At 69.8% G+C, this 54998-nt stretch carries 55 protein-coding genes and 1 tRNA gene (1 of these 56 running past the window's edge); 39 read left to right on the plus strand and 17 right to left on the minus strand.

Annotated elements, in window-relative coordinates; all coding sequences use genetic code 11:
• From AC07NX_RS09635 to AC07NX_RS09655, 5 genes are all read left to right on the plus strand, one after another.
• Positions 1–1014, plus strand: a 1014-nt coding sequence (locus tag AC07NX_RS09635; RefSeq protein WP_494641282.1) for a PP-loop family protein, incomplete at its 5' end; no start/stop codon positions are given.
• A gap of 76 nt (positions 1015–1090) precedes the next feature.
• Complete coding sequence (gene ftsH / locus AC07NX_RS09640) at positions 1091–2965, plus strand: ATP-dependent zinc metalloprotease FtsH (RefSeq protein ID WP_494641284.1); 1875 nt, start codon at positions 1091–1093, stop codon at positions 2963–2965.
• Between the two features lie 132 nt (positions 2966–3097).
• The gene (locus AC07NX_RS09645) at positions 3098–3565 is read left to right on the plus strand and encodes a YbjN domain-containing protein (RefSeq protein ID WP_494641286.1); all 468 of its coding nucleotides are present in this window, start codon (positions 3098–3100) and stop codon (positions 3563–3565) included.
• 219 nt (positions 3566–3784) lie between these two features.
• Positions 3785–4606 (plus strand): dihydropteroate synthase, encoded by an 822-nt coding sequence (gene folP, locus AC07NX_RS09650; RefSeq protein WP_494641288.1) that lies wholly within the window; start codon positions 3785–3787, stop codon positions 4604–4606.
• A 303-nt stretch (positions 4607–4909) separates the two neighbouring features.
• Positions 4910–6115, plus strand: a complete 1206-nt coding sequence (locus AC07NX_RS09655; RefSeq protein ID WP_494641290.1) for a tetratricopeptide repeat protein — start codon at positions 4910–4912, stop codon at positions 6113–6115.
• A 24-nt stretch (positions 6116–6139) separates the two neighbouring features.
• On the opposite strand, the gene AC07NX_RS09660 is transcribed toward AC07NX_RS09655, so the two are convergent.
• The 4 genes from AC07NX_RS09660 to AC07NX_RS09675 form a co-directional block, all read right to left on the minus strand.
• Positions 6140–6700: a hypothetical protein gene (locus AC07NX_RS09660; protein WP_494641292.1), complete on the minus strand. Its 561-nt coding sequence runs from the start codon at positions 6698–6700 to the stop codon at positions 6140–6142.
• 699 nt (positions 6701–7399) lie between these two features.
• Positions 7400–8311, minus strand: coding sequence for an acyl-CoA desaturase (locus AC07NX_RS09665; RefSeq protein WP_494641294.1), 912 nt, complete (start codon positions 8309–8311; stop codon positions 7400–7402).
• Positions 8308–8769 carry a hypothetical protein gene (locus AC07NX_RS09670; RefSeq protein WP_494641296.1) on the minus strand — a complete coding sequence of 154 codons (462 nt, stop codon included), beginning with the start codon at positions 8767–8769 and terminating at the stop codon, positions 8308–8310. The genes AC07NX_RS09665 and AC07NX_RS09670 overlap by 4 nt, the downstream gene beginning before the upstream one ends.
• A complete protein-coding gene (locus tag AC07NX_RS09675; RefSeq protein ID WP_494641298.1) occupies positions 8766–9236 on the minus strand; it encodes a hypothetical protein in 471 nt (156 codons plus the stop codon). The genes AC07NX_RS09670 and AC07NX_RS09675 overlap by 4 nt, the downstream gene beginning before the upstream one ends.
• An 88-nt stretch (positions 9237–9324) precedes the next feature.
• On the opposite strand from AC07NX_RS09675, the gene AC07NX_RS09680 reads away from it, so the two are divergent.
• Positions 9325–9633 (plus strand): metalloregulator ArsR/SmtB family transcription factor, encoded by a 309-nt coding sequence (locus AC07NX_RS09680; RefSeq protein WP_035071509.1) that lies wholly within the window; start codon positions 9325–9327, stop codon positions 9631–9633.
• Between the two features lie 212 nt (positions 9634–9845).
• Here AC07NX_RS09680 and AC07NX_RS09685 read toward each other — a convergent pair whose 3' ends face one another.
• From AC07NX_RS09685 to AC07NX_RS09695, 3 genes are all read right to left on the minus strand, one after another.
• Positions 9846–10178 carry a hypothetical protein gene (locus AC07NX_RS09685; protein ID WP_494641300.1) on the minus strand — a complete coding sequence of 111 codons (333 nt, stop codon included), beginning with the start codon at positions 10176–10178 and terminating at the stop codon, positions 9846–9848.
• Positions 10179–10440: 262 nt separating this feature from the next.
• Positions 10441–10809, minus strand: a complete 369-nt coding sequence (locus tag AC07NX_RS09690) for a hypothetical protein (RefSeq protein WP_494641302.1) — start codon at positions 10807–10809, stop codon at positions 10441–10443.
• The gene (locus AC07NX_RS09695) at positions 10799–11368 is read right to left on the minus strand and encodes a hypothetical protein (protein WP_494641304.1); all 570 of its coding nucleotides are present in this window, start codon (positions 11366–11368) and stop codon (positions 10799–10801) included. Before AC07NX_RS09695 ends, AC07NX_RS09690 begins: the two co-directional genes overlap by 11 nt.
• Positions 11369–11629: 261 nt before the next feature.
• On the opposite strand from AC07NX_RS09695, the gene AC07NX_RS09700 reads away from it, so the two are divergent.
• The 6 genes from AC07NX_RS09700 to AC07NX_RS09725 all read left to right on the plus strand — a co-directional run bounded on the left by AC07NX_RS09700 (position 11630) and on the right by AC07NX_RS09725 (position 16764).
• Positions 11630–11902, plus strand: a complete 273-nt coding sequence (locus AC07NX_RS09700) for a hypothetical protein (protein WP_494641306.1) — start codon at positions 11630–11632, stop codon at positions 11900–11902.
• Between the two features lie 9 nt (positions 11903–11911).
• Entirely contained in the window at positions 11912–12901 is a 990-nt protein-coding gene (locus AC07NX_RS09705; RefSeq protein ID WP_494641308.1) for a cupin-like domain-containing protein, read from the plus strand.
• Between the two features lie 12 nt (positions 12902–12913).
• Complete coding sequence (locus tag AC07NX_RS09710; RefSeq protein ID WP_494641310.1) at positions 12914–14170, plus strand: aspartate aminotransferase family protein; 1257 nt, start codon at positions 12914–12916, stop codon at positions 14168–14170.
• 165 nt (positions 14171–14335) lie between these two features.
• Positions 14336–15124: a bifunctional hydroxymethylpyrimidine kinase/phosphomethylpyrimidine kinase gene (thiD, locus tag AC07NX_RS09715; protein WP_494641613.1), complete on the plus strand. Its 789-nt coding sequence runs from the start codon at positions 14336–14338 to the stop codon at positions 15122–15124.
• The gene (locus tag AC07NX_RS09720; protein WP_494641311.1) at positions 15121–15702 is read left to right on the plus strand and encodes a nucleotidyltransferase family protein; all 582 of its coding nucleotides are present in this window, start codon (positions 15121–15123) and stop codon (positions 15700–15702) included. The genes thiD and AC07NX_RS09720 overlap by 4 nt, the downstream gene beginning before the upstream one ends.
• 216 nt (positions 15703–15918) lie before the next feature.
• Positions 15919–16764: a PhzF family phenazine biosynthesis protein gene (locus AC07NX_RS09725; protein ID WP_494641313.1), complete on the plus strand. Its 846-nt coding sequence runs from the start codon at positions 15919–15921 to the stop codon at positions 16762–16764.
• Positions 16765–16767: 3 nt separating this feature from the next.
• Here AC07NX_RS09725 and AC07NX_RS09730 read toward each other — a convergent pair whose 3' ends face one another.
• A complete protein-coding gene (locus tag AC07NX_RS09730; RefSeq protein ID WP_494641315.1) occupies positions 16768–17163 on the minus strand; it encodes a hypothetical protein in 396 nt (131 codons plus the stop codon).
• 228 nt (positions 17164–17391) lie between these two features.
• Positions 17392–19275: an ATP-binding protein gene (locus AC07NX_RS09735; RefSeq protein WP_494641317.1), complete on the minus strand. Its 1884-nt coding sequence runs from the start codon at positions 19273–19275 to the stop codon at positions 17392–17394.
• Positions 19276–19445: 170 nt separating this feature from the next.
• On the opposite strand from AC07NX_RS09735, the gene AC07NX_RS09740 reads away from it, so the two are divergent.
• From AC07NX_RS09740 to AC07NX_RS09780, 9 genes are all read left to right on the plus strand, one after another.
• Positions 19446–19775, plus strand: a complete 330-nt coding sequence (locus AC07NX_RS09740) for a hypothetical protein (RefSeq protein WP_494641319.1) — start codon at positions 19446–19448, stop codon at positions 19773–19775.
• Positions 19776–19947: 172 nt separating this feature from the next.
• Complete coding sequence (locus AC07NX_RS09745; protein WP_494641321.1) at positions 19948–20268, plus strand: hypothetical protein; 321 nt, start codon at positions 19948–19950, stop codon at positions 20266–20268.
• Positions 20269–20403: 135 nt separating this feature from the next.
• Positions 20404–21576 carry a phosphoserine transaminase gene (locus AC07NX_RS09750; protein WP_494641323.1) on the plus strand — a complete coding sequence of 391 codons (1173 nt, stop codon included), beginning with the start codon at positions 20404–20406 and terminating at the stop codon, positions 21574–21576.
• A 152-nt stretch (positions 21577–21728) separates the two neighbouring features.
• Entirely contained in the window at positions 21729–23309 is a 1581-nt protein-coding gene (gene serA, locus AC07NX_RS09755) for a phosphoglycerate dehydrogenase (protein ID WP_494641325.1), read from the plus strand.
• 291 nt (positions 23310–23600) lie between these two features.
• Positions 23601–23966, plus strand: a complete 366-nt coding sequence (locus tag AC07NX_RS09760) for a VanZ family protein (RefSeq protein ID WP_494641327.1) — start codon at positions 23601–23603, stop codon at positions 23964–23966.
• 280 nt (positions 23967–24246) lie between these two features.
• The gene (locus AC07NX_RS09765) at positions 24247–25074 is read left to right on the plus strand and encodes an ImuA family protein (protein WP_494641329.1); all 828 of its coding nucleotides are present in this window, start codon (positions 24247–24249) and stop codon (positions 25072–25074) included.
• A gap of 61 nt (positions 25075–25135) precedes the next feature.
• Complete coding sequence (locus AC07NX_RS09770) at positions 25136–26578, plus strand: Y-family DNA polymerase (RefSeq protein ID WP_494641615.1); 1443 nt, start codon at positions 25136–25138, stop codon at positions 26576–26578.
• Positions 26579–26713: 135 nt separating this feature from the next.
• On the plus strand, positions 26714–30094 hold the full coding sequence (locus AC07NX_RS09775; protein ID WP_494641331.1) for an error-prone DNA polymerase: 3381 nt from the start codon (positions 26714–26716) through the stop codon (positions 30092–30094).
• Between the two features lie 680 nt (positions 30095–30774).
• On the plus strand, positions 30775–33441 hold the full coding sequence (locus AC07NX_RS09780; protein ID WP_494641333.1) for a TonB-dependent receptor plug domain-containing protein: 2667 nt from the start codon (positions 30775–30777) through the stop codon (positions 33439–33441).
• Positions 33442–33740: 299 nt separating this feature from the next.
• Here AC07NX_RS09780 and AC07NX_RS09785 read toward each other — a convergent pair whose 3' ends face one another.
• The 3 genes from AC07NX_RS09785 to AC07NX_RS09795 all read right to left on the minus strand — a co-directional run bounded on the left by AC07NX_RS09785 (position 33741) and on the right by AC07NX_RS09795 (position 38968).
• Complete coding sequence (locus AC07NX_RS09785) at positions 33741–35564, minus strand: response regulator (RefSeq protein ID WP_494641335.1); 1824 nt, start codon at positions 35562–35564, stop codon at positions 33741–33743.
• A gap of 134 nt (positions 35565–35698) precedes the next feature.
• Entirely contained in the window at positions 35699–37648 is a 1950-nt protein-coding gene (locus AC07NX_RS09790) for a polysaccharide biosynthesis protein (protein ID WP_494641337.1), read from the minus strand.
• Between the two features lie 84 nt (positions 37649–37732).
• A complete protein-coding gene (locus tag AC07NX_RS09795; protein ID WP_494641340.1) occupies positions 37733–38968 on the minus strand; it encodes a molybdopterin molybdotransferase MoeA in 1236 nt (411 codons plus the stop codon).
• A 215-nt stretch (positions 38969–39183) separates the two neighbouring features.
• On the opposite strand from AC07NX_RS09795, the gene lepB reads away from it, so the two are divergent.
• Positions 39184–40014: a signal peptidase I gene (gene lepB, locus AC07NX_RS09800; RefSeq protein WP_494641342.1), complete on the plus strand. Its 831-nt coding sequence runs from the start codon at positions 39184–39186 to the stop codon at positions 40012–40014.
• A gap of 43 nt (positions 40015–40057) precedes the next feature.
• Here the strand turns inward: lepB and AC07NX_RS09805 are convergent, their stop codons facing one another.
• Positions 40058–40894, minus strand: coding sequence for a ferredoxin--NADP reductase (locus tag AC07NX_RS09805; protein WP_494641344.1), 837 nt, complete (start codon positions 40892–40894; stop codon positions 40058–40060).
• Positions 40895–41178: 284 nt separating this feature from the next.
• Here AC07NX_RS09805 and AC07NX_RS09810 point away from each other — a divergent pair, with 284 nt between their 5' ends.
• Positions 41179–41568, plus strand: coding sequence for a hypothetical protein (locus AC07NX_RS09810; RefSeq protein WP_494641346.1), 390 nt, complete (start codon positions 41179–41181; stop codon positions 41566–41568).
• 4 nt (positions 41569–41572) lie between these two features.
• Here AC07NX_RS09810 and AC07NX_RS09815 read toward each other — a convergent pair whose 3' ends face one another.
• Positions 41573–41743, minus strand: coding sequence for a hypothetical protein (locus AC07NX_RS09815; RefSeq protein WP_494641348.1), 171 nt, complete (start codon positions 41741–41743; stop codon positions 41573–41575).
• Between the two features lie 360 nt (positions 41744–42103).
• On the opposite strand from AC07NX_RS09815, the gene AC07NX_RS09820 reads away from it, so the two are divergent.
• From AC07NX_RS09820 to AC07NX_RS09840, 5 genes are all read left to right on the plus strand, one after another.
• Positions 42104–42179 (plus strand) — tRNA-Trp (locus AC07NX_RS09820).
• Between the two features lie 63 nt (positions 42180–42242).
• On the plus strand, positions 42243–42569 hold the full coding sequence (secE, locus tag AC07NX_RS09825) for a preprotein translocase subunit SecE (RefSeq protein ID WP_494641350.1): 327 nt from the start codon (positions 42243–42245) through the stop codon (positions 42567–42569).
• Between the two features lie 8 nt (positions 42570–42577).
• Positions 42578–43135 carry a transcription termination/antitermination protein NusG gene (gene nusG / locus AC07NX_RS09830; RefSeq protein ID WP_035080463.1) on the plus strand — a complete coding sequence of 186 codons (558 nt, stop codon included), beginning with the start codon at positions 42578–42580 and terminating at the stop codon, positions 43133–43135.
• Positions 43136–43280: 145 nt separating this feature from the next.
• Entirely contained in the window at positions 43281–44033 is a 753-nt protein-coding gene (locus tag AC07NX_RS09835; protein ID WP_494641353.1) for an SDR family NAD(P)-dependent oxidoreductase, read from the plus strand.
• A 22-nt stretch (positions 44034–44055) separates the two neighbouring features.
• The gene (locus tag AC07NX_RS09840; RefSeq protein WP_494641355.1) at positions 44056–44670 is read left to right on the plus strand and encodes a 2-hydroxychromene-2-carboxylate isomerase; all 615 of its coding nucleotides are present in this window, start codon (positions 44056–44058) and stop codon (positions 44668–44670) included.
• Positions 44671–44838: 168 nt separating this feature from the next.
• Here AC07NX_RS09840 and AC07NX_RS09845 read toward each other — a convergent pair whose 3' ends face one another.
• A complete protein-coding gene (locus tag AC07NX_RS09845; protein WP_494641357.1) occupies positions 44839–45237 on the minus strand; it encodes a MerR family transcriptional regulator in 399 nt (132 codons plus the stop codon).
• 74 nt (positions 45238–45311) lie between these two features.
• On the opposite strand from AC07NX_RS09845, the gene AC07NX_RS09850 reads away from it, so the two are divergent.
• From AC07NX_RS09850 to AC07NX_RS09860, 3 genes are all read left to right on the plus strand, one after another.
• Positions 45312–46061 (plus strand): MauE/DoxX family redox-associated membrane protein, encoded by a 750-nt coding sequence (locus tag AC07NX_RS09850; protein WP_494641359.1) that lies wholly within the window; start codon positions 45312–45314, stop codon positions 46059–46061.
• Between the two features lie 101 nt (positions 46062–46162).
• Complete coding sequence (locus tag AC07NX_RS09855) at positions 46163–46393, plus strand: hypothetical protein (RefSeq protein WP_494641361.1); 231 nt, start codon at positions 46163–46165, stop codon at positions 46391–46393.
• Positions 46394–46558: 165 nt separating this feature from the next.
• On the plus strand, positions 46559–46891 hold the full coding sequence (locus AC07NX_RS09860; RefSeq protein ID WP_494641363.1) for a GNAT family N-acetyltransferase: 333 nt from the start codon (positions 46559–46561) through the stop codon (positions 46889–46891).
• 11 nt (positions 46892–46902) lie between these two features.
• On the opposite strand, the gene AC07NX_RS09865 is transcribed toward AC07NX_RS09860, so the two are convergent.
• On the minus strand, positions 46903–47481 hold the full coding sequence (locus tag AC07NX_RS09865; protein ID WP_494641365.1) for a TetR/AcrR family transcriptional regulator: 579 nt from the start codon (positions 47479–47481) through the stop codon (positions 46903–46905).
• A gap of 105 nt (positions 47482–47586) precedes the next feature.
• Between AC07NX_RS09865 and AC07NX_RS09870 the strand changes: the two genes are divergently transcribed.
• The 5 genes from AC07NX_RS09870 (at position 47587) to AC07NX_RS09890 (ending at position 51663) form a co-directional block, all read left to right on the plus strand.
• Positions 47587–48555, plus strand: a complete 969-nt coding sequence (locus tag AC07NX_RS09870; RefSeq protein WP_494641367.1) for an SDR family NAD(P)-dependent oxidoreductase — start codon at positions 47587–47589, stop codon at positions 48553–48555.
• Positions 48556–48964: 409 nt separating this feature from the next.
• On the plus strand, positions 48965–49396 hold the full coding sequence (rplK, locus tag AC07NX_RS09875) for a 50S ribosomal protein L11 (protein WP_019848602.1): 432 nt from the start codon (positions 48965–48967) through the stop codon (positions 49394–49396).
• A gap of 4 nt (positions 49397–49400) precedes the next feature.
• Positions 49401–50090, plus strand: a complete 690-nt coding sequence (gene rplA / locus AC07NX_RS09880; RefSeq protein WP_494641369.1) for a 50S ribosomal protein L1 — start codon at positions 49401–49403, stop codon at positions 50088–50090.
• Between the two features lie 137 nt (positions 50091–50227).
• Positions 50228–50404 (plus strand): type II toxin-antitoxin system VapB family antitoxin, encoded by a 177-nt coding sequence (locus AC07NX_RS09885; RefSeq protein WP_494641371.1) that lies wholly within the window; start codon positions 50228–50230, stop codon positions 50402–50404.
• Complete coding sequence (locus tag AC07NX_RS09890) at positions 50401–51663, plus strand: BaiN/RdsA family NAD(P)/FAD-dependent oxidoreductase (protein ID WP_494641373.1); 1263 nt, start codon at positions 50401–50403, stop codon at positions 51661–51663. Before AC07NX_RS09885 ends, AC07NX_RS09890 begins: the two co-directional genes overlap by 4 nt.
• A gap of 55 nt (positions 51664–51718) precedes the next feature.
• Here the strand turns inward: AC07NX_RS09890 and AC07NX_RS09895 are convergent, their stop codons facing one another.
• The gene (locus AC07NX_RS09895; RefSeq protein ID WP_494641375.1) at positions 51719–53077 is read right to left on the minus strand and encodes an alpha/beta fold hydrolase; all 1359 of its coding nucleotides are present in this window, start codon (positions 53075–53077) and stop codon (positions 51719–51721) included.
• A 420-nt stretch (positions 53078–53497) separates the two neighbouring features.
• Between AC07NX_RS09895 and rplJ the strand changes: the two genes are divergently transcribed.
• The 3 genes from rplJ to AC07NX_RS09910 form a co-directional block, all read left to right on the plus strand.
• The gene (gene rplJ, locus AC07NX_RS09900) at positions 53498–54016 is read left to right on the plus strand and encodes a 50S ribosomal protein L10 (protein WP_494641377.1); all 519 of its coding nucleotides are present in this window, start codon (positions 53498–53500) and stop codon (positions 54014–54016) included.
• Positions 54017–54060: 44 nt separating this feature from the next.
• Positions 54061–54444: a 50S ribosomal protein L7/L12 gene (gene rplL, locus AC07NX_RS09905; protein WP_019848608.1), complete on the plus strand. Its 384-nt coding sequence runs from the start codon at positions 54061–54063 to the stop codon at positions 54442–54444.
• A gap of 179 nt (positions 54445–54623) precedes the next feature.
• Positions 54624–54998, plus strand: partial view of a hypothetical protein gene (locus tag AC07NX_RS09910; RefSeq protein WP_494641379.1) — the 5' portion only. Its footprint extends 3 nt past the window's final position; 375 of the gene's 378 nt are visible here — the first part of the coding sequence; its start codon is at positions 54624–54626; the stop codon falls past the right edge of the window.

Here is a 54998-nt window from a genome sequence, read left to right on the forward strand (position 1 = left end):
CTGCTGGCCGACGCCGCCCGCCAGGCCGGGGCCGCCGTCCTGCTGCTGGGCCACACCGCCGACGACCTGGCCGAGGCCGCCCTGATGCGGGCCGAGGGCTCGACCGTCCCCGACCCGCGCGACTGGTCGCCGTCGCCCGCCTGGCCGGAGGGGCGGGGCGTGTTCGTGCTGCGGCCGCTGCTGGCGGCGCGGCGCGGCGAGATCCGGGACTGGCTGCGGTCGCGCGGCGAGACCTGGCTGGACGATCCGGCCAATGTCGACCCCAGGTCGGCCCGGGCGCGGGCGCGAGCGCATCTCTCCTCCCCCGCCAAGGCGGGGGAGGTGGCGGCGAAGCCGACGGAGGGGGCGTCCAGCCGCGCCGCGCCGGCGTCGGACGCCCCCTCCGTCACGTCGCCGATCGGCGACGCGCCACCTCCCCCGTTTCACGGGGGAGGAGAGGGCTATCTCGTCCTTCCGCGCGACGCGCCCGCCGCCCACGTCGCCGCCGCCTGCCTGTGCGCCGCCGGCACCGCCCAGCCGCCGCGCGGCGAGCGATTGCGGCGGCTGGTGGACCGGATCCGCTCGGGCGAGGCCTTCACCGCCACCCTGGCCGGGGCGCGGATCGAGGCGGCGGGGGGAGGGGTGTCGTTCTTCCGCGAACCCGGCGAGGCCCGGCGTTCAGGTCCTCCCCCCTCCGACCCTTCGGGTCGCCTCCCCCATGGGGGGAGGGGTGATTTAAAGCTGCCCGTCGGCCAATCGGTTATCTGGGACGGCCGCTACGAACTGGTCGCGACCGCGCCCGACCTGGCCGTCCGCCCGTTGCAAGGCCTGGCCGCCCGCCTGCCGGCGACGCAGCGCCAGGCCCTGAAAGCCTTTCCGCCCGCCGCCCGCCCCAGCCTTCCCGCCATCGTGGACCCCGAGGGCGGCGTCAGTTGCCCGATCCTTGCAGGGCCGAAAACGACGCGAGCGCGTTGTCTTGTGGTGGATCGTTTCGATGCGGCGACGGGCCGTGTCGATCAAGAACCCGCGACATGATATCCCGCGCGTGGCGAAACCGGCCGGGCCGTCCTATCTTGGAAGGTCAGAGATTATCGTTGGGAAGACAACGCGTATGAATTTCAAGACCCTGGGCATCTGGGCGACGATCGTTCTGGTGGTGGTGGCGGCCTACGGCGTCTTCAGCCAGGGCGGCCGCGCGGGCGCCGCCAGCGAGACCAGCTACTCGCAGCTGCTCAAGAACATCGACAGCGGCGAGGTCAAGAAGGCCACCGTCAACGGCGACGTGGTCAGGATCGAGCCGAAGACCGGCAAGCCCTACAATGTCAATGTGCCGCCCAATTCCGAGGACCTGGTCAAGCGCCTCGAGGCCCGCGGCTCCGAGATCGTCTACCAGAAGGGCGGCAACCTGCTGGTGGGCATCCTGCTGCAGATGCTGCCGATCCTGCTGCTGATCGGGGTGTGGATCTTCTTCATGCGCCAGATGCAGGGCGGCACCAAGGGCGCCATGGGCTTCGGCAAGTCCAAGGCCCGGCTGCTGACCGAGAACAAGAACCGCGTGCTGTTCGACGACGTCGCCGGCGTCGACGAGGCCAAGGAAGAGCTGCAGGAAGTCGTCGAGTTCCTGAAGGACCCGGCCAAGTTCCAGCGCCTGGGCGGCAAGATCCCCAAGGGCGCCCTGCTGGTCGGCCCGCCCGGCACCGGCAAGACCCTGATCGCCCGCGCCGTCGCGGGTGAAGCCGGCGTGCCGTTCTTCACCATCTCCGGTTCGGACTTCGTCGAGATGTTCGTCGGCGTCGGCGCCAGCCGCGTGCGCGACATGTTCGAGCAGGCCAAGAAGAACGCCCCCTGCATCATCTTCATCGACGAGATCGACGCCGTCGGCCGCCACCGCGGCGCCGGCCTGGGCGGCGGCAACGACGAGCGTGAGCAGACCCTCAACCAGCTGCTGGTCGAGATGGACGGCTTCGAGGCCAACGAAGGCATCATCCTGATCGCCGCCACCAACCGGCCCGACGTGCTGGACCCGGCCCTGCTGCGTCCGGGCCGCTTCGACCGCCAGGTCGTGGTGCCCAATCCGGACGTCTCGGGCCGCGAGAAGATCATCCGCGTGCACATGAAGAACGTGCCGCTGGCCGCCGACGTCGACGTCAAGACCCTGGCCCGCGGCACCCCCGGCTTCTCGGGCGCGGACCTGGCCAACCTGGTCAACGAGGCGGCCCTGACCGCCGCGCGCAAGAACCGCCGCATGGTCACCATGCACGACTTCGAGCACGCCAAGGACAAGGTGATGATGGGCGCCGAGCGCCGCTCGATGGCCATGAGCGAGGACGAGAAGAAGCTGACGGCCTATCACGAGGGCGGCCACGCCCTGGTGGCCCTCAACGTCGCCGTCGCCGACCCGGTCCACAAGGCCACCATCGTGCCGCGCGGCCGGGCCCTAGGCATGGTCATGCAGCTGCCCGAGGGCGACCGCTACTCGATGAGCTTCGACATGATGACCTCGCGCCTGGCCATCATGATGGCGGGCCGGGTGGCCGAGGAGCTGATCTTCGGCAAGCACAAGATCACCTCGGGCGCCTCCAGCGACATCAGCGCCGCCACCAGCCTGGCCCGCAACATGGTCACCCGCTGGGGCTTCTCCGACGAGCTGGGCACCGTGGCCTATGGCGACAACCAGGACGAGGTGTTCCTGGGCCACTCGGTGGCCCGCACCCAGAACGTCTCGCCCGAGACCATGATGAAGATCGACACCGAGGTCCGGCGCCTGGTCAAGGGCGGCGAGGACGAGGCCCGCCAGATCCTGACCGAGAAGCTGACCGAGCTGCACGCGGTGGCCAAGGCCCTGCTGGAGTTCGAAACCCTCAGCGGCGACGAGATCATCAACGTCATGAAGGGCATCCAGCCCGTCCGCGTCGAGGACGAGAGCAACAAGATGCCGGTCGGGCCGGTGGCCTCGGTCCCGGTCTCGACGGGCGTCACCGCCTAGCGCTCGGGTTATCAACAGGGAAAAGCCGGACCGGTTCGCCGATCCGGCTTTTTCTTTGCCGGTTCCTTTGCGTCCGGGACGGGCGCCGCTAGCCTGCGCCCCGGCCGCGAGCGCGCGGCGGGGAGGCATGACATGAAGACGGTGATCATCGCCCTGGCGACCGCGACGCTGCTGGCCGGCGCGGCCCAGGCGCAGGAGATCCACAAGGACGGCATGACCGGTCCGGAAGTGGCGGCCTGGCTGCAGAAGGGCGGCTACAAGGCCGAGCTGACCAAGGATTCCTCGGACGATCCGATGATCAACAGCGCCGCCGAGGGCCACACCTTCAAGGTCTATTTCTACGACTGCAACGAGGCCAAGCGCTGCAAGGCCCTGCAGTTCTCGGCCGGCTTCGACCTGAAGGAGCCGCTGAAGCTGGAGAAGGCCAACGAGTGGAACCGCAAGAACCGCTATTTGAAGGTCTATCTCGACGACGAGGGCGACCCCTACGTCCAGTACGACGTGAATGTGAATGCCGGCCGCACCCTGTCGGGCCTGGACGACGACTTCGGCGTCTGGACGGGAATGATCGGGGATTTCACCACCTTCATCGACTGGTAGGGGTCAAAATTCCTTCTCCCCTTGCGGGAGAAGGTGGCCTCCGTAGGAGGTCGGATGAGGGGTCTCTCAAACGACGACCGCCGCGACTGGCCCGTTCCGCTGGGTGCGGGGTTTAGTGTCTATCAACCCCTCACCCGACCCTGCTCCGCAGGGCCACCCTCTCCCGCAAGGGGAGAGGGATCGTTTCGCGTTTAGAGCGTCATTGCCTAGAACGCTCCCATGGCCGCCACACCTCACCTCCGCCCCCGCGTCATGGGGATCGTCAACGTCACGCCCGACAGCTTCTCGGACGGCGGGCGGTTCCTCGACCCCGCCGCCGCCCTGGACCAGGCCCGGCGGCTGGTCGACGCGGGGGCCGACATCCTCGACATCGGCGGCGAGAGCACCCGGCCCGGCGCGACCCCCGTGCCGGCGGCCGAGGAGATCGCCCGCGTCGTCCCGCTGATCGCCGCGATCCGGGCCGAGAGCCCGGTGGCGATCTCGATCGACACCATGAAACCCGCCGTGGCCCGCGCCGCCGTCGCCGCCGGGGCCACGATCTGGAACGACGTCGCCGCCCTGCGTTTTGCCCCCGACGCGCCGGAGATCGCCGCCGAGCTGGGCTGCGAGGTGGTGCTGATGCACATGCTGGGCCAGCCCGGCACGATGCAGGACGACCCGCGCTATGACGACGTGGTCGCCGAGGTCGAGGCCTTCCTGCTGGCCCGGGCCCTGACCGCCATGGCCGCCGGGGTGGCGCGCGAGAAGATCTGGCTGGACCCGGGGATCGGCTTCGGCAAGACCCCCGCCCACAACCTGGCCCTGCTGGCCGCCCTGCCGCGCTTCGTGGCCCTGGGCTATCCGATCCTGCTGGGCGCCAGCCGCAAGCGCTTCATCGCCGCGCTCGACCCGCTGGCCGCCGACCCGACGGCCCGCCTCGGCGGCTCCCTGGCCGCCCACCTGCGCGGCGCGGCGGCCGGCGTGGCGGCGGTGCGGGCCCACGACGTGCGCGACACGGTCCAGGCGCTGGCGGTGTGGGGCGCGATCGGGGGCGGCCTCTAGGGTCCGTCCTCAACTGCGTGTCGGTGATACCCAAGCGAAATCAGCGCCCTAATTCGTTGTCATCCCGGAAAGCGCCTAGCGCTTGTCCGGGACCCAGGGGCGACCGCACTGCGCCGGCCCCTGGGTCCCGGACAGCCTCTGCGAGGCTTCCGGGATGACAACGAAACCATGCCCTTGAAAGGGTTGTCCCCTTTTACCGGCCGCCGACGACCCAGGGCCCCGTCGTCGCCAAGCGCGAAACCGGACGCTACAATCGCGGCGGGCCGGGAGTCGTCGGGACGGCCGACCGCGTTCGGAGGGGCCGTGCACGAACTTTTCGCCAGGGGGCCGCGGATCTCGATCTTCGCGGCCTGTGCGCTGGTCATGGGTGCGCTGGCGACCGGGCCAACGGCCGCGATCGCCCAGCCCGCGCCGGCCGCCGCCGGCCTGGATGGCGTTTCCAGCGAAGCCTCCCGCTATTCCATCCTCGCCGACGCGCTGTGGGCCATGGGGCTGGACGAGGTTCCCGGGCCGCTCGACGTCGCCCAGGCCGCGGTCGCCGCCAATCCCGACAGCGCCGAGGCCCGCCTGCGCTTCGGCCTGGCCATCCGGCTGGCCATGCCCGAGGCGGCGTCGCTGGCCCGATACCAGTACGAGGAGGCCCTGCGCCTCGACCCCAAGCTGCTGCGCGCCTACGCCCTGCTGGGCGAGATGCTGAGCGACGACGGGGACGCCGCGGGCGTGGAGCAGACCTACCGGACCTGGCTGGCCCTCGCGCCCGAGGACCCCAGGGTTCATCTTTCTCACGCGGTCGCCTTGGGAAGCCTGGGCCGCCTGCCCGAGGCCGGCGAGGCGCTGGAGCGGTCCCTGGCGCTGGGCCCCACCGCCCCCGCCTATGTGCTGAGGGCCATCAAGGGCCGGGGCGGTCCGCGCGACGCCGTCCTGGCCGATCTCGACAGGGCCGTCGCCGTGGGCGGCGGCGAGGCGCGCGTCTATCGCTGGCGCGCCCGGATCCGCTGGGAATGGGGGGAGAACGACCTGGCGCTCGCCGAGGTCGCCAAGGCCCTGGAGCATGCGCCGAACAATTTCGGCCTTCGCCAGCTGCGCGCCGAGATCAACAGCGACGCCGGCCGCCCCGATCTGGCGATCGCGGAGTTCGACGCCCTGATCGCGCTTCAGCCCGCCTGGCCCGACCTGGTCAACGCCCGGTGCTGGGCGCGGGCGAAGGCGGGCGTGGAGCTCCAGAAGGCGCTGGCCGACTGCGACACCGTGCTGGGCTGGGAGCCCGCCAGGCCCGAGGCCCTCGACAGCCGCGGCCTGGTGAAGCTGCGCCTGGGGGACCTGGGCGGCGCGATCGCCGACTACGACGCCGCGCTGACGGGGGATCCCGAGCTGGCGACCGCCCTGTTCGGCCGCGGCCTGGCCCGGCGCCGGAGCGGCGCCGCCGGCGGCGACGCGGACCTCGACAGGGCCCGGGCCCTCGAGCCCGGGATCGACAGGCGTTTCGCGGACTTCGGCCTGGCGCCTTAGCCGGGGAGCTGGATGTCCGCGCGCTCAGCGGCGGGTGTCGACGGCGATCCAGTTCACTTCCCAGGTGGCCCCGCCGTCATCGGAAAACGCCTGCTCGAAGCGCGCGGAATTGGCGGTCACCTCGGAGATGACGAAGCGCACCAGGATGGCCCGGCCGCCCAGCGTGTCCTGTCCGTAGAAGACGCCGCGACCGTCCCTGAACTGGCCGTACACCGGCCGGGTCAGCACCCCGCCGGCGGCGAAGTTGAGGCTCCACTGCCGGGCGTCCGGGTCGTACAGGCGCAAGGACAGGCCCTCGATCCGTCCGGCCGGCCCTTCGACCTTCAGCTCGACCAGGTTGGCGCCGCCGCCCAGCACGGGGCGCACGACGGTCACGCCCTCGTACTTGACCCAGGCGCTCGAGCCGCTCAGGGGACGCTGGAGGCGGGACAGGCGCGTCGTCCATTCCCCGATCTCCCAGTCGAAGTCCCGCTGGCCGTCCCGAGGCTCGGCCACGGCGGCGGGAGACGGCTGCGCCGCCACGGCCGGCGGCGAACCGAGCAAAAGCGCCGCCGCCGCGATGGCCGCCCTCAAACCCTGGATCATGTCGTCCTCCCAACGCCCGATCACGACGGCGATTAGAGCGCATGACGGCGGCGGAGTCTCGGGCGCGGGCGGGGGCTGTTTTCCGACCCGGACAAGCCGGCGCCCTGTCTACTCGCCGGCGTCGCGCCAGAAGTCCGGTTGCTGGGGCGACGCTGATTTCCGTTCCCGGCCCGTTGCGGATCTTGGGGCACACTCTTCTCCTCACCCGTGAAACGGGGGAGGTGGCTCGGCGCGCAGCGGCGAGACGGAGGGGGCGTCCCGGCGGTGGCTGGACGCCCCCTCCGTCACGATGCGTATCCGCATCGCGCCACCTCCCCCGCTATGCGGGTGAGGAGAGGAAACGTCAAAGCCCGAATCCCCCCTACGATATGCCAAGAACGTCCGCTCTAGGGTTAGCCGTTGGGCCTGCGGCCAATGCAATGCCCAGCTTGCCAGGAGCCACCACCATCAAGGCAAGTGTCCTGAGCGATCGCTGGCGAGAAGCGAACGTAGATGACACCCGCGACTAGCACAGCAGCGACTAGCCCGAGGGCGATCCATAGCCTCTTCATAAGGCGACGCTAGCTGCGCTCATGTCGGAAATCCACCCCTCAGCGGACGTCCCTCCCGACCGCCGTCGAGGAACGGCCGTCGGTCTCCGGAGGCGGCCATGCCTCGAAGCCTAAGCCCCGGGGCCGCGCCTCGCTTCGGCCGAGACCTTCACGCCCGCGCCAGCCCCCTCCGCTCCGGCAAGGTCTCCGGGGTGCGCACGTCCCAGGCCAGGCCCAGCCGCTCCAGCATCCGGATGAAGGCGAAGCCCCAGTCGGCCTGTCCGGAATAGAGGCCCAGCCTGGCCGAGCCGGGCCAGGCGTGGTGGTTGCTGTGCCAGGCCTCGCCCATGGTCGGGATCGCCGCCCACGGCACGTCGTGGGCCTGGATCCCCGAGGTCTCGACGATCCAGCGCCGCGGCCCCGTCCGATGGGCCAGGCGGCCGACGAACCAGTGGCCGGTCACCGAGACGCAGACCCGCGCGCACACGCCCCACAGCAGCCATGACCAGCCGCCGGCCGCGAACAGCGCGATCGCCACGGGCAGCTGCTGCAGCATCCAGGTCCGCTCCAGGAAACGGTAGAACCGGTCGTCGGCGATCCGCTGCGGGATCTCGACGCGCGGCGGGCGGTCCAGCACCAGCCGGCCGTGCAGGTTCCAGGCGTAGTCGGTCCAGACGCCGGCGCGGTTGGACAGGTAGGGGTGGCAGGCGGGCTGGCGCTGGCCCCAGTCGCGCAGGTCGTGGCCCTGGATCATCGCCAGCGGCCCGCTCATGCCGACCAGCGTGCCCAGGTACATCATCACGCGGTCCAGCCACGGCGGGCTCTGGAAGCTGCCGTGGATCAGCCGGCGGTGGAAGCCGACCGAGTGGCCGACCAGCAGGGTGGCGCCGGTCAGGACGACGAAGACGGCCAGGCCGCTCCAGCTGAAGACGAACGGCGCGGCCAGGGCCCCGGCCAGCATCGTCGCCTGCCACAGCGAGGTCGCCGGCGCCCAGACCACCCGGCCCGCCACGGCGTCGCCGCCGGCGTCCTCGGCGATGGAGTGGACGGCGTAGGGATCGTCGTGGTGCGGGGCGCTCATGGGCGGGGTCCTTTTGGATAGGCGATCTGGGCCAGCACCCAGCCGGCCGCGCCGCCGGCCGCGGCCATGCCGCCGGCGAAGGCCCAGGCCCAGGCCCACGCCGGGCCCAAGGCTCGGGCAGGCCCGGCCTGAACGGTCAGGGCCGCGTAGCCGCCGGCGACGGCGAATGTCAGCAAGGCTCCGGCCGTGGCGGCGGCGCGGCGCGACCGCGCGCCCAGGGAATGCAGCATCCACCAGCAAGGGCCGCCGATCACGGCCAGGCCGACCTGCCAGGCGGGGAAGGAGAGCAGGAACGCCGGCGGCATGAGCACCAGGCCTGGCAGGCCCGTGCCGGGAAGAAGGCCCACTCCCAGCCCGAACATCAGGGCCGTCAGGCCGGCGCCGGTCATCGCCGCCGCCGCCCCGGCCCAAAGGATGGTCCCCGGGGTGAGGCGATTCAGGATCGGAGGGGAGGTCATCGGGCTTGGCCTTTCCGGCCGTCGACCAGGCCCGCCATCACCCAGCCGACGACCGCGCCGATCATGGCGATGGCGACGAGAAACGGGACCGCGACGAGCCATTCATGGGTCGAGGACCGGGCGAGCGCGTTCAGCAGCCCCGTCCAGAGGGCCGCGGCCATGCCGGCCAGCACCGCTCCGACCCCCGCGGCGACCTGGCGTGATCGAAGGCCGAGGGCGCGAAGCACGCCCCAGGCCGGCAGGCCCACGACGAGCAGGCCCAGGAACCAGATCGGCAGGGCGACCACGAGCGCCAGGGCCGCGTAGATCAGCGCGAAACCGCCGTTCGTGAAGACGCTGATCACGAGCACCAACCCCGCGACCAGGCCGGCGCCCGTCAGCGCACCGACGATCAGGGCCAGAGCGACCCGGCCGACGGAAACGGCTGGGCGAACGGCGGTGGGTTGTTCCGGACCGACCTGGGCCATTCCGATCTCCTTCCGAATTGATAAGCTATTCCTTAAATACCTCATCGCCTATTTGCAAGCGGTTAGCGAACAGCTTAAATACCGATCCATGCAACGCGTGTTCGAAGCCCTCTCCTCGACGGTCCGCCGGAAGATCCTGGCCTATCTGGCCCATGCCGAGCTAACGGCGGGGGACATCGCCTCGCGGTTCTCGATCTCCAAGCCGGCGGTGTCGCAGCACCTGTCGATCCTGGAGGCGGCGGGCCTGGTGCGCAGCGAGAAGCGCGGCCAGTTCGTGCACTACAGCCTGGTGCGCGACAGCCTGGTCAACACGCTGAACGACTTCGTCCAGGAGGTCTGCCCGGTCTCCAAGCCGCTGAAGGCCGAGAGCGCGCGGCTGAAGGACGAGCGGGACTAGGGCTCCGTCCTCAATTGCGCGTCGGTGATACCCAAGCGAAATCAGCGCTCTCATTGGTTGTCATCCCGGAAGCCTCGCAGAGGCTGTCCGGGACCCAGGGGCCGGCGCGGTGCGCTCGCCCCTGGGTCCCGGCTCTACGGTCCGCCAGGCGGACCTTCGGCCGGGATGACAACTGAAAATCAACGATCCAATCGAGTCCGCACCCTAGCCGCTCACAACCGCCCGCGCCGCCCGCCCTTGAGCTTGTCGAGCGCGCGGCGGGCCTGTTCGGCCTGGGCGGCCACGGGGGCGAGGGAGGGGGCGAGCGCCGGGGTGGCGGCGGCCGCCGGCGGCTTGCGGGGGATCGGCACGATCAGCGCCACCTTGCGGGCCATGGCCGCCAGCTCGCCGATGGCCTTGGCCTTGTCGCGAACCCTTCGGATCTCGGCGGGGTCGTCGCTGCGCTCGAGGATCGCCCAGGCCGCGTCGAGGGCGTCCATGAGCTTGGCTTGCAGGGCCTGGGACCAGGCGATGGACGGGGCGGGGGTGTGTTGGGTCTGGGTCATGTCCAGAAGTGTGCGGCCGTCCCGGAGGGTGGGGACAGGAAACGTGCGTTTTCGTGTAGCGCGTTGATTTCGTTGAGGGCGTGCCTGGAATTCGCGGGGATAAACCCCCTCAGTCGGCTTCGCCGACAGCTCCCCCAGAAGGGGAGCATCTATTGAGTGCGACGGCGGGTCAGATCCTCCCCCTCTGGGGGAGGTGGCCCGAAGGGCCGGAGGGGGCCGCGCGGCGGAGGACGAACCGCCGCCCTGTGGATAACTTTCGCCCCTAGCCCGCCGGCAGGGCGTCGAGCAGATGGCAGGACTTGCCCGCCGTGACGTTCTCCAGGCTGATCACGTCCAGCCCGTTGCCGTCCTCGCCCTGGACCTCGACATAGTCGCCGATCACCTCGACATAGACCGGGGCCTTCAGGGTCTTCAGGCGCTCGCGCAGCTGGGCGACCGGCTTGTCCGCCTCGCCATCGCGGTCGCGCAGCACGTAGCGGTTCTGGGCCAGGTCGCAGCGGGTCAGGATCACCTGCGCCTTCTGGACGTCGACCGTGCCGATATAGATGTCCTGGGCCAGGGCGGGCGCCGCCGCCAGGACCAGGCCCGCGACCAGGCCCGCCAGGGCGGCGCGGATCGTCTTACTGGCCATTTTCGATCATCTCGAAGGTGTAGCTGCAGCCGGCCAGCACCTTGCCCGGGTGCGAGGTGACGGTGGAGACGTTGAGGGTGACGCGGGTCTTGTAGGTGAAGCCGCCGGCCTGGCCCTTGTCGGTGGTGGCCGAGATCTCGCGCTCGCCCAGGAACTTGGCCGGCAGGTCGATCGCCGGCTGGATCTCCAGCTGCCGGGCCAGCGGATGCGGGTCGGCCTCGTCGAGCACCGCCATCGGGCCGGAGCTGCTGAAGACGATGTGGCGGGTCTGGCGGCCGAACACCGTGATCGGCGCCTTCAGCGCATAGGCCTTGAGCATGAAGTTGTCGGTCTTTTCCTCCGTGAGGCCGAAGTGGGCCCGGGCCTGGGCGGCCTCGTCGCCGACCAGCCAGAAGGCCAGGGCGTTGTACGACGGCACGTCGTAGGTCCGGCACTCGATCAGCTTGGCCAGGTCGAGGGTGGCGGGATCGATCTCGTCGCCGGCGGCCGCCTGGGCCAGGGCCGAAACCGGCGCGAGACAGGCCGCGCCGATCAGGGCGGCCCAGAACGATCTTCTCATGATGAAACCCCACCGACGCGACCTCGACAAACGCACGTTCGGCGGAAAGGTTCCCGGTCAAGGCGCGCCGCCCGCGGACGTCAGGGATGACCTCGGAACGGGTCTGGAAATTCAACTAAAACGGTATGTTTTGAAAATACAATTGTGCCGAGTCCGGCCCAATGGTAAACCTATACTTGTAATCCTGCGCGATAATCGCCGATGGCGAAGCGCGAGGTTCCAGAGCGTTCGCGTCAACATTCCCCCCTTGGAGACCCGACCATGCAGGACTTTGCCTCGCTCCCCCCGTCCCAGAAGCGCGAGCCGTTGGAAGGTTTCTTCCAGGGCGGCATGATGCCGGCTGAATCACAGGACATCACCGCGCTGATCCTGATCGACCTTCGCAGCCTTCGCCTGACCACCAGCCAGGGCAAGGAGCTGGAGAAGAAGGTCCGGGAATACCTGTTCCAGCAGTTGCGGGAACTGAAGGTGGACGTCAGCGACCGGTCGGCGATCGACCTTAGCACCTCGGTGTTCGGCATCGCGATCGAGTAGCGGCCGGTCGTGAGCAGGTCGCCCAAGGACCAGTGGCTCGAATGGGCGTCGCACAACCTTGCGCTGGGCGTCGCCCGAACGAAGGTGAAGGGCGAGATCGTGCGCGGCGGCCTGTCGGACGCCGAAGCCTCCGCGCTCCTCGACGAAGTGGCCGCCAGCCCGCTCCACAGGGCCGCTCAGCGCATCGGGGGCGAAGTGCGAAAGTGGATGTCGCTCAGCGACGCCCTGGTCGAACTGGAGAGCCTGGCGTCGGACTTCACGCACGTTCCCCGGGTGTCGAACCTGTCGTCCGAGGCGTTCCTGCGGGACTATTACGCCGCCAATCGGCCGGTGATCATCCAGGACGTGGCCGACACCTGGCCCGCCCTGGAAAAATGGGATCTGGACTTCCTGCGCCATGGCTTCGGAACCGAGACGGTCACCTTTCAGCAGGGACGGTCCGCAGCCGACCACCGCGACTCGTTCATCGACCACAGCCGGGACGCGCCGCTGGCCGACTATATTGACCTGGTCGAGCGCGCCGGGCCGACCAATCAGTACTACCTGATCGCCCATGACCGCCTGCTGGACCGGCCCAGCTTTCGGCCGCTGCTGGACGACGTGGTGTTCGACGCGCGCTATTTCGATCCGGTCGACACCAAGGGCCGGGTGTTCTTCTGGCTGGGGCCGGCGGGCACGACCACCCCCATGCACCGTGACCTGGGCAACGTCTATTTCATCCAGATCCGCGGCCGCAAGACGGTCAAGCTGATCCCGTCCAAGCAGATGCACAAGGTCTACAACGAGCTTGGCTATCACAGCGACGTCGACTTCGACGATTTCTCGCTGGAGGCCTATCCGCTGCTGAAGGACGTCCACCTGATCGAGGAGACGATCCTGCCGGGCGAGATGTTGTTCATCCCCCTGGGGTGGTGGCACCACGTCAAGGCCCTGGACGTGTCGATCACCCTCACCGGCAGCAACTTCCGTTTCCGCAATGCCTTCGCCGCGATCTTCTGATCGGTTGGCGCGATGACGCCCGGCGACGGGCCGCATCCGGAGCCCGGCGCGGACTATGATCTCAGCCGCTCCCAGGCCCTGCTGGCCCGCATCCGTCGCTGCGAAGCCCTGCTCGAGGCGCGACCGGGCATGTTCTTCACGGGCTATGAGCGGGTCGGCGGACACCCGGTGTTCGTCGACCGCGCCAAGGGGGCCTATCTGTGGGACGTCGATGGCAACCGCTACATCGACTATCTGCTGGGTTTCGGCTCGGTGGTGCTGGGCCACGCCCACCCCGAGGTGACGGCGGCGGCCGTCGCCGAACTGGAGCGCGGGGTCAATCCCACCCTGCTCGGTCGGGCGCATGTCGCGTTGGCGGAGCGGCTGGTCGCGCTGATCCCGGCCGCCGAACGCGTGACCTTTCTGCGAACCGGTTCGGACGCGACAGACGCGGCCGTGCGCCTGGCGCGCGCCGTGACCGGGCGAAGGCTGGTGCTGCATTGGGGCCAGCATGGCTGGCACGACTGGTCGGCGTCGCGCGCCGACGGGGTGCTGGACGCGGTCGGCGCCTGCACTCTGCCGTTGCGCTACAACGATCTGGAGCATGCGCGGCGGCTGTTCGCGGCGCATGGCGACGACGTCGCCTGCGTCATCGTCATGCCCTACGAGATCGATGCGCCGGAGGCGGGCTTCCTGCAGGGACTGCAGGCGCTGGCGCGGCGCCACGGCGCGCTGTTCGTCCTGGACGAGGTGCGTTCGGGCTTCCGCATCGCGCTGGGCGGCGCCCAGCAGTATTTCGGGCTGGAGCCGGACCTTTCGGCGTTCAGCAAGGCGATGGCCAACGGCCATGCCATCTCGGCCCTGGCCGGACGGGCGGCGATCATGGGCCAGATCCTGAAGCTGGGCCTGACCGTCACCTTCTATCGCTCGCCCGACGTCATGGCCGCCAGCCTGGCGACGCTGGATGTTCTGGAACGCGAAAACGGACCGGCGCGGCTGGCCGCGCTGGGCGAACGGCTGATGCGCGGCCTGGACGCGGCGGTCGGCCAGGCCGGGGTTCCCGCCCGCATGGTGGGCTTTCCCGCGACCCCCTTCCTGCGCTTCGAGCATCGCCACGCCAATGTCCGCGACAAGGCCATGCGCCTGTTCTGCAACGGGATGCTGCGGCGCGGCGTGCTGATGACGCCGGCCCACCACTGGTTCGTCTGCACGGGGATGACCGAGGCCGACATCGACGACACCGTCGCCGCGGCGCGCGAGGTGCTGTCGGACCTGGAGGCCCGGCTCTAGGAGCCCTTTTCAGGCGAAGCGGACGCCGGTTCGCGTGAGGAAAAGGCTCCGGACGAGGAGGGCGGACTTTCGGGGATGACGGATTTCCGTCCGCGGGCCCTCCCTTCGGCGAGGATTCCCGCCTAGAAACCCTTCGTGACCCAAGCTCCTCCCTCCCCGACCTTCCTGGGCCGCGTGCTCGTCCTCGCCGGATCGGATTCCGGCGGCGGGGCGGGGATCCAGGCCGACATCAAGACCATCACCGCCCTGGGCGGCTACGCGGCCACGGCGATCACCGCGGTCACCGTGCAGAACACCCTGGGCGTGAGCGCCGTGCACCCGATCCCGCTGGAGATCGTCGAGGCCCAGGCCCGCGCGGTGCTCGACGACATCGGGGCCGACGCCTTCAAGACCGGCATGCTGGGCGACGCCGCCACGGTCGAGGTCGTGGCCCGGGTGCTGGACAGCGCCAAGGGTGTTCCGGCCGTCATCGATCCGGTGATGGTGGCCAAGGGCGGGGCCTCGCTGCTGGCCCAGGAGGCCGTCGGAGCGCTGAAGAGCCTGCTGATCCCGCGCGCCGCCCTGCTGACCCCCAACGCCCCCGAGGCCGCCGCCCTGACCGGCCTTTCGGTCGAGACGACCGACGATCTGCGTCGGGCCGGCGAGGCCCTGCTGGCCCTGGGCGCCCACGCGGTGCTGATGAAGGGCGGCCATGTGCCCGGCGAGCGCGTCGTCGACCTGCTGATCACCCGCCAGGGCGAGACGGCCTTCGAGGGCGAGCGGATCGACACCCGCCACACCCACGGCACCGGCTGCACCCTGGCCAGCGCCTGCGCCACGGGTCTGGCCCAGGGCATGAGCCTGACCGAGTCGGTGGCCCGGGCCTGGAACTATGTCCACGAGGCCATGTTGCGCGCGCCCGGCTTCGGGGCGGGGCACGGCCCGCTGGACCACGGCTGGGTGGTGCGCCGATGAGCGGCCTGGACGCCCGTCTCGTCGAGATCGTCCGCGCCACGCCCACCACCTTGCGGGTGCTGCGCACGGTCCGCGACCTGGCCCTGCCCGACGCCATGGTGTTCTCTGGCGCGGTCTATCAGCCGGTCTGGAACCACCTGACCGGCCGGGCGCCCGACTACGGGATCAAGGACTACGACGTGGCCTATCACGACGCGTCCGACACCTCGTACGAGGCCGAGGACGTGGTGATCCGGCGCGTGGCGGCCGCGTTCGAGCCGCCGCTGCGCGACCTGGTCGAGGTGCGCAACCAGGCCCGCGTGCACCTGTGGTTCGAGCAGAAGTTCGGGGCCGACGAGCCCTATCCGCCGCTGGAGTCCAGCGCCGCGGCCCTGAAGCGCTTCGTGGCCACGGCCTTCTGCGTCGGCGTGCGGATGGAAGCCGACGACACCCTCTCGGTGTTCGCCCCGTTCGGCCTGGAGGACCTGTTCGCGATGCGCCTGCGGCCCAATCCCCTGCGGGTGAAGGGCGCCGGCGGCTGGGCCCGCACCACGGGCTCGGCCCAGGCCCGCTGGCCGGAGATCACGGTGGAGGGGTAGGGGGCTCTCAAATCCTGTCATCCCGGACGAGCGCGCAGCGCGAAGATCCGGGACCGACGCGTGAACTCGGAGCTTCCGGCGGTCCCGGATCGGCGCCCGGCGCTGCCGGGCTTGTCCGGGATGACAGCTGAAAATGCATTGTCATCTGGGACAATGTTCGAATTGATCGGCGAAAATCCCGGTCCTACTGCTCATGGCGCTAACAGGAGCCTCGCCATGCGCCAGTGGACCATCGACGCCTTCGCCTCCGGCCCGTTTAAGGGCAATCCCGCCTGCGTGGTCGAGCCGTTCGAGGCCTGGCCCGACACGGCCTGGATGCACGCCCTGGCGGCCGAGAACAACCAGGCCGAGACCGCCTTCCTGCTGAAGACCGCCGACCCGGCCCGGTTCGGCCTGCGCTGGTTCACCCCGACGGTCGAGGCGCCGATCTGCGGCCACGCCACCCTGGCCAGCGCCCATGCGCTGTTCCAGGAGATGGGCGTCGAGGCGCCCGTTCTGGCCTTCGACACCCTGGCGGGCGAGCTGACCGTGCGGCGGGTCGACGACGTGTTCGGCGGGGCGGGGCTGGAGATGGACTTCCCGGCCGACCCGCCGCGCCGGGTCGAGGCCGGACCCGAGCTGGCCCAGGCCCTGGGAACCGCGCCGCTGGAGGTCTGGGCCGGCCAATATCTGCTGGCCGTGGTGGCCGACGAGGCCACGGTGCGCGGGCTGGCGCCGGACCTGGCCCAGCTGGCCACGGTGGGCGCGGGCCTGGCCGCGGGCGGGCCGGGGCAGGTGATCGTCGCCGCCCTGGCCGATCCCGGGCGGGACTACGCCGTGGTCAGCCGCTTCTTCGCGCCCGCCGCCGGCATTCCCGAGGATCCGACCACGGGCTCGGCCCACTGCATCCTCATGCCGCTGTTCGGCGACCGGCTGGGCGCGGCGAGCCTGCGGTTCCACCAGGCCTATCCGGGCCGGGGCGGCGACCTGGACTGCGAAAACCGCGGCGCGCGCGTTCTCCTGCGCGGCCGCGGCTTCACGATGGTGGAGAGCCGGCTGAGGGTGGGGCCGGCGCTCGGTTAGGCCTTAGTAGCGACGGCCGTCGCGATAGTCGCGGTCGTGGCGCTCGTAGCGGATCTGGACGCTGATGCGGTCGTAGCGGCGATCCAGGTCCTCGCGTTCCCAGCCGGTCAGGCCGCCGCGGCGATAGCGGGCTTCCAGGCGGGCGGTTTCGCGCAGGTCGCCCTTCAGGCGCCAGGCCTCGTTGCGGGTCAGGCCGCCGCTGCGCAGGCCCCGCTCGATGCGGGCGTCGAGGCGGGCGACGCGGTCGCGGCCGTAGTCCTGGCGGTCGCCGCGGTCATGGCCGCGCTCGTAGCCAGGTTCGTAACCGCGGTCGTAGCCGTAGGCCTGGGCCGAGGCCACGGCGGGGACGGCGGCGGCGACGGCCGAGACCGCGGCGATCGAAAGGAGAATCTTTTTCATCGTACGGCTCCTCATGAAGGTTTCCGGCGCCGGGAGGCGACGTTGAACCCAGAAGACCACACGCAGGCTGAAGCGGCCCTGAGCCGCTCGTTATGTGGCGTTCAGGTAGGTGAACCGGGGGGGGGACCCCCTCAGTCGGCTTCGCCGACAGCTCCCCCAGAGGGGGAGCAGCTACGCAGAGATAGCTCCTCCCCCTCTGGGGGAGGTGGCCCGAAGGGCCGGAGGGGGTCAGGCCGCGGCGACCTTCGCGCCTTCGCGCCGGGCGGTGGCCACGGCGGTCTCGATCGCGTCGTAGAGCTTGGTCACCTCGATCGGCTTGGCGACGTGGCCGTCCATGCCGGCGGCCATGTAGCCCTCGACCTGGTGGACCAGGGCGTTGGCCGTCACCGCCACGATCGGGATGCGCTTGCGGTCTTCGCTGACCTCCAGCGCGCGGATGGTGCGGGCCGCCTCGACGCCGTCCATCACCGGCATGTGGATGTCCATCAGCACGATGTCGAAGCCGCCGCGCTTCCAGGCCTCGACGCAGGCCGCGCCGTCGGCCACCAGCTCGACCTCGGCGCCCAGCGGGGCCAGGACGGCGGCGATGACCTTCTGGTTGGTGGGATTGTCGTCGGCGGCCAGCACGCGCAGGCGGCGCTCGGATTCGATCGGCGGCGGCGCGGCTTCGATCGGCGCGGGGGCGGTCGCCTCGCCGCGCGGCATGGCCACCACGACGGTGAAGGTCGAGCCCTGGCCCTCGCGGCTCTGCACATGGACGCCGCCGCCCATCAGGGCGGCCAGCTCGCTGCAGATCGACAGGCCCAGGCCCGAGCCGCCGAACCGGCGGGTGGTCGAGTTGTCGGCCTGGACGAACTTGTCGAACAGGCGCGGCAGGGTCTCGGCGTCGATGCCGATGCCGGTGTCGACCACGTCGACCCGCAGGCCGCCGCCGTCGTCCGCCGAGGCGAACCGCACCGAGATGCTGCCCTCCAGCGTGAACTTCAGGGCGTTGGACACCAGGTTGCCGAGGATCTGGCGCAGGCGGTCGACGTCGCCGCGCCACGAGCCCAGGGCCTCCGGCGCGACGAACACGCCGAACTCCAGGTTCTTGGCCCGCGCCTGGGTGGCGTAGGATTCGCGGATCGACAGGGCCAGGCTGGCCAGGTCGAAGTCGCGCTCGACCAGGTCCAGGCGACCGGCCTCGATCTTCGACAGGTCCAGCACGTCGTTGAGCACCGACAGCAGCAGGGTCCCCGATTCGCGAATCACCGACAGGCGCTCGCGCTGGGCGGCGCTGAGCTCGCCCATGGCCATCACCTCGGTCATGGCCAGCACGCCGTTCAGCGGCGTGCGGATCTCGTGGCTCATATTGGCCAGGAAGTGCGACTTCAGGACGTTGGCGGCGTTGGCGTCGTCGCGCGCCTTGACCAGTTCGGCCATCGCCCCGCGCAGGTCGTGGTCGTTGATCTCCAGCCGCGAGACCAGGTGGTTGAAGCTGTCGGTCAGGCTGTGGAACACGTCGTCGTCGGCGGCCTGCTCGACCGGCTTGAAGCGGCCGTCGGCGGCCACCTCGCGCATGGCGTTGGACAGGCGCTCCATCGGCTTGGTCATGCGGCGGGCCAAACCGTTGGCCAGCAGGATCGCCAGGCCGGCCGAGCCGAAGAACAGGGTGCCGGTCAGGGCCAGGTCGCGGGCCATGATGTCGGTCAGGCTGGGGCGGCGGGCCATCAGGGACAGGGTCCCCACCTGGCGGGAGGCCAGCTTGATCGGGCGGACCAGGGTGTCGACCTCGGCGTCCTGGGCCACGCCGACCTGGGCGACCACCTGGCCCTGCATGTCGGTCAGGCGCACGGACACGACATTGGGCGCCTTGGCCACGGCCTCGAGGGCGCGATAGGCGCCGACGGTGCTGTGGTCGGCCATCGGCGCGGCGGCGCCGGCCGCCACCATCTGGGCCAGGATCGCGTGATTGGCCTGGGATTCCTGCCGCGCGACGCTCCACTGCTGGAGCATGAAGCACACGCACGCGGCCAGCAGCGCGACCACCGTGGTGGTCAGCGCGACACTGGCGATTCGCGCCTGCAAAGGCGCATGCGGCGTACTTTCAGGGCGGGAGCTCTGGTCGATCATGACCCGTCCGGGGGTGACTTTTCGGTCGTTATTCTGGCGCGATCTTCCTAACGCTTCACTTCCGCCGGGGGCCCTGCCCCGCGACAAACTAACGCTAGTGGTTGTTTTTCTTTCCGCTCTCTTAACATCTGGTTTACCGTCTTCCTTAGGTTTTCGTTAAGGAGATGGGTGTGGAAAAGGCTTTCGTTGCTCAACGTGTCGCTAACAAGTTGTTCGCCACCGAGTCGGCTGTCGACGCCGCGATGGTGGAGGCCATGGAGATGATGGCGGAACTGATCCAGGCCCGTAAGGACCTGGGCCTGTCGCCCACCGTCGCCAACGGCGCCACCGCCAAGCTGGGCGACGCGCTCGCCGCCCTCACCACCGCCCGCACGGCCGTGGTCGAGGCTCACGCCCAGCTCGATGAAGTCCGCCTGCGCATCGGCATCCGGACCAAGCTGATCGGCGTGATCGGCAAGGAAGGTTCGCTGGTTCAACACGATATGCGCGCCGCCAGCTAAGTTACATTGCAAATAGTTTAATACCTTGGGCCTCTAATTTCGGTTAGAGGCCCAAGATATGCATTTAGATCTCCTGATCCTTTTCGGTTGGAGCTTGATTCTGGGCGTCAGCTTTTTGGCTTGGCGCCTTGGCGGCCGGGCCGAACGGCAAGTCGCCGTCCTGGTGGTCGTGATGTCGCTCGCCATCACCCTGATCGGCCTGATACCGGACAAGGCGATCCAGAAGCCGAGCTATTTCCTGGTCGACGGCCTGTTCGGCGCGGGGCTGATGGTCATGGCCATGCGCTACACCACCGCCTGGCTGGGGGTCGCCGTCCTTCTGCAGGCCGCGCAGTTCAGCCTTCACGCCTATTATCTGGTGGCGGGCAAGCTGTACGACAGCTTCTACGCCATGGTGAACAACCTCGTCAGCCTGGGCGTGCTGGCGTGCCTGGCCGTCGGGTGCGTGCTGGCCTGGCGTAAGCGCCGCCGCGACCTGACGGGCGCAAAATAATTGCCGGCCGCGGATGATTCGTTCGCCGCGCCGCAAAATCTCTCCTTGCCTTCGCCGACGAAAAAGAGTTTGTCGCCGGCGGGCCACATCCCCCCAACGGGATGCAGTCCATCTGTAAGGATGGGAGACATCGATATGACGACCCTCGCCAAGCCGGCGATCCGCCCGGCTCGCCCCGAGTTCTCTTCCGGCCCCTGCGCCAAGCGCCCCGGCTGGACCCCCGAAAATCTCAGAAACGCCGTCCTGGGCCGGTCGCACCGCTCCAAGCTGGGCAAGGGCCGCCTGAAGGCCGCCATCGACCAGACGCGTGAAGTCCTGGAGGTCCCGGCCGACTTCCTGATCGGCATCGTCGCCGGGTCGGACACCGGCGCGGTCGAGATGGCGATGTGGTCGATGCTGGGCGCCCGCCCGGTTCAACTGCTGGCCTTCGAGTCCTTCGGCAAGGACTGGGTCACCGACGTCACCAAGCAACTGAAGCTGCCGAACGTCGAGGTGCTCGACGCGCCCTACGGCCAGCTGCCCGACACCGCCAAGGTCGACCCGGCCAAGGACCTGGTCTTCACCTGGAACGGCACCACCTCGGGCGTCCGCGTCCCGAACGCCGACTTCATCGCGGCCGACCGCGAAGGCATCACCATCTGCGACGCCACCAGCGCCGCCTTCGCCCAGGACCTGGACTGGACCAAGCTGGATGTCGTGACCTTCTCCTGGCAGAAGGCCCTGGGCGGCGAGGGCGCGCACGGGATCCTGATCCTGTCGCCGCGCGCCGTGGCCCGGCTGGAGAGCTACACCCCGGCCTGGCCGATGCCGAAGCTGTTCCGCATGACCAAGGGCGGCAAGCTGGCGGCCGACATCTTCGAGGGCGCGACCATCAACACGCCGTCGATGCTGTGCGTCGAGGACGCCCTGGACGCCCTGAAGTGGGCGGCCTCGATCGGCGGACTGGAAGCCATGCAGGCCCGCGCCGACCAGAACCTGGCCGTGCTGGCCGACTGGGTGGCCAGGACCCCGTGGGTCGAGTTCCTGGCCGCGACGCCCGAGATTCGCTCCAACACCTCGGTGTGCCTGAAGGTGGTCGATCCCGTGATCGCCGCCCTGCCGGACGACGCCCAGGCCGACTTCGCCAAGAAGCTGGCCAGCCTGCTCGAGAAGGAGGGCGCGGCCCTCGACATCGGCGGCTATCGCGACGCCCCGGCCGGCCTGCGCATCTGGTGCGGCGCCACCGTCGAGGCCTCCGACCTCGAGGCCCTGACGCCCTGGCTCGACTGGGCCTTCGCGTCCGTCTCGGCCGAACTGGCCGCCGCTTAAGCTAGCGCTAGAACCCCCTCAGTCGCTCCGCGACAGCTCCCCCAGAGGGGGAGCATCTCGCATCGGGCAGATCCTCCCCCTCTGGGGGAGGTGGCCCGAAGGGCCGGAGGGGGCCTTCACCCACGACATTACTCCGCAAGGAATCCCAAATCATGACCGCTCCCCGCGTCCTCATCGCCGACAAGCTCAGCCCCGCCGCCGTCGACATCTTCAAGAACCGCGGCGTCGATTTCGACATCAAGGTCGGCCTCTCGAAGGACGAACTGATCGCCGTGATCGGCGACTATGACGGCATCGCCATTCGCTCGGGCGCCAAGCTCGACAAGGACGTGATCGCCGCCGCCCACAAGCTGCAGGTCATCGCCCGGGCCGGTATCGGCGTCGACAATGTCGACATCCCGGCCGCCACCGCCAAGGGCGTGGTGGTGATGAACACCCCGTTCGGCAACTCGATCACCACCGCCGAGCACGCCATCGCCATGATGTTCGCCCTGGCCCGCCAGCTGCCGGCCGCCGACGCCAGCACCCAGGCCGGCAAGTGGGAGAAGAACCGCTTCATGGGCGTGGAGCTCTACGCCAAGACCCTGGGCCTGATCGGGGCCGGCAACATCGGCGGCATCGTCGCCGACCGCGCCCTGGGCCTGAAGATGAAGGTCGTGGCCTACGACCCGTTCCTGAGCCCCGAGCGCGCCGTCGAGATGGGCGTGGAGAAGGTCGAGCTGGAGGACCTGCTGGCCCGCGCCGACGTCATCACCCTGCACACCCCGCTGACCGACAAGACCCGCAACATCCTGTCGGCCGAGAACCTGGCCAAGACCAGGAAGGGCGTGATGATCGTCAATTGCGCCCGCGGCGGCCTGGTCGACGAGGTCGCCCTGCGCAAGCTGCTGGACGACGGCCATGTGGGCGGCGCGGCCTTCGACGTGTTCGTCACCGAGCCGGCCAAGGAAAACCCGCTGTTCGGCAGCGACAAGGTCGTGGCCACCCCGCACCTGGGCGCCAGCACCAACGAGGCCCAGGAGAACGTCGCCCTGCAGGTCGCCGAGCAGATGAGCGACTACCTGCTGACCGGCGCGGTCACCAACGCCCTCAACAGCCCGTCGATCACCGCCGAGGAAGCCCCCAAGCTGAAGCCGTTCGTGGCCCTGGCCGAGAAGATCGGCGCCCTGGCCGGCCAGATGGTCGACTTCGGCATCGCCGCCATCGACATCGCCTTCGAGGGCGAGGTCTCCAAGCTGAACGTCAAGCCGATGACCTCGGCCGCCCTGGCCGGGATCCTCAAGCCGATGCTGGCCGAGATCAACATGGTCTCCGCGCCCGCCGTGGCCAAGGAGCGCGGCATCACCGTCTCGGAGAGCCGCCAGGAGGTCAGCCCCACCTATGACAGCCTGATGCGCATCACCATCACCACCGAGAAGGGCAAGCGCGCCTTCGCCGGCACGGTGATCGCCGGCGCCCCGCGCATCGTCGAGGTCAAGGGCATGGAGCTGGACGCGGGCTTCTCGCCGGCCATGCTGTACATCAACAACCTGGACAAGCCGGGCTTCATCGGCGCCCTGGGCATGCTGCTGGGCGAGGCCGGCGTCAACATCGCCACCTTCAACCTGGGCCGCGTCTCGGCCGACGAGGACGCCATCGCCCTGGTCGGCGTCGACCAGGCCCCGGACGAGACCCTGCTGGCCAAGATCCAGGCCCTGCCGCACGTCAAGGAAGCCCGCGCCCTGACGTTCTAGGGTTCTCTCTGATCCTTCTCCCCTCGCGGGAGAAGGTGTCGGCGCAGCCGACGGATGAGGGGTCTCCCGGATCTATCCGCCGCGTCCAGCCTGACCGCTGGGGGCGGCGGTTTTCGTTCCTGCGACCCCTCACCCGACGGTCCTCCGGACCGCCACCCTCTCCCGCAAGGGGAGAGGGATCACGGTGCAGAACCCGTGCACCTCGCGAGGCGATTCGGCCCAGACGCCGTCTCGCCATTTTCAAGCCTCACCGGACCGGCTAGGTGCGGAGGACTTGAGCCAGGAGCCCCGATGTCCCTCCGCGCCCGCAAGATCAACCGCCTGGTCCTCGTCGTCTTCCTGGCGGCCAGCGCCTACGCCCTGGCGCGGGCCCTGCTGCCCGACGACGACAGCATCGGCCTGATCCCCTGGGACAAGGCCCGGCACTTCATCGTCTTCTATGTGCTGAGCATCCTGGCCAGCCTGGCCCTGCCGCAGAGCCGGCTGCATCGCGTCGGCCTGGTGATCCTGGCGTTCGGCGGGGCGATCGAGATCCTGCAGGCCTTCGTCGGCCGCGACGCCTCGTGGCTCGACCTGTTCGCCGACGCCTGCGGCATCAGCGCGGCGTTCGGGCCGATGCTGGTGTCGCGGTGGTGGCGGGCCGAGGCGCGGTTCTGATCCGGGCCTCTCCCGCTAGAGCGGGGCATCCCATAGGTCCAAGAGTGCTGTCATCCCGGACGAGCGCGCAGCGCGAAGATCCGGGACCGGGGCCTGAACTTTGAGCTTCCGGCGGTCCCGGGTCTTCGCCCGGGATGACAGCGTCTTGGAGGCGGAAACCCGTAAGCCATCGTTCTTCTTGAGGCGGACAGCGACATCGCCGTGACGGGCTCCGCTTGACTCTCCAGGCTTGGAGGATCAGAACAAAAGTGGAACATAAGCGTCCCTTGGGAGAACGGAGATGCCTGGGGCGAAGCCCGCCCTTTCGGCTTTGAGAGCCCGGATCGCCGCCCTGGAAGCGGGGACTCGGACTCCGCCTCCCGTCCTGCCGTTCGGCGATCCGCGCATCGACGGCTGCTTTCCGGCCGGCGGCCTGCCGCGTGGCGGCTGGCACGAGGTGGGCGGGGCCGGACTGGAGGAGGAGACCGGCGCGGCCCCCGCGGCGTTCTCGGCCCTGATGCTGCGGCCGCTGGCCGAGCGGGGCGCGGTGGTCTGGGTGATGCGGCGCGCCGACCTGCACGCCCCCGGCCTGGCCGGGCTGGGCTTTCCGACCGGCCGCCTGATCCAGGTCCGGGCCCGCGACGAGGCCGAGGTGCTGTCGGTGCTGGAGGACGCCCTGGCCACGGCGGGCGTCGCCGCCGCGATCGGCGAGGCCCAGAGCCCCGACCTCAAGGCCGGTCGCCGCCTGCAGCTGGCCTGCGAGCGGCGCGGCGCGACCGGGGTCCTGCTGCGGCGGCGGCCCTATGGCGGGCCCGCCGGCCCAAGAAGCCAGGGGCGGGAGGTCTCCGGCGCGGCCGCCCAGACCCGCTGGCGCATCGCCGCCGCCCCCAGCCAGCCGCCGCCGGGCGATCCCGGCCTGGGGCCGCCGCGCTGGCGGGTCGAACTGGAACGCTGCCGGGGCGGTCGTCCCGGCGCCTGGATCCTCGAACAAGCGGAGGCCGCCGATGGCCCGCATCCTTTCCGTCTGGTGTCGCAACTGGCCGATCACGACGTGGGCGAGGCGGCAGGGGCCCCCTCAGTCACCTTCGGTGACAGCTCCCCCAGAGGGGGAGCAGCCAACGCCGCCTAGATCCTCCCCCTCTGGGGGAGGTGGCCCGGAGGGCCGGAGGGGGCCGCCCCCGCCGCTGGCCCTGGTCGCCGCCGAGGGCGGGACCCGGCGCCTGGCCGCCGTCGACGACGCGGCCGCGGCCCTGGGCCTGTACGTCGGCCAGAAGGCCGCCGACGCCGCGGCCCTGGTTCCGGATCTGGTCACCGCCGACCACGATCCCGACGGCGACCGCGCGGCGCTGGAGATCCTCTGCGACTGGTGCGTGCGCTTCTCGCCGGCCGTGGCCCTGGACGGGCTGGACGGGCTGTTCCTCGACGTCGAGGGGGTCTCGCACCTGTGGGGCGGCGAGGCGGCCATGCTGGACGACCTGCTGGCCCGGCTGGCGCGCTGGGGCGCGCCGGCCCGAGGGGCGATCGCCGACACTCCCGGCGCGGCCTGGGCCCTGGCCCGCTACGGCCCCGACCGCACGATCACCCCCCTTGGCGCCCCGCCCGGCGGCCAGGCGGCGCTGCTGGCGCCCCTGCCGGTGGCGGCCCTGCGGCTGGACGAGGCGGCCCAGGCCCAGTTGCCGCGCCTGGGCCTGTTCCAGGTCGGCCAGCTGATGGCCCTGCCGCGCGCCCAGCTGGCCCGGCGGTTCGGGCTTTCCACGGTGATGCGCCTCGACCAGGCCCTGGGCGCGGCCCGCGAGGCCCTGGTGTTCCGTCGTCCCGCCACCCCGTGGTTCGACCGCCTGGCCTTCTTCGAGCCGATCAGCGCCCTGTCCGACCTGGAGCGGGTCACCGGCGACATCTGCGCCCTGCTGTGCGCCCGGCTGGAGGTCGAGGGGCGGGGCGCGCGGCGGTTCGAGCTGGTCTTTCACCGCCTCGACGGCAAGGCCATGCCGGTCGCGGCCGGCCTGTCGCGCCCCGGCCGCGACGCCGCCCGCGTCGCCAAGCTGCTGAAGCCGAAGCTGGACACGGTCGACCCGGGCTTCGGGATCGAGGTCGTCACCCTGTGGGCCGCCGAGGTCGAGCCGCTGTCGAGCGCGCAGCCCGGCCTGGACGCCGACGGCGGCGTGGGCCTGGAGGAGGGCCTGGCGCCGCTGGTCGACCGGCTGGTCAACCGCCTGGGCGAGGACCGGGTGTGGCGGGCCGACCCGCACCAGAGTCACGTGCCGGAACGTTCCGTGGTTCGCCGCGCCCCGCTGGATTCCCAGCCCGAGGACGCCTGGGATCCGGACCGCCCCCGGCCGACCCGCCTGCTGCGCCGTCCCGAGGCGATCGAGGTGGTGGCCAAGCTGCCCGACGACCCGCCGGTCCGCTTCACCTGGCGCGGCCGGTCGCGCCGCGTGCGCCTGGCCGAGGGGCCCGAACGGATCGGCCAGGAATGGTGGCGCAAGGCCTTCGACGAGGTCGGGCCGGGCAAGGTGCGCGACTATTACCGGGTGGAGGACGAGACGGGCGAGCGGTTCTGGATCTTCCGGGCCGGGCTGTACGGCGACGGGGAGAAGCTCCCGAAGTGGTGGTTGCATGGCTTGTTCGGGTAACCGCGCACTTGCCCCCTACGGACCGCTTCGCGGTCGTCTTCCCCCAGAGGGGGAAGAGCGCTCCGGCGCGAAGGCTCCGCCCCCTATGGGGGCGGACAGGCCGCGTAGCGGCCAGGTGGGGGCAAGTATGCGCCCATGAAGACCCCCGCCTACGCCGAGCTCCAGGCCACCACCAACTTCTCCTTCCTGCGCGGGGCCTCCCACGCCCAGGAGCTGATGCTGACCGGCCAGGCCCTGGGCCTGGGCGCCGTGGGCGTCGTCGACCGCAACAGCCTGGCCGGGGTGGTGCGAGCCTGGACGGCGGCCAAGGACCTGGACATCCGCGCCCTGACCGGCTGCCGGCTGGACTTCATGGACGGCGCGCCCAGCCTGCTGGTCTACCCCTCCGACCGCGAGGCCTTCGCCCGCCTGACCCGCCTGCTGACCGTGGGCCAGCGCCGGGCCGAGAAGGGTGAGTGCCATCTGTCCTGGAAGGACTTTCTCGACCATGCCGACGGCCAGCTGGCCCTGATCGTGCCGCCGGCCCGGCTGGACGAGGCCTTCGAGGCCGACCTGGCCCGCATCGCCGGCGAGCTGCGCGGCCGGGTCTGGCTGGCCGCCAGCCGGGCCTACGCCGCCCAGGACCTCAAGCGCCTGGCGCGGCTGGACGACCTGACCCGCGCCGCCCGCGCCCCGATGGTCGCCACCAACGACGTGCTCTATCACGGCCCCGAGCGGCGGCCGCTGCAGGACGTGATGACCTGCATCCGCGAGGGCTGCACGATCGCCGAGGCGGGCTTCCGCCTCGAGGCCAACGCCGAGCGCCACCTCAAGACCCCGGCCGAGATGGCCCGGCTGTTCGAGCGCTGGCCCCAGGCGGTGGAGCGCACGATCGAGATCGTCGAGCGCATCGGCTTCGACCTTTCGCACCTGAAGGAGCAGTACCCGGACGAACCCGTGCCGCCCGGCAAGACGGCGATGGAGCACCTGACGGATCTGGCCTGGAAGGGCGCGGCCTGGCGCTATCCCGGCGGGGTTCCGCCCAAGGTCCAGGACAACCTCCGCACGGAGCTGGGCCTGATCGCCAGGATGGACTACCCCAACTACTTCATCACCGTGCACGACATCGTCCAGGAAGCGCGGGAGATGGGCATCCTGTGCCAGGGGCGCGGCTCGGCCGCCAATTCCTCGGTCTGCTACTGCCTGGGGGTGACGGCGATCGACCCCATGGAGCACCGGCTGCTGTTCACCCGCTTCATCTCCGAGAACCGCGGCGAACCGCCCGACATCGACGTCGACTTCGAGCACGAGCGGCGCGAGGACGTCATGCAGTACGTCTACAGGCGCTATGGCCGGGACTACGCCGCCATCTGCGGCACGGTGATCCACTACCGCCCGCGCAGCGCCATCCGCGACGTCGGCAAGGCCCTGGGCCTGACCGAGGACATCACCGCCGTCCTGGCCAACACCGTCTGGGGCAGCTGGGGCGACGGCCTGCCCGACGAGCACATCCGCCAGACGGGGCTGGACCCGAAGAACCCGCAGATCGCCCGCGCCATCGCCCTGGCCACCGAGCTGCTGCAGCACCCGCGCCACCTGTCGCAGCACGTGGGCGGCTTCGTGCTGACCAAGCGGCGGCTGGACGAGACCGTGCCGATCGGCAACGCGGCGATGAAGGACCGCACCTTCATCGAGTGGGACAAGGACGACATCGACAGCCTGGGCCTGATGAAGGTCGACGTGCTGGCCCTGGGCATGCTGACCGCCATCCAGCGGGCGTTCGGCATGCTGCGGGCCGACCACGGCCTGCCGATCGTCGACCTGGCCGACGTGCCCGTCGAGGTGAAGGGCGTCTACGACATGCTGTCGGCCGCCGACAGCGTGGGCGTGTTCCAGGTCGAGAGCCGGGCCCAGATGTCGATGCTGCCCCGGCTGCGGCCCAACCGGTTCTACGACCTGGTCATCGAGGTGGCGATCGTCCGGCCGGGGCCGATCCAGGGCGACATGGTCCATCCCTACCTGCGGCGGCGCAACGGCCAGGAGCCGGTCGAGTTTCCCGCCCCGTCGCCCGAGCACGGCCCGCCCGACGAGCTGCGCAGCATCCTGGGCAACACCTTCGGCGTGCCGCTGTTCCAGGAGCAGGCCATGAGCCTGGCCATCGAGGCCGCCAAGTTCACGCCCGACGAGGCCGACGGCCTGCGCAAGGCCATGGCCACCTTCAAGCACGACGGCGACCCGGGCCAGTACCGCGACAAGTTCGTCGAGGGCATGGTCTCGCGCGGCTACGAACGCGACTTCGCCACCCGCTGCTTCAAGCAGATCGAGGGCTTCGGCTCGTACGGCTTTCCGGAAAGCCACGCGGCCAGCTTCGCCAAGCTGGTCTATGTCTCGGCCTGGATCAAATGGGCCTGGCCGGACGTGTTCTGCGCGGCCCTGATCAATTCCCAGCCGATGGGTTTCTACCAGCCGGCCCAGCTGGTGCGCGACGCCCGCGAGCACGGCGTCGAGGTGCGGGCCCCGGACGTGCTGATGAGCGACTGGGACTGCACGCTGGAAACCAGAGCGCCTTCCTCCCCGGGGGCGCGAAGCGGAACGGGGGAGGGGGACCACGACGTGGTGGAGGGGGCGTCCGGCGGGCAAGGCGTCGCCAGGACGCCCCCTCCGTCACGATGCGTATCCGTATCGCGCGACCTCCCCCGTTTCACGGGGGAGGAGCGGCGGATCGCCCCCGACAAGCTCTTCAACGAAGACACCCGCCCCTTCTGGAAGGCCGTCCGCCTGGGCCTGCGGCAGATCAAGGGTCTCAAGGAAGACGACGCCGAGATCATCACGAAGGCCCGCGCCGACGGGGCCCGCGCCCCGGCCGACTTCGCCCGGGCCGGGGTCTCGCAGCGCGGGCTGGAGCTGCTGGCCGAGGCCGACGCCTTCGCCTCCACGGGCCTCTCCCGCCGCGACGCCCTGTGGGCGGTCAAGGGGCTGAAGGGCGAGGCCAGGGTCGACAGCCAGGCGCCGCTGCTGGCCGGCCTGCCGCTGTTCGAGGACGCCGTCGCCCTGCCGGCCATGGCCCTGCCCCAGCGGGTGGCCGAGGACTACCGCACCACCAGCCTGTCGCTGAAGGCCCATCCGCTGCGGTTCTTTCGGCCGATGCTGGACCGGCTGGACGTCACGCCCGCCGAGCGGCTGAAGGGCGTCCGCGACGGCCGCAAGGTCTCGGTCGGCGGGCTGGTGCTGATCCGCCAGCGGCCGGGCACCGCCAAGGGCGTGGTGTTCCTGACCCTGGAGGACGAGACGGGCGTGGCCAACGCCGTGGTCTGGAAGGACTGCTTCGACGCCCACCGCCGCACGGTGATGAGCGCCTCGTTCCTGGTCGTCCACGGCAAGGTCCAGGCCGCCGACGGGGTGATCCATGTGGTCGCCGAGGGGTTCACCGACCTGTCGGCGCAGCTGGCGCGGATGAAGGACGACCCCGAGGCCCCGGCCCCCACGGTGCGGATGCGGACGTCCGGGCGGCTGCAGAGAAGCCGGGATTTCCATTGAACGGCCGATCGTGGGTCGCCCTTGGCCTTAGCTGGACCTGCGATCTCCGCCGGCGCGATGACGGGTTTTGACTCGTCTTTTCCCTTCAGAGCGTCCGCTTTCGGGCGGCCGATGGACGACAACAAGTCCGATCCTGTGAACGGGAAAAGCTGGCGCGACCCGGCCGCTAATGCAGACCGTAGGATTGGCGGAGAAGGGGGCGACGGGCGTCGCCGGGCGCCAATGCAGAGGTGGAGCTGCGCGCTTGAACCTTTCCCCATCCGCCGCTTGATACTCTCCGAACACCTTCCTTTGCTGCTGGCGTCACTGTCCTTAGGCCCGCCGGCTCAGCGCACAGGTCGAAGCCAGGCCTCGGGCCAAGGTGACGCCGCGATTTGCTCGGACTTGCTCACACACGTCCGGCCGAGTTTCTGAATCCCGAGAGCTGTCCCGCGAACATCGCGGTCCTGCACAAAAAAGCATGGCAGGCGCCGCGCAATGGTGCAGCCAGAGCCGAGAAGGTCGTCCTTCCGTTCGAGTTACGGGCGTCGCTATTGCAGATGTTTCGGGTCTGACGAACTGTTTCGGCGCGGCAAAAGTCGTCAATGAGTCTTGATTCAAGAACAAAAAAGAAACGTTCGTTACGGGAAGCCCCATCAAAAATGATCAAACGCGCGACTATAGCGCTACGAGGGGTATTTATGACTAAGCTTTCAAGAAATATTCTGCTGTCCGGAATCTCGACTCTTTCGATCTTTCTAACCTGCGCGGGCACGGCCAGCGCCGCCGACCAGCCGCTCCAGACCGCGGAGACCGCTCCGACAGAACTGGACACCGTCATCGTGCTCGGCACGCGTAGAACCGACCGGTCAGTGGTGGATTCGCCGTCTCCGATCGACGTCTTCGGTGGGGAAGAGCTCAGCCGCCAACCGGCCGCCGACATGCTGGACGTGGTCAAGAACCTCGTTCCGTCGTTCTACGTCCCGCAGAACACCATCTCCGACGCCTCGACCTTCGTGCGCGCCCCGTCATTGCGCGGTCTCGGCGCCGACCAGGTGCTCGTGATGATCAACGGCAAGCGCTACAATCGCTCCGCCCTGGTCCAGGTGGTTACGGGCGGTGACACCGCCCTGTCGCTCGGCGCCCAGGCCGTCGACCTTTCGATGATCCCGTCGATCGCCGTCAAGAACCTGCAGATCCTGCGCGACGGCGCGACCGCCCAATACGGTTCCGACGCCATCGGCGGCGTCATCAACTACGGCCTTCGCGACGCCGACAGCGGCTTCGAGGCCCAGGCGCGCTACGGCCAGACCTATAGCGGCGACGGCGAGAGCTATCAGTTCGCCGCCAACGCCGGTTTCAAGCTGTTCGACTCCGGCTTCGTCAATATTTCGGGCGAGTATTTCGACGACGGCGAAACCAGCCGCGGCGCCACCCGGCCCATCGCGGCGGTTTTCGCGGCGGCCAATCCCAACCTCGCGGGGCAACTGCCCAACTATCCCGGCCCGGCGCAGATCTGGGGCTCGTCGCCGACCAACGGCTACAAGCTGTTCCTCAACTCCGCCTACGAGGTCAGCGACAACGCCACCATCTACGTGACGGCCAATCTCGGGCATCGCGAAGCCGATCAGAGCTTCAACTATCGCTCGCCGATCTCGGCGCCGACGCCGCTGGTGATCGACAACGGCACCGGTACGCCGGCCACGGGCTCGCCGGGGCGCAACGGGGCCTTCGCTCCGATCTATCTGACGGCCTGTCCGACCGGCAATCCCACCTGCCCTACGGGCGGCTTCGTCAAGGACAGCAACACCTTCAGCTTCACGTCGGTTTATCCGGCGGGCTTCACCCCGCGCTTCCAGGGCGTGGTCGAACAATTCTACGGCACGGCGGGCGTCAAGGGTGAGGCCGACAACGGCCTGACCTACGATCTGTCGGCGACCGTGGCGAAGAACTCGCTCGACCTGGCGATGACCAAGTCGCTCAACGGCTCCTTCGGGCCGACCAGCCAGAAAGAATTCAAGTTCGGCAAGCTGATCCAGCGCGAAACCAACCTGAACCTGGACCTGACCTATCCGATCGAAGTCGGCTTCGCGAGCCCGGTCACCCTGTCGGGCGGCGCGGAGTATCGGCACGAGGAGTATGAAGCCACCGCCGGCGACCTGCAGTCCTACGCCGCGGGCCCCTACGCCGTGCAGCCGCTTTACGTACAGGTCTCGCCCGGCGTCTACACCCGATCGATCGTGAACGGCGCGCCCGAGACGGCGTCGCAGTCGCCCGGCGCCAGCGGCTATGGCGGCACCAGCCCGGCGTCGGCCAAGACATCGACCCAGAGCAACTACGGCGTATATCTCGGCGCCGAGACCGACGTCACGGAGGCCTTCACGGTGGGCGTCGCCGGACGCTACGAGGACTACGACACCTTCGGCGACACCCTGGTCGGCAAGGTGAACGCCCTCTATCGGGTGTCGGACATGTTCTCCGTCCGCGGAACCGTCGGCACCGGCTTCCACGCCCCGTCGCCTGGGCAAAGCAACACCGAAATCCTGACCACCGCCTTCGCGCCGGGCGGCGAGCAGGTTCAGACCGGCACCTATCCGGTGACTAGCGCCATCGCGCAGTATTTCGGCGCCAAGACCCTGACGCCTGAAGAGTCCACCAACTACGGCGTCGGGTTCATCTTCAACCCGATCAGCAACTTCACGCTCACCGTCGACGGCTATCTGATCAAGGTGAAGGACCGCATCAGCATCACCAGCACGTTCGATGTCGATGCGGCCGACATCGCCGCCCAGCCCGCGCTCGCCGCGGTCGGGGTCGGCGGCGCCGTGGCCTATTTCACCAATGGTTTCGACACCGAGACCAAGGGCGTCGACGCCGTCGCCACCTATCGCACCGAACTGCTGGACAATCCGCTGAGCCTCACGCTCGCCTACAGCTACAACAAGAGCGAAGTCACCAAGTCCGACCCGGTGGCCATCGGCGCGGATCGGATCTTCGACATCGAGAACATCACGCCGAAACACCGCGCCAACGCCTCGGCGAGCTACGAGATCGCCGGCTTCCTGATCAATGCCCGCGGGAACTACTACAGCAGCTGGCGGACGAACCAGGACTATCCGGGCCAGAAGTTCGGCTCGAAGATCACGGCCGACCTCGACGTGAGCTACACGGTCGCCGAAAAGTACACAGTCACCGTCGGCGCCAACAATCTCTTCGACGAATATCCGGACAAGCTCGCTCCGACCACGGCCAACCCGATCTACGCCCTGACCGGCAGCACGGCCGACGGTCAGATCTATCCGCGCTCGGGCGGCCCGTTCGGCATGAACGGCGGCTTCTGGTACGCGCGCCTCAAGGTGAAATACTAGAGCCCTCGAACCCCCTGACCCCCGGGAGCAGTCTCTGCCCACGCGAGCGCCGTCCAGACAATGTCTGGGCGGCGTTTCAGCGTCTGGGCGGCGTTTCAGCGCGACCGGCGAGAGCGGCTGGTCAGAGGATGCCGCGCAGACGAATTCTGTCGGCACGTCGCTTCCAATTGCCTGCATGGCGCCACCAAATCTAGCAGACTGAAGGGCTTTAGAGGCCTTTCTGAAGGTCGTGTTCCTGGAGCGGGCGAGAGACCGCTACTGGCCCAAAACGACCGCCATCGCGGATCATTGATCCGGTCCTAGGCCGTCGTCCGCTTTTCATTCGCGGTCCCCGCCCCCGCCTTCGCCTCCGCCACCCCGGCCAGCAGGGCGAACAGGGCCGCCGTGTCGATCGGCTTGCGCAGGACGCCGTCGGCGCCGTCGGCCCGGTAGCGGGCGACGTCGTCGTCGAAGACGTTGGCGGTCAGCATCCAGATCGGCGTGCGTGGGCGGGGCTCGGCGGCCGAGGTCTCCAACTGGCGGATCCGCGCCACGGCCGCCACCCCGTCCAGCACCGGCATGTTGACGTCCATCAGCACCAGGTCGAAGGCCTCGGCCCGCCAGGCGTCGATCGCCCGGGCGCCGTCCTCGGCGAACACCAGCTCGACCGGCGAGGCGGCCAGCAGGGCGGCCAGCACCCGGCGGTTGGCGGGATTGTCCTCGGCCGCCAGCACCCGGATCGGGCCGGCCACGGCGGGCTCCGCCCCGGCGTCCTCGGCCGGGGGCGACAGGACCGGCGCCTCGAAGGCGAACCAGAAGACCGCGCCGCGCCGGGGCCCCTTGCCGGGCGGGCCGTCGTCCTCGGGAACGTCCTCCACCCCGATCTCGCCGCCCATCAGGGCCAGGTTGGCGGCGCAGATCGACAGGCCCAGCCCGCTGCCGCCCAGGCTCTTGCCGCGCTCGGTCTGGTCGAAGGCGTCGAACATCCGCGGGCGGTCTTCCGGCGGCACCGGGGCGCCGCTGTCGCGGACCTCGACCAGGGCGGTCAGTGTCTGGTCCTTGACCATGCCGGCCAGCCGCACCGCCACCGCGCCGCCCGACGGCGAGGCCTTCAGGCCGTTGGAGACCAGGTTGACCAGGGTCTGCTCCAGCTTGGCCTCGTCGGCCAGCACGCCGTAGGCCAGGTCGGGATCGGCGTCCTCGAAGCTCAGCAGCACGCCGACGGCCTGGGCGTGGGCGTTCCACACCCGCACTACCGTGCGGATCAGGCGGCGCAGGTCGACCGCCGTCAAGGTCAGCGCCGCCTGGCCGGCCTGGACCTTGGTCAGGTCCAGCACCGTGTCGAGCAGGCGGGTCAGCTGGGCGCCGCCCTCCAGCACGCCCTGGGCCAGGTCGGCCTGGATGGGGGTCAGGAAGGTGTCGCGGCGCAGGGCGTGGGCGAAGCCGAGCACGGCGTTGAGCGGGGTGCGGATCTCGTGGCTGGCGACGGCCAGCAGGTCGGACTTGGCGCGGCTGGCGGCCTTGGCTTCGGCCACGGCCTCGGTGAGGTCGGCGTTCTTGCGGGCCAGGTCGCGCAGGGCCTGGGCCAGGGCGCGGTCGGTGGCCTGCTGGCGCCAGGTGGCGGTCAGGACGGCGACGACGAACAGCAGCATGGCCGCGCCGTAGTGGTTGGCCGCCAGCGGCGTGTGGCGGTCGAACCCGATCCACAGCAGCGTCGCCACCGGCGGCGCCACGGCGGTGACGTAGCTGATCTTGCCGGTGTGCACGCGCAGGGCGGCGAACAGCAGCACGCAGATGGCCAGCAGGGCGGCCTCCAGCCGCACGATCGGCTGGCCGATCAGCCGGATCTTCACGGCCAGGGCGCAGGCGTTGACCGACAGCAGGAAGACCAGGCCGATCGACTGCCAGCGCAGCCGACGGAAGGCCTTGACCGGATCGGGATGGCGCAGGGCCGCCTCGGTGGCCAGGAACAGGGCGGCGTAGATGCCAAGCTCGACCAGGCCGAACAGCGTCATGCGCATCGGGGTGTAGATCGCCAGCAGGCCCACGAACAGGGCGACCAGGACCAGGCGGGCGCGGACGATCCCGCGCGTGTATCGAACGAACCCGTCCAGGCGGGTGACGTCCACCGTCTGTTCGAACATCCCGGTTCCCGTCGACGCTTACTGTTGTCCCAAAAAGTGGGACGGCTCACCACGGCAAGCGTGGCGAGACAAAGCACGAGAGGCCGATTCGGGCTCGCCCGCTCGCCTTATAGGCGATCTTGAGCGAGTTCTATTTAGGCCTGAGTCCGGGCCGCGGCGAATTTGTCCCGGGTCTCGCCGGTCGGCGCTCTTCCGGCGGCCGCGGGGACGGGCGATACGGTTCGCAGCCCCTCGACCAGGGCGAACAGCCGCTCGCGAACGACGGCCTCGTCGCCGGCCAGGGCGGCGGCTTCCAGGGCGGCCAGGGCCGCGGGCGGGATCGGCGGCAGGGGCGTGACGGGCGCGGCCTCGGTGACCCCCTCGGCCTTGGGGCGGGCGGTCTCGTTGACGTCGACCAGGGCCTCGGTCAGCTTCTCGCCAGGGCGCAGGCCGGTGATCTTGATCTCGATGTCGCGCCCGGGAACCAGGCCCTGCAGTTCGATCATCCGCCGGGCCAGGTCGATGATCTTGACCGGTTCGCCCATCTCCAGGGTCAGGACGCCGGTCGGGGGCTCCCGGTCGCCGGCCGACAGGGCCACGGCCCGCAGCACCAGCTGCACGGCCTCGGGAATGGTCATGAAATAGCGCTCGACCTCGGCGTCGGTCAGGGTGACCGGCCCGCCGCGGGCGATCTGGTGCTGGAAGATCGGCACCACCGACCCGGCCGAGCCCAGCACGTTGCCGAACCGCACGACGCTGACCCGGAGGCCGGTTCCCTTCGCATCGAGCCCGCCCGCGAACTGCCGGACCACGGCCTCGGCCACGCGCTTGGTCGCGCCCATCACGCTGGCCGGGGCCACGGCCTTGTCGGTGGAGATCAGCGCCAGGTGGGCCGCGCCGCAGGCCTTGGCGGCGGCGGCGACGTTGCGGCTGCCCAGCACGTTGGTGCGCACGCCCTCGCAGGGATGGTTCTCGACCAGGGTCACGTGCTTGAGAGCGGCGGCGTGGAAGACGATCTCCGGCCTTTCCGCGGCGAACACCTGGTCCAGCCGGGCGGCGTCGCGCACGTCGCACAGCACGTCGCGGCGCGGCAGCCCGGGCCAGGCCTCGCCCAGCTCGCGGTCGATGTGGAACAGATTGGCCTCGGCGGCGTCCAGCAGGGTCAGCCGGGCGGGGCCGCTGGCGGCGATCTGGCGGGCCAGCTCGGAGCCGATGCTGCCGCCGGCCCCGGTGACCAGCACCCGCCGGTCGGCCACCAGGGCGCGGACCGGTTCGGGATCCAGCCGCACAGGCGCGCGGCTGAGCAACTCCTCGAGGCTGATCTCGCGCAGGGCGGCCGCCCCTCCGGGGCCGTGGGCGGCCATGTCGACCAGGCCCTGGCGACGCAGCAGGCGCACGCCCTCGGTCTTCAGACGGCCCAGGCGCTCGGCTCCGAAGGCGCTGAGCGGGCCGTCGGTCAGGAACAGCAGGGCCGACGGCTGCAGGCCGCCGTCGCGCAGCTGGGCCATGACCGCGTCGAAGTCGTCGATGGCGCCCAGGATGCACACCCCGCCCAGCTCGTCGCCGGTCTCGCGGGCCTGCGGGGTCAGGACGCCGACCGGGGCGTAGCGCTCGCCCAGGGCGGCGGGGGCGCGCAGGAAGGCCTCGGCCTCGTTGGCCGAGCCGACGATCAGCAGGCGCGGCAGGGCCGGTGAGGCGGGGGCGGGGCGCAGGCGGGTCAGGGCGTCGACCAGCGCCTTCTCGTGCACGGCGCGGCGGACGATCCGCAATCCGGCCAGCAGAGCGGTCTGCAGCAGGAAGGCGACGGCCAGGGTGCGCAGCCCGCCCGGCTGGCGCACCTCGGCCAGGCGGGCCACCAGGGCGAAGGTCAGGACCGACAGCAGGGCCGAGCGCGCCAGGCGCAGGCCGTCGCTGGCCGCGAAGAACCGCCAGGGCGAGCGCTCGACCCGGAACAGGACCTCGACCGCCAGGGCCGCGCCGGCGAACAGGGCGGCCAGGACCAGGGCGGAGGCGTCGGGCAGGGTTCCGGCGGCCAGGACCTGGGCCAGCAGCATGGCCGCGAAGGCCAGCACCATGTGCGCCGCGATCTTGCCCATACGACCCATGAACGCTACTCCCGCCGCGGTCGCCGCGAACCGCCTCGCCCGGGACTTAGCACGCTCCGCGTGCGGCGTCGCCAATTGAGGCGATCAGCCCCGCGCCAGCGGCAGCAGCTGGACCACGTCCCCCGCGCCCGCCGCCCCGGCGCCGGCCGGCCGCAGGACCAGGCAGTCGGCGCGGGAGAACACGCCGATCAGCGAGGAATCCTGGTCGGGAAAGGGGGTGACCCGGACCCGGCCGTCGGGGTCGACGGCGCGGGCGGCGCGCATCCAGTGCTCGCGGGGGCCGTTGGCGGGCAGGGGGGCGGCCAGGGCGCCGGCCTCGATCGCCAGGGCCGGATCGGCGCCGGTCAGGGCGGCCAGCAGCGGCCGAAGGAACAGTTCGGCGCAGACCAGGGCCGAGGCCGGGTTGCCGGGCAGGCCCAGGACGCGTCGGCCTCCCACGCCGTCGGCCTCCAGGGTTCCGAACCAGGTCGGCTTGCCGGGGCGCACGGCGACGGTCTGGACGCGCAAGGCCAGACCCAGGGCGGCCAGGGCCGGCTTGACCAGGTCATGGTCGCCGACCGAGGCGCCGCCGACCGTGACCAGCAGGTCGAACTGGGCCTCGGCGACGGCGCGGGCGATGGCGTCCCGGTCGTCGGCCTGGGCCTTCAGCCGCGTCGCCTGGCCGCCCCAGGCCTCGACCAGCGCCGCCAGGGCGAAGGAGCCCGACTCGAAGATCTGGTCGGGGGCGGGCACGTAGCCGGGCGGGACCAACTCGTCGCCGGTGGCCAGGATGGCGACGCGCGGCCGGATCGCGACGTCCAGGCTGGGCCAGCCCGCCGCGGCGGCCAGGGCCAGTCGCCAGGCGTCCAGGCGCGCGCCTTCGGCCAGCAGGAGGTCGCCGGAGCGGAAGTCGCCGCCGGCCGGGCGGATGTTGCCGGGCGGCGGGTCGCGGTCGATCGTGAAGGCCACCGTCTCGCCGTCGCGCGCGGCGTTCTCCTGGATCACCACCAGGTCGGCGCCCGGCGGCACGGGGGCGCCGGTGAAGATCCGCACCGCCTGGCCGGCCTCGACGGGGCGAGCATAGGCTTGGCCCGCTGCGCTTTCGCCGGCGATCCGGAAGCGGACCCCGGGAGCCAGGTCGGCGCGGCGGATCGCCCAGCCGTCCATGGCCGAGGCGGCGAACGGCGGCTGGTCGCGATCGGCGACAACCGGGGCGGCCAGCACCCGGCCCAGGGCCTTGGCCAGCGGGACCTCCTCGACGCCCAGCCGCGCGGCGCCGGCCAGCATGCGGCCGCGCGCCGCCTCGACGGTCAGGTTCTTCAATTGAAGCTCGTCGCCCACACGCGCACTCCCGCTAGAGCCTTTTAGCCTCACATGGAATCATGTGAGGCGTCTAAAAAGGCTCTAAATCAAACATTTAGAGCGTGGCAGGCGCCGAAACCGCTCCACACTTTCGGCTGCCACGCTCTAGCATGAGCCATTTGTAACGCGCGTCGCGCGGCCGCGCTGTTATGGTTTTCCGGAACCGCCCTGGAAACGGCCTTGGGGAGATTTCCGTGACGACCAAGCGCGATCCCGACCGCGACGACGGCCCGCGGGGCTGGCTGAGGACCCTCCTGCTGACCCTGGCCATCGTGCTGGTCCCGCGGGTGGTGCTGTGCCAGCCCTTCACCATCCCGTCCGGCTCGATGGAGCCCACCCTGCAGGTCGGCGACTACATCCTGGTCAGCAAGTATCCCTACGGCTGGAGCCGGCATTCGATTCCGTTCAGCCCGCCGCTGCCCGAGGGGCGGCTGCTGGGCCAGGCGCCCCAGCGTGGCGACATCGTGGTGTTCAAGAAGCCCAACGACGGCCGCACCGACGTCATCAAGCGACTGATCGGCCTGCCCGGCGACAAGGTCCAGGTGGTCGAGGGCGTGCCGCTCATCAACGGCCGGCCGGTGCGCCGGGAATGGCTGTCGACCTCGGTCGAGGCCCCGTTCGGCGAGGCGATACCGGTCGGCCGGTTCAGGGAGACCCTGCCCGGCGGCAAGGCCTATCTCACCCACGGCTGGGGCTCGGGCACGCCGGGCGCCAACACCGGGGTCTATGTGGTGCCCCAAGGCTGCTTCTTCATGATGGGCGACAATCGCGACAACAGCCTGGACAGCCGCTTCGACGCCGGCGCGATCCCCAGCGGCCAGTCGTCCTGCGCCTGGGACAGCGCGCTGGACGCCTATTTGCCGCCGGAGCTGGGCATGGGCTACGTGCCGGCCGACGACCTGGTGGGCCGCGCCGAGCTGGTGGTGCTGTCGTTCAAGCCGGGGGCGAGCGTGCTCAAGCCTTGGACCCTGGCGACCCACCTGCGGCCCGAGCGGACGTTCAAGCGGCTGGGCGGATCCATCTGATATCCGCTCATCCCGGCGTTCGCCGGGATGAGCGGGAATTCTATTACCCCACGAACGCCCGCTCGATCACGAAGTCGCCCGGCTCGGCGTTGGAGCCTTCCGTCAGCCCGTGGGCCTCCAGCAGGGCGGCGGTGTCCTTGATCATCGCCATCGAGCCGCACAGCATGGCGCGGTCGTGCTCGGGATCGAACTTCGTCTGCTCCAGGCCGAGGTCGGCGAACAGCTTGCCGCTCTCGATCAGGTCGGTGAACCGGCCCTGGCGCTCGAACGGCTCGCGGGTCACGGTGGGATAGTAGACGAGCTGGGCCCTGGCCTCGTCGCCGACCAGCGGATCGTCGTGGATGTCGGCGGTGAACAGGTCGCGATAGGCCAGTTCCTGCACCTCGCGCACGCCGTGGGCGACGATCACCTGCTCGAAGCGGCTGTAGGCGTCCGGGTCGCGGGCCACCGACAGCCAGGGCGCCAGGCCCGTGCCGGTGCCGAACAGGAACAGGCGCTTGCCCGGGCGGACGGCGTCCAGCACCAGGGTGCCGGTCGGCTTCTTGCCCAACAGGACCTGGTCGCCGGCCTGGATCTGCTGCAGGCGTGAGGTCAGCGGGCCGTCCGGAACCTTGATCGAGAAGAACTCCAGCTCCTCGGCGAAGTGCGGCGAGCCGATCGAATAGGCGCGCAGGATCGGCTTCTTCTCGCCCAGCTCCTCGCGGGGCGGCAGGCCGATCATCACGAACTCGCCCGAGCGGAAGCGGAAGCTGGCCGGGCGGGTGATGGCGAAGCTGAACAGGCGATCCGTCCAGTGCTTGACCCACAGCACGGTCTCGGTGTGCCAGGCGGCTTCCTTCACGGGCGCGGGCGCGGGAGCGGTGGTTTCGATGGCCGTCATAATGTGCGTTTCAAGTCCTGGACGCGCGGCGGACCGCGGAATTCTAAAGTGGCGTCGCCCCGGCCCAGAAGCGACTGCGTCTCATGTGAGCAGACCCGGCCCGATGTCAACTTTGGTGGTCTGAAAGGGCTTTGAGAAAATCTTCCCCAAAAGCGTCAAAATGGCGGGCGCCTGTTTTTTGAACGGTGTCAAAATTGTGATTGCCGCCTCCCCAAACGGGGCGCACTCTTCCTCTTGCTTCCACGCCAGAAGACGGCGCGGAGGCCAATGATACGGAGGAACGTATGCGGGTAAGGTTCGTAAAGGCCGCCGCGGCGGCCAGTCTGTTAGCGTTAAGCGTAGCTGCCTGCGGGCAGGAAACCGGCAATACCGGTCAAAAGGCTCAAACGGTCTCTCTCGAAGGCAAGGCGGTCACCGCCTCCGGCTGCGTGCGGCCGGTGGAATCGACGTCCTGCCTGGTGGTTCGCGGTCCCGGCGGCGGCTACTACGACGTCAGCGGCGCCAGTCCGGCCCCGGATCCCACCAAGGGCGTGGCGATCTCCCTTCAAGGACGCGACCTGGGGGAAAACACCCAGTGCGGCCGCAAGCTCGCGGACGTGAAGTGGTCGTACCTGAACATCCAATGCGCCGCCCTGACCCCGGCGGCCGCGCCGGAAGCGGAAAAGGCCGGCTGACGACTCAGGCTTCGCCGGAGCCCGGATCCGTCCGGGTCTTCGGCGAGTCCGAGCTGCCCTCCGCGCCACGCGGCTCCGTCGCGGGACGAGGCGGCTTGCCGCCTTGGGCGGGACGCTGGTTCTCGTTCTCCACCTCGCGGTTGGACGGCCGGTCCTGGCTGTCGGATATCGGCATGGGCGTCTCCTTGGGGCGTTTCCTTGGGGTGTTTCCTGGGGGCTTCGCCGCGCGGGCCCGTGACGGTCGCCAAGGCCAAACGCGCCGCGCCGGCGGCCGATCCTTCCGGACGTGCGGACCCGAAGCGCCCGGACCGGGCCCCTGGACCTGGCCGAAGAACCGGCCCGGGCCTGAAAGCGCGCGAAGCTGGGCGGCCGAATGCGCGGATCGTGCTCCGGCCGCTTGCCGGGCTCGAACGACCCTGCTAAACGACGCGGCTCTGGCGATGAGACCAACGCGCTGGCGGGCTTCAAAGAGCCTACCGGCGCGATGTTCATTGCTGGAAAGCCGGAATCTCCGCTAAGGGGATCGCGGTTCCGCAGGAGTGTAGCTCAGCTGGTAGAGCATCGGTCTCCAAAACCGAGGGTCGTGGGTTCGAGTCCCTCCACTCCTGCCACTATATGTCATCGGTCACCCGGCTTTCGGGCTGACCTATCGAAAGTCGCGAGCCTCTTAAGTCATGGCCAGGAAACCGGGTTCTAGCCCGTCTGCGATCAAGAACCGCGCCGCGAAGACGGCCGCGGCGCTCGCGCCTTCCGCTCAGGGGGGCGCCGCCACCGCCGCCGCCAAGGCTCCGGCCACGCCGAAGAAGCCGATCAACCCGGTCCGCTTCGCGCAGGAAGTCCGCGCCGAAGCCCGCAAGATCACCTGGACCACCCGCAAGGAGACCTGGATCACCTCGGTGATGGTCTTCATCATGGTGGTCCTGGCCTCGCTGTTCTTCACCTTCGCCGACTGGATCCTGGGGTTGGGCGCCAACCTGCTCCTCAAGATCGCCGCGGGATAAGAAACATCATGAGCACCGACACCGCGCCCAATCCGAACCACAAGTGGTACATCGTCCACGCCTACTCGAACTTCGAGAAGAAGGTGGCCGAGAGCATCCGCGAACAGGCCAAGAGCCATGGCCTGGAAGACAGCTTCTCCGAGATCCTGGTTCCGACCGAGGACGTCGTCGAGATCCGTCGCGGCCGCAAGGTCAACGCCGAGCGCAAGTTCTTCCCCGGCTACGTGCTGGTGAAGATGAACCTCTCGGACGAAGCCTATCACCTGATCAAGAACACCCCGAAGGTCACGGGCTTCCTGGGCAGCGCCTCCAAGCCGCAGCCGGTCTCCGAAAAGGAAGTCCAGCGCATCATCGGCACGATCGAGGAAGGCGTCGAGCGTCCCAAGACCGTGGTGCTGTTCGAGGTCGGCGAGAACGTCCGCGTCACCGACGGCCCGTTCGCCAGCTTCAACGGCTCGGTCGAGCAGGTCGACGAGGAGCGGGCCCGCCTGCGCGTCACCGTCTCGATCTTCGGCCGCGCCACCCCGGTGGAACTGGAATACAGCCAGGTCGAGAAGATCGCCTAAGGGCGGCTTCGCAGTCGAAGCTTTCGAAAACCCCGCGCCGGAAACGGCGCGGGGTTTTTGCTTTTTGGGCCCGCCGTCGTCGCGGGCTTTGACTCCGTTCGGATTCAGGACGAACCTCCTCGCCAACGAGATCGAGGGAGTGGCCATGTCGGAAGTCGCGGAGCAGACCGGCAAGGGCGCGTGCCTAGTGGTGGGCGCGGGCGACGGGGTCGGCGGGGCGATCGCCCGGGCCTTCGCCGCCGAGGGCTATACGGTCTGCATCACCCGCCGGCCGCGCCATCTCGACCAACTGGAAGCCCTGGCCGCCTCGATCCGCGAGGGCGGCGGATCGGCGCGGGCCTTCGGCGTCGACGCCCGCGTCGAGGCCGAGATGATCGCCCTGGTCGACACCATCGAGGCCGAGGTCGGACCGCTGACGGTGATGGTGTTCAACATCGGCGCGAACGTGCGGTTCTCGATCACGGAAACCACGGCCCAGGTGTTCAGCAAGGTCTGGGAGATGGCCTGTTTCGCCGGCTTCCTGGCCGGGCGCGAGGCCGCCCGGGTGATGACGCCGCGCGGGCGCGGGACCATCCTGTTCACCGGAGCCAGCGCCAGTCTGCGCGGCAAGGACGGTTTCGCGGCCTTCGCCTCGGCCAAGGCCGGCCTGCGGGCCGTGGCCCAGAGCATGGCGCGCGAGCTGGGGCCCCGGGGCCTGCACGTGGCCCATGTGGTGGTGGACGGCGCGATCGACGGGGTCTTCACCCGCTCGATGCGTGACGACGTCCAGGGCCTGCTGGACCGCGACGAGATCCTCAAGCCCGACGACATCGCCGCGAACTTCGTCTGGCTGCATCGCCAGCCGCGCTCGGCCTGGACTCACGAGATCGACCTGCGCCCCCATTCTGAAACCTGGTAGGGGACGAGAGCTGGTGAGCGCCATGACCAAGACCGCCAAGACCGTCGAGTTCATCTTCGATTTCGGCAGCCCCAACGCCTATCTGGCTTACAAGGTGCTGCCGGATATCGCCGCGCGGACCGGCGCGGGCGTGGTCCTGCTGCCGTGCCTGCTGGGCGGCATCTTCAAGCTGACCGGCAACCAGGCCCCGATGGTCGCGTTCGGCGGGGTGAAGGGCAAGATGCAGTACGAGATGCTGGAAACCCGGCGCTTCATCGAGGCCCACGGCCTGGGCGCCTTCCGCTTCAATCCCCACTTCCCGGTCAATACCCTTCTGTTGATGCGCGGCATGGTCGCCGCCCAGCGTGAGGGCGTGGGCGAGGCCTATCTGGACGCCATGCTGCGCGGCATGTGGGAGGCGGGGCTGAAGCTGGACGATCCGGCGGTGTTCACCGCCGCGGCCGACGCGGCGGGCCTGGACGGGGCGGCCCTGCTGGCGGGCGCCGCCGATCCCGAGGTCAAGGCGCAGCTGGCGGCCCATACCGACGCGGCCGTGGCGCGCGGCGTGTTCGGCATCCCCACCTTCTTCGTCGGCGACGAGATGTTCTTCGGCAAGGAGCGCCTGGGCCAGGTCGAGGCGGAGTTGATGAAGGGCTAGGATTTCACCGCGGACCGCCCCTCAAGGGTTGTCATCCCGGAAGCCTCGCAGAGGCTGTCCGGGACCCAGGTGAACCGCAACGCATTCGCCCAGTCCCCTGGGTCCCGGACAAGCCCTCCGCGCTTTCCGGGATGACAACTGTTGGAGCCGCTTCGCGGGATGCCGCCCTCACGCCCGCTCGAACGCCGACAGGATCGGGCAGGGGCCCGCGGTGGTCTCGCCGCAGGCGCGAGCCAGCCGCTTCAGCGCGTCGCGGGCCGCCTGGAGCTCGACGATCCTGGCGTCGAGCGCCGCGATCCGTTCCAGGGCCAGGCCCCGGGCCCGAGCATGGTCGTCGCTGGCGTCCAGGGCCAGCAGTTCGGCGATCTGCTCCAGGGTGAAGCCGGCGGCCTGGGCCGCGCGGATGAAGCGCAGGCGATGAACGTCGGCCTCGCCATAACGCCGGACGCCACCCGAAGAGCCACCGCCGTCTGGCCGCGCCGGCTGCTCCAGCAGGCCGCGCCGCTGGTAGTAGCGCACGGTCTCCACGCCCACCCCGCCCGCCTGGGCCAGTTCCCCGATCTTCATCCCTTGACTCCGTACCATGGTACGGAACCCATATGAGCGGGGTCCCCGCCTCGGGACAAGCCGGAGACCCCGCGATGACCGCCGCCTCGACCACCCCGCGCACCGCCGTCCTCCACCGGATGGTCACCGACCAGCACATCTGCCCCTGGGGCCTGCGCGCCAAGGACCTGCTGCGTCGCCGGGGCTATGCGGTCGAGGACCACCTGCTGACGACGCGCGAGGAGATCGACGTCTTCAAGGCCGCCCACGGGGTGGCGACCACGCCCCAGGCCTTCATCGACGGCCGCAGGATCGGCGGCTACGACGACCTGCGCCGCCATTTCGGCCTGAAGGTGCGCGATCCCAAGGCCCTGACCTATACGCCGGTGATCGCGGTGTTCGCCGTCACCGCCCTGATGGCCCTGGCCGCCAGCCACGCCCTGAGCGGCCAGGCCCTGACCGTCCACGCGGTCCAGTGGTTCATCGCCTTTTCGATGTGCGTGCTGGGTTTGCTGAAGCTGCGCGACGTCGAGACCTTCTCGACCATGTTCCTGGGCTATGACCTGCTGGCCCAGCGCTGGCCGCCCTATGCCCGGATCTATCCGTTCGCCGAGGTCGGGGCGGGGGTGCTGATGGTCGCCGGGGCCCTGACCTGGCTGTCGGCCCCCGTGGCGCTGTTCATCGGGACTGTCGGGGCGGCGTCGGTGTTCAAGGCCGTCTATATCGACAAGCGCGCGCTGAAATGCGCCTGCGTCGGCGGCGACAGCAACGTGCCGCTGGGCTTCGTGTCGCTGACCGAGAACCTGATGATGGTGGCCATGGCCATCTGGATGCTGGCGATGTAGCGGCCTTACGGCCCGCTTACGCCGGCGGCGCGGAGCCGAATGGAGCCTTTACGCGGGGCGGCGCGACATTGGCGAGACCTTCTCCATTCGGGACCCGTCCGATGTCCGCCTTTCATTGCAAGCTCGCCTCCCTGGCCCTGGCGCTCGCCGCGGTCGCAGGCTTCGTCCTGCTGCTGGTCCTGGCCGCCCAGCATCCGCACGCCGCGCCCCTGCTGCGCATCCTGGCCTTCCTGTGGCTGATCTCGGCCGGGGCGTCGAAGCTGGTCTTCGACCTGACCGAGGCGGTCGGGCGCGGGGATGACGCCAAGCCGTTGCGCCGCGCCAAGGAATAGCGAGGATACGCCGCGACATCGCCGCTTTCAGGACCCCGACCATGGCCGACCTCGCGATCCGCCCCGTGACCCGCGCGGATCGACGCCTGGGCGCCGCTGTGGGACGGCTACAACGCCTTCTACGGCCGGTCGGGCGACACGGCCCTGGATCCGGCGGTCACCGCCATGACCTGGAGCCGATTCTTCGACGCCTACGAGCCCGTCCACGCCCTGGTCGCCGAACAGGACGGCCGCCTGCTGGGCCTGGTCCACTACCTGTTCCATCGCAGCACCACGGCGATCGAGCCCAACTGCTACCTGCAGGACCTGTTCACGGCGGTCGAGGCGCGGGGGCGGGGCGTCGGCCGGGCCCTGATCGCGGCGGTGTACGACGCGGCGAAGGCGGTGGGGGCGTCGCGGGTCTACTGGCAGACCCACGAGACCAACGACACGGCGATGACGCTGTACGACCAGGTCGCCGACAGGTCGGGGTTCCTGGTCTATCGCAAGCTGCTCTGACGCCTCAGGCGCTACTTCGCCCTCAGTCCCGCCATCATCACGCTCAGCAGTCGCCGCGCGCCGGCGTCCCAGCCGGGCTGCTCGTAGCCGAGGCTGAGGCCGCTCATCATCCTGAGGATGTCCTCGAAGCCGATGTCGGACCGGATGTCGCCGGCGGCGCGGGCGGCCTCGGTGAGGCGCTCCAGAGACGACAGGATGGTCGCGCCGGAACTGGCGTAGAGTTTCGAGCCTTCGCCGGAATCGGCGCGCAGGGCCGGCGCCACGACGCGCTTGGTGGCCATGTAGTCGATCAGCAGGTCCAGCCAGGCCTCCAGCGCCTCGCCGGCCGAGCCCCGGGCCAGCAAGGCGTCGGCCGAGGCGGCCAGCTGCGCGATCTCCCGGGCGTAGACCGCCGCGACCAGGGCCTCCCGCGTCGGGAAGTGACGGTAGAGCGTGCCGATGCCCACGCCGGCCCGGCGCGCGATCTCTTCCAGCGGGGCGTCCGCGCCGAGTTCGGCGAAGGCCGCCTTGGCCGCCGCCAGCAGGAGGTCGCGGTTGCGAAGGCTGTCGGCGCGCGGTTTGCGCGGCTTGGATTCGGAATCTTCGGGCATCGGCCTTGAAAAGCGGAGGGTTCCTCCGAATATGTATCCGGAGCCTTCCTCCATTTAACCCTCCCGGCGGGCTCGGACAACAACCCTGCAAGGGAATCGAGAGTCATGAGCAAGCCATTCGGCGCCAAATCCACCACCGAGGACGTCCTGGCCGGCGTCGACCTGTCGGGCAAGCGCGTCCTGGTCACCGGCGTTTCGGCCGGCCTGGGCGTCGAGACCGCCCGTGTCCTGGCCGCCCACGGCGCGGAGGTCGTCGGGGCGGCCCGCGACCTGGCCAAGGCCGAAGGCGCGACCGCCGTCGTCCGCGAAGCCGCCGCCGGGAGCGGCGGTTCGCTGGCGCTGGTCGAGCTGGACCTGGCGAACCTGAAGAGCGTGCGCGCCTGCGCCGACGCCCTGGTCGCTGATGGGCGGGCGTTCGACCTGGTCATCGCCAACGCCGGGGTGATGGCGCCCCCGTTCGGCAAGACCGCCGACGGCTTCGAGACCCAGTTCGGGACCAACCACCTGGGCCACTTCGTGCTGATCAACCGCATCGCCTCGTTGCTGAAGGCGGGATCGCGCGTGGTGTCGCTGGCCTCGGCCGGCCACCGCTTCTCGGACGTGAACCTCGAGGACCCCAACTTCGAGACCACCGAGTACGTGCCGTTCGAGGCCTATGGCCGGTCCAAGACCGCCAACATCCTGTTCGCCGTCGAGTTCGACCGCCGCCACAAGGGTCGCGGCGTGCGCGCCGCGGCCGTCCATCCGGGCGGCATCCAGACCGAACTGACCCGTCACCTGGACCCGGCCTTCATCCAGCAGTGGGTCGACCAGTTGAACGCCCAGGCCGCCGCCGAAGGCAACCCGCCGATCGAGTGGAAGACCATTCCGCAGGGCGCGGCCACCAGCGTCTGGGCCGGGGTCGTGGCGCCGGTCGAAGAGGTCGCCGGCCGCTATTGCGAGGATTGCCACGTGGCCGAGCTGGTCGAGGACGCTGCGCAGATCCGCGCCGGCGTGCGGTCCTACGCCCTCGACCCGGCCCGCGCCCAGGCGCTGTGGGCGCTGAGCGAACGGATGGTCGGCGAGACGTTCTAGGTCCGAAGCGCGTCCCCTTCTCCCTCGGGAGGGGGCTTTCTCATAGGATCCAAAACGGCTGTCATCCCGGACGAGCGCGCAGCGCGAAGATCCGGGACCGGGGCGTGAACGCTGGCGTTTGCGGCGGTCCCGGATCGGCGCTCGGCTCCGCCGAGCTTGTCCGGGATGACAGACTCTATTCGGAGCATAGGCGATCGCCCTGCCCTGGAGGGGGCTTCGCCGGGCCGGCCCGCTGGACTCCCCGCACCCCACCTGCTACATGCCGCGCCTTCGCCCCAGGACCCTGTCCCGGGGCGTGCTTGTCGTTAGCCTTCCTGGGCGCGGCGAGATCAAATCCGTGGGAGGGCCGCCAGCCCGCACCACGGCCAACCAGCGAAGGCCGCTAACCCGGCTTTCATGAGAGGATACAATGGCTAAGAAGATCCTGGGCTATATCAAGCTCCAGGTGAAGGCCGGCTCCGCCACGCCTTCACCGCCCATCGGCCCGGCTCTGGGTCAGCGCGGCGTCAACATCATGGGCTTCTGCAAGGAGTTCAACGCGCGCACCGAGAACGTCGAAAAGGGCACCCCCCTGCCGACCGTCATCACGGTCTATCAGGACAAGTCGTTCACCTTCGTCACCAAGACGCCCCCGGCGACGCACTATCTGAAGCAGATCACCGGCCTGAAGTCGGGCGCCAAGCTGACCGGTCGCGAGACCGTCGGCCAGGTCACCCGCACCCAGCTGCGCGAGATCGCCGAAAAGAAGATGAAGGACCTGAACGCCAACGATCTCGAGGCCGCGGCCAAGATCATCGAAGGCTCCGCCAAGGCCATGGGCCTGAAGATCGTGGAGGCCTAAGACCATGGCCAAGCAACCCAAGCGCATCCAGGCCTGGACCGGCGATCGTGACGCCACCCACGCCGTCGCCGAAGCCATCGCCCTGGTCAAGGCCAACGCCAAGGCCAAGTTCGACGAGTCCGTCGAGATCTCGGTCAACCTCGGCGTCGACCCGCGCCACGCCGACCAGCAGGTCCGCGGCGTCGTGAACCTGCCGTCGGGCACCGGCCGCGACGTTCGCGTCGCCGTCTTCGCCAAGGACGCCAAGGCGGCCGAAGCCACCGCGGCGGGCGCCGAGCACGTCGGCGCCGAAGACCTGTACGAAAAGATCGCCGGCGGCTTCATGGACTTCGATCGCGTCATCGCGACCCCGGACATGATGGCCCTGGTCGGTCGCCTCGGTAAGGTGCTGGGCCCGCGCGGCCTGATGCCGAACCCGAAGGTCGGCACCGTGACCCCGAACGTCGGCCAGGCCGTGAAGGACGCCAAGGGCGGCGCCGTCGAGTTCCGCGTCGAGAAGGCGGGCATCGTCCACGCCGGCATCGGCAAGGTCTCGTTCAGCGACGAAGCCCTGCTGGTCAACGTCAAGGCCCTGGTCGAAGCGCTGAACCGCGCCAAGCCGACCGGCGCCAAGGGCGTCTATGTCAAGCGTATCGGCCTGTCGTCGACGATGGGCCCGGGCTTCAAGGTCGATATCGCTTCGGTCAACGCCTGAGCCTTCGACACCTGAGCTAAGCGAGCGGGCGCTGGAGCGATCCAGCGCCCGCTTTGCGTTCGGGCGGTGAGTTGGTTGGCGGGTTTGCCGATGATAGCTTCGGACCCGCATTCTCGCATTCCGAAGGCGAACTTCAGATGGCCATTCATGTCGCGAACCCGGAAGTCTGCGCTCTGGTGAAACTCTTCGCCAAGGAGCGGGGTGTGAGTATGAGCCAAGCCGTGAAAATCGCCGTCAAGGAGGCCCTTGCCGCAAGGGACCAGCCGACGAGCGAGGTTGAGGCGGATAGCGCAGCGACCCATCACTCCACGTGATTGAAAGATTTAATCCAGACGTCGCCGTGGTCGGCGGCGGGCCGGCCGGGCTGATGGCGGCCGAGGTGCTGAGCGGCGCCGGACTGTCCGTGGCGGTGTACGAGCGGATGCCGACCCTGGGCCGCAAGTTCTTGATGGCCGGGCGTGGCGGGCTGAACCTGACCCATTCGGAGGACTTCGAGCGGTTCGCCGGGCGCTATGGCGCGGCGAGCTCACGGCTGCGGCCGATGCTGGAGGCCTTCACCCCGGCCGACCTCGTGGCCTGGGCCGAGGGGCTGGGGCAGGCGACCTTCGTCGGCAGCAGCGGCCGGGTGTTTCCCAAGGCGCTGAAGGCCTCGCCCCTGCTACGGGCCTGGATCGCACGGCTGGAGGAGCAGGGCGTGGCGCTGAACCTCCGCTCGGCCTGGACCGGCTGGAACGCGGCTGGAGACCTGGCCTTCGACACGCCGGACGGGCCGCGCGCCGTGCGGCCGCGCGCCACGATCCTGGCCCTGGGCGGGGCCAGCTGGGCCAGGCTCGGTTCGGACGGGGCCTGGACGCCGCTGCTGACGGCGCGCGGCGCGGCCGTGGCGCCGTTCCGGCCGGCCAATGTCGGCTTCACCGTGGCCTGGACGCAGGTGTTCCGCGAGCGGTTCGCCGGCGCGCCCCTGAAGAATGTCGCCCTGAGCTTTGAGGGACGGACCTCGCGCGGCGACGCCCTGGCGGCGGGCTACGGCCTGGAGGGCGGGGCGGTCTATGCGCTTTCGGCCCGCCTGCGCGACGCGATCCAGGCGCGGGGCGCGGCGACCCTGGCCATCGACCTGCGCCCCGACGTTCCGCTGGCCCAGTTGACCGCGCGCCTGACCAAGCCGCGCGGCGGCCAGTCGCTGTCGAGCTGGCTGCGCAAGGCCGCCCATCTGTCGCCGGTCGAGATCGGCCTGCTGCGCGAGGCGCACGGCCTGGCCCTGCCGATCGCGCCCGACGCCCTGGCGGCGGCGATCAAGGCCGCGCCGATCGTGCTGACCGGGACGCAGGGCCTGGAGCGGGCGATCTCTTCGGCCGGAGGCCTGTCGTTCGAGGCGCTGGACGGCCTGGAGCTGAGGGCCGCGCCCGGCGTGTTCGTGGCCGGCGAGATGCTGGACTGGGAAGCCCCGACCGGCGGCTACCTGCTGCAGGCCTGTTTCGCGACGGGCGTGGCGGCGGCGCGGGCGGTGGTGGAGCGGCTCGCGCAGACCCCCTCCGGCCCTTCGGGCCACCTTCCCCAGAGGGGGAGGATCTAATTGGAGCGGCTGCTCCCCCTCTGGAGGAGCTGTCGGCGAAGCCGACTGAGGGGGACTACGGCTTCATCGCCCCTCTGATCTTCGCCGCGACCGCCTCGATTGCCTTCGGATCGCCCCTGGCGTTCTCGACGAACATCAGCGGCTTGCCGGCCACGCGCGGAATGACGTGGATGTGCAGGTGCGGCACGCTCTGGCCGACGCCGTTGTTCTGGACGATCGTGAAGCCCTCGACGCCCAGGCCGTCGACCTGGGCCTGGCCGACCCGGGCGGCCGCGGCCATCAGCCGCGACAGGTCCTGGGGCGAGATCTCCAGCAGGTTCCGCGCCTTGGAGGTCTTGGAGATCACCAGCACGTGGCCGGGCTCGGCCGGGGCGTGGTCCATGAAGGCCAGCACCTGGTCGTCCTCGTAGACCTTGGCGACGGGGATCTCGCCACGGATGATCCTGGCGAACGGGTTGGTCTCGTCATAGGCCGCCTTCAGCGGGATGCCCGGCGTGCCGACTTGGGCCGAGGCCGGGTCGAACCGCCCCAGCCAGCGGATCACCTCGGCCTCCAGCGCGATGCGGCTGTCGGAGAAGCTGTGATCGGTGTCCATGTAGGTTTCGGTCAGCGCCCTGGCCTGGGCCTGGCGGGCGGCGGCGGCCAGCTTGCGGGTGGTGGGCGCGCCGGCGTGCTCGGCGCCGATCAGCAGCAGCGGCCGGTCGGCGATGCGGGCGCTCAGCGCCTCGAGGTCCAGCTTGGCGGAGGTGGTCTCGATCTCCTTGGCCAGCAGCTCGGCGCTGGTTCCGGCCAGGGGCGGGGTGCTTTCCCGCAGGCCCTCCAGCGCCGCCTTGCGCTTGGCGGGATCGACGAGGTCGGCCTTCTGCTTGCCGATGTCCCAGGCGTCGATCAGGATCGCGCCCGCCGCCTTGGGATCGGCGGCGACCGCGTCGGCGGCCATGAAGCCGCCCATGCTGTGGCCGGCCACCACGATCCGGCTCGGGTCGATCCGGTACCTGGCGACATTGGCCGGGTCGCGCAGGAAGGCCAGGGCGGCCTCGCCGTCGGCCCGGCTGCTGGCGAACGAGAACTTGCCCGGGCTGCCCCACGCGCCGCGATAGTTGATCCGCATCACGTTCCAGCCGGCCCGGCGGACGGCCTGCATCAGGTCGATATTGGTCTCGTTGCCGGGGAAGCCGTGCAGCATCAGCATCGTCGGATGCGGCTGGTCGCCCGAGGCCAGGTACATCATGGCGTTGACCCGCACGCCCCCGGTCGGGACCGTGAAGACCGCCATGTCCGCCGGATGGGCCGGATCGCGAGCCGGATCGGCGATGACGGCCTTGGGGATCGGCGCGAAGCGCGGCTCGGCGTGGGCGGGCGCCAGGCCGATCAGCATCAGGGCGGCCAGGCCGGCGGTGAACGTGCGCTTCATCGGTGGGGTCCCCCTCGGTGTCCGCTTTTGTTATCCACAAGGCGCGGCGAGGGCCAGCCCCGGTCCATCCCCCTTCCAAGCCTGGCGACGTCCGGCGTCGGGCGGCAAGGGGATGGCGGGTTGAAATCCGTCTCCAAACCGTCTATACGCCGCCCCTTCTCCGCTGGGCTCGCCCGGCGGCGATCCTGTTTGAGAACTGCGGGGCGTGGGGTCACCAGCGCCATAATCGAGGAAGAGCCCTTCCTCGCCGTCGGGAGACAGGGATGGACAAGACCACGCAATTCCTCCTCTCGGGATGGGACGCGCGGCTGACTTTCCTTGGAACAGGCTGATGCAACTCGCGTGCGGGAGCGATCCCGCGTGGGACGCGCATTTGGCTGCCGGAATGGTCCGGCCGCTGTAATTGAGTAGGAGACCGCAATGGACCGCGCTCAAAAGCAGGAGTCGATCGAGTCGCTGAAAAGCGTCTTCGCCGACGCCGGCGCTGTCGTCGTGACCCACTATTCGGGCATGACCGTTGCGGAAATGACTGAACTGCGCGCCCGCCTCCGCAAGGAAGAGGGCACGTTCCAGGTGGTGAAGAACACCCTGGTCCAGAAGGCGCTGAACGGCTCGATCGGCGAAAAGGGCGACGCCCTGTTCACCGGCCCGGTCGCCATCGCCTACGGCCAGGATCCTGTTTCGGCCGCCAAGATCGTCACCCAGTACGCCAAGGAAAACGACAAGCTGAAGCTGGTCGGCGGCATCCTGGGCCAGACGACTGTTCTGGACGAAGCCGCGGTGCGGGCGCTCGCCACGCTGCCGTCGCTCGACCAGATCCGTGGCAAGCTCATCGGCCTCATCCAGGCTCCGGCGACCAAGATCGCTGGCGTCCTGCAGGCCCCGGCTGGCCAACTGGCGCGCGTCTTCAACGCCTATGCGACCAAAGACGCCGCGTAACGGTCATCTCCGCATAAATCCCTCATCCTCTAAGGAACTTACACATGTCCAAGCTCGAAAAGCTGGTTGAAGAACTGTCCACCCTGTCGGTCCTGGAAGCCGCTGAGCTCTCCAAGCTGCTCGAAGAAAAGTGGGGCGTCTCGGCCGCCGCGCCGGTCGCCGTCGCCGCTGTCGGCGGCGCCGCCGCTGCTCCGGCCGAAGCCGCCGAAGAGCAAACCGAATTCACCGTCGTCCTGACGGACGGTGGCGACAAGAAGATCAACGTGATCAAGGAAGTCCGCGGCGTTCGTCCGGACCTGGGCCTGAAGGAAGCCAAGGACCTGGTCGAAGGCGCTCCGCAGAACGTCGTCGAAAACGTTTCGAAGCAAGTCGCCGAAGAAGTCGCCAAGAAGCTGACCGAAGCCGGCGCCAAGGTCACCGTGAAGTAATTCACGTCCCCGTGCCTCGCGCATGGGGGACCTGCCGGCGTCAGTTCTCTGACGCACGCGTTGACGGCCCCGGAGGGAAACCTCCGGGGCCGTTTTCGTTCGCCCTCCGCCTTGGCTGCGTCATTCTGGCACGGTCGTTGCTGGCCGGTCGCGCATACACGCGGCGGTGGAGAGCGACCATGGCGATCTCGGGGGTTTCGGGCGGCTATTCGACGTGGAGCCCGCTCGGCGCGGCGTCCGTCCATAAGGCGTCGACCACGGCGATCGAGACCGCCAGCGACCTGGACAAGGTCCGCGACAAGGGCCTGGTGGCCTTCGCCAGGGAGGCCAAGAAGGACGCCTGGGAGGAAAGGCTCAAGGCGTGGAAGGCCGAAGCGATGAAGAACGCGGGCCTGACCGAGGAGAGCCTGGCGGCGATGTCGCCCGACCAGCGCACCGCGGCGCTGCAGCGGATCGACGAGGCCGTGAAGGCCAGGATCAAGGACGCCATGGACGGCGCCAAGGCCCAGACCAAGAACGGCCTGGCCGTGCCCAACTTCGTGGACTTCAGCGTC

The sequence above is a fragment of the Caulobacter sp. GW821-FHT09A05 genome, assembly GCF_059418465.1.

What these genes read in the sequence shown, in the direction of transcription:
- ftsH (WP_494641284.1), top strand. Translation starts at nt 1,091, where the DNA reads ATGAATTTCAAGACCCTGGGCATCTGGGCGACGATCGTTCTGGTGGTG.
- AC07NX_RS09645 (WP_494641286.1), top strand. Translation starts at nt 3,098, where the DNA reads ATGAAGACGGTGATCATCGCCCTGGCGACCGCGACGCTGCTGGCCGGC.
- folP (WP_494641288.1), top strand. Translation starts at nt 3,785, where the DNA reads ATGGCCGCCACACCTCACCTCCGCCCCCGCGTCATGGGGATCGTCAAC.
- AC07NX_RS09660 (WP_494641292.1), bottom strand. Translation starts at nt 6,700, where the DNA reads ATGATCCAGGGTTTGAGGGCGGCCATCGCGGCGGCGGCGCTTTTGCTC.
- AC07NX_RS09665 (WP_494641294.1), bottom strand. Translation starts at nt 8,311, where the DNA reads ATGAGCGCCCCGCACCACGACGATCCCTACGCCGTCCACTCCATCGCC.
- AC07NX_RS09670 (WP_494641296.1), bottom strand. Translation starts at nt 8,769, where the DNA reads ATGACCTCCCCTCCGATCCTGAATCGCCTCACCCCGGGGACCATCCTT.
- AC07NX_RS09675 (WP_494641298.1), bottom strand. Translation starts at nt 9,236, where the DNA reads ATGGCCCAGGTCGGTCCGGAACAACCCACCGCCGTTCGCCCAGCCGTT.
- AC07NX_RS09680 (WP_035071509.1), top strand. Translation starts at nt 9,325, where the DNA reads ATGCAACGCGTGTTCGAAGCCCTCTCCTCGACGGTCCGCCGGAAGATC.
- AC07NX_RS09685 (WP_494641300.1), bottom strand. Translation starts at nt 10,178, where the DNA reads ATGACCCAGACCCAACACACCCCCGCCCCGTCCATCGCCTGGTCCCAG.
- AC07NX_RS09690 (WP_494641302.1), bottom strand. Translation starts at nt 10,809, where the DNA reads ATGGCCAGTAAGACGATCCGCGCCGCCCTGGCGGGCCTGGTCGCGGGC.
- AC07NX_RS09695 (WP_494641304.1), bottom strand. Translation starts at nt 11,368, where the DNA reads ATGAGAAGATCGTTCTGGGCCGCCCTGATCGGCGCGGCCTGTCTCGCG.
- AC07NX_RS09700 (WP_494641306.1), top strand. Translation starts at nt 11,630, where the DNA reads ATGCAGGACTTTGCCTCGCTCCCCCCGTCCCAGAAGCGCGAGCCGTTG.
- AC07NX_RS09710 (WP_494641310.1), top strand. Translation starts at nt 12,914, where the DNA reads ATGACGCCCGGCGACGGGCCGCATCCGGAGCCCGGCGCGGACTATGAT.
- AC07NX_RS09720 (WP_494641311.1), top strand. Translation starts at nt 15,121, where the DNA reads ATGAGCGGCCTGGACGCCCGTCTCGTCGAGATCGTCCGCGCCACGCCC.
- AC07NX_RS09725 (WP_494641313.1), top strand. Translation starts at nt 15,919, where the DNA reads ATGCGCCAGTGGACCATCGACGCCTTCGCCTCCGGCCCGTTTAAGGGC.
- AC07NX_RS09730 (WP_494641315.1), bottom strand. Translation starts at nt 17,163, where the DNA reads ATGAAAAAGATTCTCCTTTCGATCGCCGCGGTCTCGGCCGTCGCCGCC.
- AC07NX_RS09735 (WP_494641317.1), bottom strand. Translation starts at nt 19,275, where the DNA reads ATGATCGACCAGAGCTCCCGCCCTGAAAGTACGCCGCATGCGCCTTTG.
- AC07NX_RS09745 (WP_494641321.1), top strand. Translation starts at nt 19,948, where the DNA reads ATGTCGCTCGCCATCACCCTGATCGGCCTGATACCGGACAAGGCGATC.
- AC07NX_RS09750 (WP_494641323.1), top strand. Translation starts at nt 20,404, where the DNA reads ATGACGACCCTCGCCAAGCCGGCGATCCGCCCGGCTCGCCCCGAGTTC.
- serA (WP_494641325.1), top strand. Translation starts at nt 21,729, where the DNA reads ATGACCGCTCCCCGCGTCCTCATCGCCGACAAGCTCAGCCCCGCCGCC.
- AC07NX_RS09760 (WP_494641327.1), top strand. Translation starts at nt 23,601, where the DNA reads ATGTCCCTCCGCGCCCGCAAGATCAACCGCCTGGTCCTCGTCGTCTTC.
- AC07NX_RS09765 (WP_494641329.1), top strand. Translation starts at nt 24,247, where the DNA reads ATGCCTGGGGCGAAGCCCGCCCTTTCGGCTTTGAGAGCCCGGATCGCC.
- AC07NX_RS09775 (WP_494641331.1), top strand. Translation starts at nt 26,714, where the DNA reads ATGAAGACCCCCGCCTACGCCGAGCTCCAGGCCACCACCAACTTCTCC.
- AC07NX_RS09780 (WP_494641333.1), top strand. Translation starts at nt 30,775, where the DNA reads ATGACTAAGCTTTCAAGAAATATTCTGCTGTCCGGAATCTCGACTCTT.
- AC07NX_RS09785 (WP_494641335.1), bottom strand. Translation starts at nt 35,564, where the DNA reads ATGTTCGAACAGACGGTGGACGTCACCCGCCTGGACGGGTTCGTTCGA.
- AC07NX_RS09790 (WP_494641337.1), bottom strand. Translation starts at nt 37,648, where the DNA reads ATGGGTCGTATGGGCAAGATCGCGGCGCACATGGTGCTGGCCTTCGCG.
- AC07NX_RS09805 (WP_494641344.1), bottom strand. Translation starts at nt 40,894, where the DNA reads ATGACGGCCATCGAAACCACCGCTCCCGCGCCCGCGCCCGTGAAGGAA.
- AC07NX_RS09810 (WP_494641346.1), top strand. Translation starts at nt 41,179, where the DNA reads ATGCGGGTAAGGTTCGTAAAGGCCGCCGCGGCGGCCAGTCTGTTAGCG.
- AC07NX_RS09815 (WP_494641348.1), bottom strand. Translation starts at nt 41,743, where the DNA reads ATGCCGATATCCGACAGCCAGGACCGGCCGTCCAACCGCGAGGTGGAG.
- secE (WP_494641350.1), top strand. Translation starts at nt 42,243, where the DNA reads ATGGCCAGGAAACCGGGTTCTAGCCCGTCTGCGATCAAGAACCGCGCC.
- nusG (WP_035080463.1), top strand. Translation starts at nt 42,578, where the DNA reads ATGAGCACCGACACCGCGCCCAATCCGAACCACAAGTGGTACATCGTC.
- AC07NX_RS09835 (WP_494641353.1), top strand. Translation starts at nt 43,281, where the DNA reads ATGTCGGAAGTCGCGGAGCAGACCGGCAAGGGCGCGTGCCTAGTGGTG.
- AC07NX_RS09840 (WP_494641355.1), top strand. Translation starts at nt 44,056, where the DNA reads ATGACCAAGACCGCCAAGACCGTCGAGTTCATCTTCGATTTCGGCAGC.
- AC07NX_RS09845 (WP_494641357.1), bottom strand. Translation starts at nt 45,237, where the DNA reads ATGAAGATCGGGGAACTGGCCCAGGCGGGCGGGGTGGGCGTGGAGACC.
- AC07NX_RS09850 (WP_494641359.1), top strand. Translation starts at nt 45,312, where the DNA reads ATGACCGCCGCCTCGACCACCCCGCGCACCGCCGTCCTCCACCGGATG.
- AC07NX_RS09855 (WP_494641361.1), top strand. Translation starts at nt 46,163, where the DNA reads ATGTCCGCCTTTCATTGCAAGCTCGCCTCCCTGGCCCTGGCGCTCGCC.
- AC07NX_RS09860 (WP_494641363.1), top strand. Translation starts at nt 46,559, where the DNA reads ATGACCTGGAGCCGATTCTTCGACGCCTACGAGCCCGTCCACGCCCTG.
- AC07NX_RS09865 (WP_494641365.1), bottom strand. Translation starts at nt 47,481, where the DNA reads ATGCCCGAAGATTCCGAATCCAAGCCGCGCAAACCGCGCGCCGACAGC.
- AC07NX_RS09870 (WP_494641367.1), top strand. Translation starts at nt 47,587, where the DNA reads ATGAGCAAGCCATTCGGCGCCAAATCCACCACCGAGGACGTCCTGGCC.
- rplK (WP_019848602.1), top strand. Translation starts at nt 48,965, where the DNA reads ATGGCTAAGAAGATCCTGGGCTATATCAAGCTCCAGGTGAAGGCCGGC.
- rplA (WP_494641369.1), top strand. Translation starts at nt 49,401, where the DNA reads ATGGCCAAGCAACCCAAGCGCATCCAGGCCTGGACCGGCGATCGTGAC.
- AC07NX_RS09885 (WP_494641371.1), top strand. Translation starts at nt 50,228, where the DNA reads ATGGCCATTCATGTCGCGAACCCGGAAGTCTGCGCTCTGGTGAAACTC.
- AC07NX_RS09895 (WP_494641375.1), bottom strand. Translation starts at nt 53,077, where the DNA reads ATGAAGCGCACGTTCACCGCCGGCCTGGCCGCCCTGATGCTGATCGGC.
- rplJ (WP_494641377.1), top strand. Translation starts at nt 53,498, where the DNA reads ATGGACCGCGCTCAAAAGCAGGAGTCGATCGAGTCGCTGAAAAGCGTC.
- rplL (WP_019848608.1), top strand. Translation starts at nt 54,061, where the DNA reads ATGTCCAAGCTCGAAAAGCTGGTTGAAGAACTGTCCACCCTGTCGGTC.